Source organism: Cumulibacter soli (assembly GCF_004382795.1).
GTDB classification, from domain to species: domain Bacteria; phylum Actinomycetota; class Actinomycetes; order Mycobacteriales; family Antricoccaceae; genus Cumulibacter; species Cumulibacter soli.
The window spans coordinates 576,716-632,436 of the sequence record NZ_SMSG01000002.1 but is presented as its reverse complement, the minus strand read 5'-3'; the positions used below and the strand labels follow the sequence as shown (position 1 = coordinate 632,436).

At 63.9% G+C, this 55,721-nt stretch carries 58 protein-coding genes and 1 tRNA gene (1 of these 59 cut by a window edge); 29 read left to right on the top strand and 30 right to left on the bottom strand.

The window, feature by feature from the left end; translation table 11 throughout:
• Together E1H16_RS06740 and egtB are read right to left on the bottom strand one after the other, a co-directional pair.
• Nucleotides 1–7: the start of a dihydrolipoyl dehydrogenase family protein gene (locus tag E1H16_RS06740; RefSeq protein ID WP_134322904.1), read on the bottom strand. Its footprint begins 1,397 nt before the window's first position; 7 of the gene's 1,404 nt are visible here — the first part of the coding sequence; its start codon is at nt 5–7; its stop codon lies off the left edge, out of view.
• An 8-nt stretch (nt 8–15) separates the two neighbouring features.
• Nucleotides 16–1,275: an ergothioneine biosynthesis protein EgtB gene (gene egtB / locus E1H16_RS06735; RefSeq protein WP_134322903.1), complete on the bottom strand. Its 1,260-nt coding sequence runs from the start codon at nt 1,273–1,275 to the stop codon at nt 16–18.
• 201 nt (nt 1,276–1,476) lie between these two features.
• On the opposite strand from egtB, the gene egtD reads away from it, so the two are divergent.
• The 3 genes from egtD (at nt 1,477) to E1H16_RS06720 (ending at nt 3,511) form a co-directional block, all read left to right on the top strand.
• A complete protein-coding gene (gene egtD / locus E1H16_RS06730; RefSeq protein WP_166741648.1) occupies nt 1,477–2,472 on the top strand; it encodes an L-histidine N(alpha)-methyltransferase in 996 nt (331 codons plus the stop codon).
• Nucleotides 2,473–2,509: 37 nt separating this feature from the next.
• Nucleotides 2,510–2,671, top strand: a complete 162-nt coding sequence (locus E1H16_RS18575; RefSeq protein ID WP_208378885.1) for a hypothetical protein — start codon at nt 2,510–2,512, stop codon at nt 2,669–2,671.
• A 186-nt stretch (nt 2,672–2,857) separates the two neighbouring features.
• Nucleotides 2,858–3,511, top strand: coding sequence for a sigma-70 family RNA polymerase sigma factor (locus E1H16_RS06720; RefSeq protein WP_134322901.1), 654 nt, complete (start codon nt 2,858–2,860; stop codon nt 3,509–3,511).
• Between the two features lie 10 nt (nt 3,512–3,521).
• On the opposite strand, the gene E1H16_RS06715 is transcribed toward E1H16_RS06720, so the two are convergent.
• The 4 genes from E1H16_RS06715 to E1H16_RS06700 all read right to left on the bottom strand — a co-directional run bounded on the left by E1H16_RS06715 (nt 3,522) and on the right by E1H16_RS06700 (nt 5,647).
• Nucleotides 3,522–3,887, bottom strand: a complete 366-nt coding sequence (locus E1H16_RS06715; protein WP_134322900.1) for a GNAT family N-acetyltransferase — start codon at nt 3,885–3,887, stop codon at nt 3,522–3,524.
• Between the two features lie 30 nt (nt 3,888–3,917).
• A complete protein-coding gene (locus tag E1H16_RS06710; protein ID WP_134322899.1) occupies nt 3,918–4,544 on the bottom strand; it encodes a TetR/AcrR family transcriptional regulator in 627 nt (208 codons plus the stop codon).
• Between the two features lie 12 nt (nt 4,545–4,556).
• The gene (locus E1H16_RS06705) at nt 4,557–4,988 is read right to left on the bottom strand and encodes a hypothetical protein (RefSeq protein ID WP_134322898.1); all 432 of its coding nucleotides are present in this window, start codon (nt 4,986–4,988) and stop codon (nt 4,557–4,559) included.
• Nucleotides 4,989–5,065: 77 nt separating this feature from the next.
• The gene (locus tag E1H16_RS06700; protein WP_134322897.1) at nt 5,066–5,647 is read right to left on the bottom strand and encodes a GNAT family N-acetyltransferase; all 582 of its coding nucleotides are present in this window, start codon (nt 5,645–5,647) and stop codon (nt 5,066–5,068) included.
• A 161-nt stretch (nt 5,648–5,808) separates the two neighbouring features.
• On the opposite strand from E1H16_RS06700, the gene E1H16_RS06695 reads away from it, so the two are divergent.
• Nucleotides 5,809–6,141, top strand: coding sequence for a TraR/DksA C4-type zinc finger protein (locus E1H16_RS06695; RefSeq protein WP_134322896.1), 333 nt, complete (start codon nt 5,809–5,811; stop codon nt 6,139–6,141).
• A 141-nt stretch (nt 6,142–6,282) separates the two neighbouring features.
• On the opposite strand, the gene msrA is transcribed toward E1H16_RS06695, so the two are convergent.
• The 4 genes from msrA to E1H16_RS06675 form a co-directional block, all read right to left on the bottom strand.
• Nucleotides 6,283–6,831, bottom strand: a complete 549-nt coding sequence (msrA, locus tag E1H16_RS06690; RefSeq protein ID WP_134322895.1) for a peptide-methionine (S)-S-oxide reductase MsrA — start codon at nt 6,829–6,831, stop codon at nt 6,283–6,285.
• Nucleotides 6,828–7,304 carry a peptide-methionine (R)-S-oxide reductase MsrB gene (gene msrB / locus E1H16_RS06685; RefSeq protein WP_134322894.1) on the bottom strand — a complete coding sequence of 159 codons (477 nt, stop codon included), beginning with the start codon at nt 7,302–7,304 and terminating at the stop codon, nt 6,828–6,830. Before msrB ends, msrA begins: the two co-directional genes overlap by 4 nt.
• Before the next feature lie 212 nt (nt 7,305–7,516).
• Entirely contained in the window at nt 7,517–8,548 is a 1,032-nt protein-coding gene (locus E1H16_RS06680; protein WP_134322893.1) for a type VII secretion protein EccB, read from the bottom strand.
• Complete coding sequence (locus E1H16_RS06675; protein WP_134322892.1) at nt 8,545–9,441, bottom strand: EsaB/YukD family protein; 897 nt, start codon at nt 9,439–9,441, stop codon at nt 8,545–8,547. The genes E1H16_RS06680 and E1H16_RS06675 overlap by 4 nt, the downstream gene beginning before the upstream one ends.
• Before the next feature lie 94 nt (nt 9,442–9,535).
• Here E1H16_RS06675 and eccCb point away from each other — a divergent pair, with 94 nt between their 5' ends.
• The 3 genes from eccCb (at nt 9,536) to E1H16_RS06660 (ending at nt 13,875) form a co-directional block, all read left to right on the top strand.
• Complete coding sequence (gene eccCb / locus E1H16_RS06670; RefSeq protein ID WP_134322891.1) at nt 9,536–12,973, top strand: type VII secretion protein EccCb; 3,438 nt, start codon at nt 9,536–9,538, stop codon at nt 12,971–12,973.
• Nucleotides 12,974–13,022: 49 nt separating this feature from the next.
• A complete protein-coding gene (locus tag E1H16_RS06665) occupies nt 13,023–13,328 on the top strand; it encodes a DUF1499 domain-containing protein (protein WP_134322890.1) in 306 nt (101 codons plus the stop codon).
• Between the two features lie 136 nt (nt 13,329–13,464).
• Entirely contained in the window at nt 13,465–13,875 is a 411-nt protein-coding gene (locus E1H16_RS06660; protein WP_134322889.1) for a universal stress protein, read from the top strand.
• Between the two features lie 213 nt (nt 13,876–14,088).
• Here E1H16_RS06660 and E1H16_RS06655 read toward each other — a convergent pair whose 3' ends face one another.
• The 3 genes from E1H16_RS06655 to gdhA are packed head-to-tail and all read right to left on the bottom strand — an operon-like array spanning nt 14,089 to nt 17,112.
• Entirely contained in the window at nt 14,089–14,694 is a 606-nt protein-coding gene (locus E1H16_RS06655; protein WP_134322888.1) for an NUDIX hydrolase, read from the bottom strand.
• The gene (gene fgd, locus E1H16_RS06650; RefSeq protein ID WP_134322887.1) at nt 14,691–15,707 is read right to left on the bottom strand and encodes a glucose-6-phosphate dehydrogenase (coenzyme-F420); all 1,017 of its coding nucleotides are present in this window, start codon (nt 15,705–15,707) and stop codon (nt 14,691–14,693) included. Before fgd ends, E1H16_RS06655 begins: the two co-directional genes overlap by 4 nt.
• Before the next feature lie 37 nt (nt 15,708–15,744).
• Nucleotides 15,745–17,112: an NADP-specific glutamate dehydrogenase gene (gene gdhA / locus E1H16_RS06645; RefSeq protein ID WP_243837719.1), complete on the bottom strand. Its 1,368-nt coding sequence runs from the start codon at nt 17,110–17,112 to the stop codon at nt 15,745–15,747.
• 31 nt (nt 17,113–17,143) lie between these two features.
• Here gdhA and E1H16_RS06640 point away from each other — a divergent pair, with 31 nt between their 5' ends.
• Nucleotides 17,144–17,629 (top strand): methylated-DNA--[protein]-cysteine S-methyltransferase, encoded by a 486-nt coding sequence (locus E1H16_RS06640; protein WP_134322886.1) that lies wholly within the window; start codon nt 17,144–17,146, stop codon nt 17,627–17,629.
• A gap of 2 nt (nt 17,630–17,631) precedes the next feature.
• Here the strand turns inward: E1H16_RS06640 and E1H16_RS06635 are convergent, their stop codons facing one another.
• From E1H16_RS06635 to E1H16_RS06625, 3 genes are all read right to left on the bottom strand, one after another.
• On the bottom strand, nt 17,632–19,233 hold the full coding sequence (locus tag E1H16_RS06635) for a glycerol-3-phosphate dehydrogenase/oxidase (protein WP_134322885.1): 1,602 nt from the start codon (nt 19,231–19,233) through the stop codon (nt 17,632–17,634).
• A gap of 218 nt (nt 19,234–19,451) precedes the next feature.
• On the bottom strand, nt 19,452–20,210 hold the full coding sequence (locus tag E1H16_RS06630; protein WP_134322884.1) for an enoyl-CoA hydratase/isomerase family protein: 759 nt from the start codon (nt 20,208–20,210) through the stop codon (nt 19,452–19,454).
• Nucleotides 20,207–20,977: an alpha/beta fold hydrolase gene (locus E1H16_RS06625; RefSeq protein WP_134322883.1), complete on the bottom strand. Its 771-nt coding sequence runs from the start codon at nt 20,975–20,977 to the stop codon at nt 20,207–20,209. The genes E1H16_RS06630 and E1H16_RS06625 overlap by 4 nt, the downstream gene beginning before the upstream one ends.
• Nucleotides 20,978–21,019: 42 nt before the next feature.
• Here E1H16_RS06625 and E1H16_RS06620 point away from each other — a divergent pair, with 42 nt between their 5' ends.
• Nucleotides 21,020–21,904 carry an LLM class flavin-dependent oxidoreductase gene (locus E1H16_RS06620; RefSeq protein ID WP_134322882.1) on the top strand — a complete coding sequence of 295 codons (885 nt, stop codon included), beginning with the start codon at nt 21,020–21,022 and terminating at the stop codon, nt 21,902–21,904.
• Nucleotides 21,905–21,915: 11 nt separating this feature from the next.
• Here E1H16_RS06620 and E1H16_RS06615 read toward each other — a convergent pair whose 3' ends face one another.
• Nucleotides 21,916–22,878 (bottom strand): helix-turn-helix transcriptional regulator, encoded by a 963-nt coding sequence (locus tag E1H16_RS06615; protein ID WP_134322881.1) that lies wholly within the window; start codon nt 22,876–22,878, stop codon nt 21,916–21,918.
• 61 nt (nt 22,879–22,939) lie between these two features.
• On the opposite strand from E1H16_RS06615, the gene E1H16_RS06610 reads away from it, so the two are divergent.
• Nucleotides 22,940–23,509, top strand: a complete 570-nt coding sequence (locus E1H16_RS06610; protein WP_134322880.1) for a DinB family protein — start codon at nt 22,940–22,942, stop codon at nt 23,507–23,509.
• A gap of 22 nt (nt 23,510–23,531) precedes the next feature.
• On the opposite strand, the gene E1H16_RS06605 is transcribed toward E1H16_RS06610, so the two are convergent.
• The 9 genes from E1H16_RS06605 to ectA all read right to left on the bottom strand — a co-directional run bounded on the left by E1H16_RS06605 (nt 23,532) and on the right by ectA (nt 30,626).
• Nucleotides 23,532–24,329, bottom strand: a complete 798-nt coding sequence (locus E1H16_RS06605) for an ABC transporter permease (protein WP_134322879.1) — start codon at nt 24,327–24,329, stop codon at nt 23,532–23,534.
• Nucleotides 24,326–25,252, bottom strand: a complete 927-nt coding sequence (locus tag E1H16_RS06600) for an ABC transporter ATP-binding protein (protein ID WP_134322878.1) — start codon at nt 25,250–25,252, stop codon at nt 24,326–24,328. Before E1H16_RS06600 ends, E1H16_RS06605 begins: the two co-directional genes overlap by 4 nt.
• Nucleotides 25,253–25,257: 5 nt before the next feature.
• Nucleotides 25,258–25,989: a hypothetical protein gene (locus tag E1H16_RS06595; protein WP_134322877.1), complete on the bottom strand. Its 732-nt coding sequence runs from the start codon at nt 25,987–25,989 to the stop codon at nt 25,258–25,260.
• Nucleotides 25,986–26,882: an ATP-binding cassette domain-containing protein gene (locus E1H16_RS06590; RefSeq protein WP_134322876.1), complete on the bottom strand. Its 897-nt coding sequence runs from the start codon at nt 26,880–26,882 to the stop codon at nt 25,986–25,988. The genes E1H16_RS06595 and E1H16_RS06590 overlap by 4 nt, the downstream gene beginning before the upstream one ends.
• A complete protein-coding gene (locus tag E1H16_RS06585; RefSeq protein ID WP_134322875.1) occupies nt 26,879–27,247 on the bottom strand; it encodes a GntR family transcriptional regulator in 369 nt (122 codons plus the stop codon). The genes E1H16_RS06590 and E1H16_RS06585 overlap by 4 nt, the downstream gene beginning before the upstream one ends.
• A 168-nt stretch (nt 27,248–27,415) precedes the next feature.
• Nucleotides 27,416–28,300 carry an ectoine hydroxylase gene (thpD, locus tag E1H16_RS06580; RefSeq protein ID WP_134322874.1) on the bottom strand — a complete coding sequence of 295 codons (885 nt, stop codon included), beginning with the start codon at nt 28,298–28,300 and terminating at the stop codon, nt 27,416–27,418.
• Between the two features lie 66 nt (nt 28,301–28,366).
• A complete protein-coding gene (locus E1H16_RS06575; RefSeq protein ID WP_134322873.1) occupies nt 28,367–28,756 on the bottom strand; it encodes an ectoine synthase in 390 nt (129 codons plus the stop codon).
• 29 nt (nt 28,757–28,785) lie between these two features.
• Nucleotides 28,786–30,087, bottom strand: a complete 1,302-nt coding sequence (ectB, locus tag E1H16_RS06570) for a diaminobutyrate--2-oxoglutarate transaminase (RefSeq protein ID WP_134322872.1) — start codon at nt 30,085–30,087, stop codon at nt 28,786–28,788.
• A gap of 44 nt (nt 30,088–30,131) precedes the next feature.
• Nucleotides 30,132–30,626, bottom strand: a complete 495-nt coding sequence (ectA, locus tag E1H16_RS06565; RefSeq protein WP_134322871.1) for a diaminobutyrate acetyltransferase — start codon at nt 30,624–30,626, stop codon at nt 30,132–30,134.
• Between the two features lie 602 nt (nt 30,627–31,228).
• Here ectA and E1H16_RS06560 point away from each other — a divergent pair.
• Together E1H16_RS06560 and E1H16_RS06555 are read left to right on the top strand one after the other, a co-directional pair.
• Nucleotides 31,229–31,846: a class I SAM-dependent methyltransferase gene (locus E1H16_RS06560; protein ID WP_134322870.1), complete on the top strand. Its 618-nt coding sequence runs from the start codon at nt 31,229–31,231 to the stop codon at nt 31,844–31,846.
• Entirely contained in the window at nt 31,843–32,403 is a 561-nt protein-coding gene (locus E1H16_RS06555) for a TrmH family RNA methyltransferase (protein WP_134322869.1), read from the top strand. Before E1H16_RS06560 ends, E1H16_RS06555 begins: the two co-directional genes overlap by 4 nt.
• On the opposite strand, the gene E1H16_RS06550 is transcribed toward E1H16_RS06555, so the two are convergent.
• A complete protein-coding gene (locus E1H16_RS06550) occupies nt 32,400–33,977 on the bottom strand; it encodes a dolichyl-phosphate-mannose--protein mannosyltransferase (protein ID WP_134322868.1) in 1,578 nt (525 codons plus the stop codon). The genes E1H16_RS06555 and E1H16_RS06550 overlap by 4 nt on opposite strands.
• Nucleotides 33,978–34,002: 25 nt before the next feature.
• Between E1H16_RS06550 and rsmI the strand changes: the two genes are divergently transcribed.
• Nucleotides 34,003–34,869 carry a 16S rRNA (cytidine(1402)-2'-O)-methyltransferase gene (rsmI, locus tag E1H16_RS06545; RefSeq protein WP_243837717.1) on the top strand — a complete coding sequence of 289 codons (867 nt, stop codon included), beginning with the start codon at nt 34,003–34,005 and terminating at the stop codon, nt 34,867–34,869.
• 151 nt (nt 34,870–35,020) lie between these two features.
• Here rsmI and E1H16_RS06540 read toward each other — a convergent pair whose 3' ends face one another.
• Nucleotides 35,021–36,127, bottom strand: a complete 1,107-nt coding sequence (locus E1H16_RS06540; RefSeq protein ID WP_134322867.1) for a magnesium and cobalt transport protein CorA — start codon at nt 36,125–36,127, stop codon at nt 35,021–35,023.
• 98 nt (nt 36,128–36,225) lie between these two features.
• On the opposite strand from E1H16_RS06540, the gene metG reads away from it, so the two are divergent.
• From metG to E1H16_RS06500, 8 genes are all read left to right on the top strand, one after another.
• Nucleotides 36,226–37,806, top strand: coding sequence for a methionine--tRNA ligase (gene metG, locus E1H16_RS06535; protein ID WP_134322866.1), 1,581 nt, complete (start codon nt 36,226–36,228; stop codon nt 37,804–37,806).
• An 86-nt stretch (nt 37,807–37,892) separates the two neighbouring features.
• Complete coding sequence (locus tag E1H16_RS06530; RefSeq protein ID WP_134322865.1) at nt 37,893–38,750, top strand: TatD family hydrolase; 858 nt, start codon at nt 37,893–37,895, stop codon at nt 38,748–38,750.
• A gap of 187 nt (nt 38,751–38,937) precedes the next feature.
• On the top strand, nt 38,938–40,158 hold the full coding sequence (locus tag E1H16_RS18895) for a transglycosylase family protein (protein WP_166741647.1): 1,221 nt from the start codon (nt 38,938–38,940) through the stop codon (nt 40,156–40,158).
• Between the two features lie 70 nt (nt 40,159–40,228).
• Nucleotides 40,229–41,848, top strand: coding sequence for a resuscitation-promoting factor (locus tag E1H16_RS06520; protein WP_134322863.1), 1,620 nt, complete (start codon nt 40,229–40,231; stop codon nt 41,846–41,848).
• Nucleotides 41,841–42,698, top strand: a complete 858-nt coding sequence (gene rsmA / locus E1H16_RS06515) for a 16S rRNA (adenine(1518)-N(6)/adenine(1519)-N(6))-dimethyltransferase RsmA (RefSeq protein ID WP_134322862.1) — start codon at nt 41,841–41,843, stop codon at nt 42,696–42,698. Before E1H16_RS06520 ends, rsmA begins: the two co-directional genes overlap by 8 nt.
• Before the next feature lie 38 nt (nt 42,699–42,736).
• Entirely contained in the window at nt 42,737–43,660 is a 924-nt protein-coding gene (locus E1H16_RS06510) for a 4-(cytidine 5'-diphospho)-2-C-methyl-D-erythritol kinase (protein WP_134322861.1), read from the top strand.
• A 211-nt stretch (nt 43,661–43,871) separates the two neighbouring features.
• Nucleotides 43,872–44,060, top strand: coding sequence for a hypothetical protein (locus E1H16_RS06505; RefSeq protein WP_134322860.1), 189 nt, complete (start codon nt 43,872–43,874; stop codon nt 44,058–44,060).
• Nucleotides 44,061–44,127: 67 nt separating this feature from the next.
• The gene (locus E1H16_RS06500; RefSeq protein ID WP_166741646.1) at nt 44,128–45,918 is read left to right on the top strand and encodes an HNH endonuclease signature motif containing protein; all 1,791 of its coding nucleotides are present in this window, start codon (nt 44,128–44,130) and stop codon (nt 45,916–45,918) included.
• A 47-nt stretch (nt 45,919–45,965) separates the two neighbouring features.
• On the opposite strand, the gene E1H16_RS06495 is transcribed toward E1H16_RS06500, so the two are convergent.
• On the bottom strand, nt 45,966–46,583 hold the full coding sequence (locus E1H16_RS06495) for a TetR/AcrR family transcriptional regulator (RefSeq protein WP_243837715.1): 618 nt from the start codon (nt 46,581–46,583) through the stop codon (nt 45,966–45,968).
• 39 nt (nt 46,584–46,622) lie between these two features.
• Complete coding sequence (locus E1H16_RS06490) at nt 46,623–47,612, bottom strand: acyl-CoA desaturase (RefSeq protein ID WP_134322858.1); 990 nt, start codon at nt 47,610–47,612, stop codon at nt 46,623–46,625.
• A 145-nt stretch (nt 47,613–47,757) separates the two neighbouring features.
• Here E1H16_RS06490 and E1H16_RS06485 point away from each other — a divergent pair.
• From E1H16_RS06485 to E1H16_RS06450, 8 genes are all read left to right on the top strand, one after another.
• Nucleotides 47,758–47,830: transfer RNA gene (locus tag E1H16_RS06485), tRNA-Gln, on the top strand.
• Between the two features lie 34 nt (nt 47,831–47,864).
• Nucleotides 47,865–49,313, top strand: a complete 1,449-nt coding sequence (glmU, locus tag E1H16_RS06480) for a bifunctional UDP-N-acetylglucosamine diphosphorylase/glucosamine-1-phosphate N-acetyltransferase GlmU (protein WP_134322857.1) — start codon at nt 47,865–47,867, stop codon at nt 49,311–49,313.
• Entirely contained in the window at nt 49,313–50,293 is a 981-nt protein-coding gene (locus tag E1H16_RS06475; protein WP_134322856.1) for a ribose-phosphate diphosphokinase, read from the top strand. Before glmU ends, E1H16_RS06475 begins: the two co-directional genes overlap by 1 nt.
• A gap of 112 nt (nt 50,294–50,405) precedes the next feature.
• Complete coding sequence (locus E1H16_RS06470; protein ID WP_134322855.1) at nt 50,406–51,380, top strand: NAD(P)H-dependent flavin oxidoreductase; 975 nt, start codon at nt 50,406–50,408, stop codon at nt 51,378–51,380.
• Between the two features lie 149 nt (nt 51,381–51,529).
• Nucleotides 51,530–53,413, top strand: a complete 1,884-nt coding sequence (locus tag E1H16_RS06465; protein WP_134322854.1) for a hypothetical protein — start codon at nt 51,530–51,532, stop codon at nt 53,411–53,413.
• 236 nt (nt 53,414–53,649) lie between these two features.
• A complete protein-coding gene (locus tag E1H16_RS06460) occupies nt 53,650–54,273 on the top strand; it encodes a 50S ribosomal protein L25/general stress protein Ctc (protein ID WP_134322853.1) in 624 nt (207 codons plus the stop codon).
• Nucleotides 54,274–54,282: 9 nt separating this feature from the next.
• Nucleotides 54,283–54,861 carry an aminoacyl-tRNA hydrolase gene (gene pth, locus E1H16_RS06455; RefSeq protein ID WP_134322852.1) on the top strand — a complete coding sequence of 193 codons (579 nt, stop codon included), beginning with the start codon at nt 54,283–54,285 and terminating at the stop codon, nt 54,859–54,861.
• A gap of 40 nt (nt 54,862–54,901) precedes the next feature.
• On the top strand, nt 54,902–55,672 hold the full coding sequence (locus E1H16_RS06450; protein ID WP_243837713.1) for a 3'(2'),5'-bisphosphate nucleotidase CysQ: 771 nt from the start codon (nt 54,902–54,904) through the stop codon (nt 55,670–55,672).
• The last annotated feature ends 49 nt before the right edge of the window (nt 55,673–55,721 follow it).

The following is a 55,721-nucleotide window of genomic DNA, read 5'->3' as shown; positions in this document are numbered from 1 at the left end:
CAGTCATGGGTGATCCTATCCGTCGTCGGCGAGACGCACGCCGGTGAGCGGCCAACGGGCACTCGGTGGGTAGAAGTTGCGGTACGAGGAGCGCGCATGCCCGGTCGGCGTGAACGCACAGCCGCCGCGGAGCACCATTTGGTTCGACATGAACTTGCCGTTGTACTCGCCGATCGCGCCCGTCGCTGGCTGAAAGCCCGGGTACGGCAGGTACGCCGAGGACGTCCACTCCCAGCAGTCCCCGAACAACTGTCGCAAACTGCCATTCGCCGCTCCCGCTGCTCGGGCGTGCCACGTCTGGTCGTCGGCGAGGTTGGCCGCGACAACTTTCTCGAAGCGCGCTGCATGTTCCCATTCTGCTTCAGTGGGCAGCCGCTTGCTGGCCCACCGAGCGTATGCGTCGGCCTCGTAATGACTGATGTGGCACACCGGCAGGTTTTCATCGATCGGATGAGTGCCGGCGAGAGTGTGCTCCATCCACACCCCGTCCTGGAGGGCCCAGTAAAGCGGGGAATCCCACCCATCTGCGGCAATTCGAGACCACCCGTCCGAGAGCCACAGCTCGGACCGCGCATATCCGCCGTCTGCCATGAACTCAAGCCATTCACCATTGGTGATGAGCCGATCGGCGAGGCGGTATGGAGGTAGCCACGCTTGGTGGCGAGGGAGTTCGTTGTCGAAGCAGAACGGGCCATCGGAGGCGGATTCGTGACCAACCTCCACCAACCCGCCGTTGTATTCCTTCCAGCCCAGTCGGTCGGCATCGCCGCCGATCAACCCTCCGGCGTACGTCGGCTGCAGTGGATTCAGTGACAACGCGTGTTTGATATCCATCAACAGTAGCTCTTGATGCTGTTGCTCATGGTGGAATCCGAGCTCGATCGTGCCGGCGATCTTGGTCAACGTGTCCTCATCGACCCTCGTCAGCAACTCGCGCATCCGGGCATCGACGTTGTGTCGATACCCACCGACGTCGTGCGCACCCGGCCGGCTGATCACGCCACGCATAGCGCGAGCATAGCGCGGACCGACTGCTTCGTAATAGCTGTTGAACAAGAACCAATACGTATCCTGAAACGGCGTGAAACCGGCCTCGTTTGAGGCGAGCACGAAGGTCTCGAAGAACCAGGTTACGTGCGCGCGATGCCACTTCGTCGGTGATACGTCGGGCATCGACTGCACCGTTTGGTCCTCAGCGGACAGTGGAGCCGCCAGTTGTTCGGTATATCTGCGGACGTCGTCATAGCGCTCCAGTAGGTACACGCGGTCAGTCACGGTTTTCCTCCTGTTTCCCCGAGGGTGCGGGCACACGACGGCGTTCGAGGCCCGGGGAGGTTAGTGACCCGGTATGCGGGTCGCCTTACCGGCGAAGCGCCAAGTAAGACCCGTGGAGACCGGTGCCACCAATGTTGACACGAAGCCGAGGCGACAATGCGGCGTCGTCCCGACCGTCGTACGAAGGATCGCGTTCCGCCAATGATCGCAACCAGGATCGACATCGAACTCACCGAGCGGCAGCTCACCGAGTCGCTGGTGGCAGATGCCGCCCGTGGCCTGTTCGCTGCAAACAAGGTGCTGCCGCCAAAGTACTTCTACGATCGACGTGGAAGCGAGCTGTTCGAGCAGATCACCGAGCTGCCGGAGTACTACCCAACGCGGGTGGAACGGTCAATTCTGGACCGCTGCGCGCGCCACATAACGGCGACAGTGCCGCAGTGCACCTCGCTGATCGAACTCGGGTCGGGCTCATCCTCCAAGACGCCGCTTTTGCTTGACGCGATGTATGCGCAGAATCTCGACGTCGATTACGTGCCCATCGACGTGAGTCGTGATGCGCTGATCGGCGCTATCGATGTCCTGCGCGAGTTGTACCCGCGTCTGCCGATCCATGCCCTGCTACGCGACTTTGAAACTCCACTGAGCAAACTTCCGCGATATGGGCAGCGACTGGTCGCCTTACTCGGCGGGATGATCGGCAACTTCGATTACGTCCAGCGTACCCGGTTCCTGCGCAACCTCACTGATGTTCTTGAGCCCAGAGAGGCGCTGTTGCTCGGCGTCGACTTTGTGAAGTCGCCTGACCGGTTGATCGCGGCATACGACGACGCAGGCGGGGTGACCGCCGAGTTCAACCGCAATATGCTGAACGTACTGAATCGGCTGCTCAGCGCGGAGTTCGACAACGACCAGTTTGCGCATGTCGCGCAGTGGAACGCCGCGGAATCCAGGATCGAGATGAGCTTGCAGGCGCGGCGTTCCATGAGAGTTCCGTTGCGCGCGCTGGAAGCTGCCGTGACTCTGCGGTGCGGCGAGGCGATTCGTACCGAGATCTCGACGAAGTTTCGGCGCGCCGAGATCGAACGCGAATTCGCTGACGCGGGCTTGCGGACAGCCGGTTGGTGGAGTGGGGGCGAGAACGCGAGCGGTGCAGGTGACGACTACGGGCTAGTGCTCGGCGTACGGTGCTCCTGACTCACCTGGAGCCAGAGTCGAATGGCGTGGAGGAGGCGTGCGCAGTAACGAATATTGGCAGCCTTCGGAGGCCATATTGCGTACCGGTCCGTATGACGTGGGCTGCGATGCCACGATGGAGATGCCGGACGTCTACGCCGAGTTGGTTGTCACGGGCGCGGACGCAGCAGAGCATTTCCCGAAGTATGCACCTATTTAGCGGCGTGCGGGCCATGCGCGGAAGACATGGAAGGCCTGATCGCGGCCATCGACAGCGGTGCCACGTCACCACCCGACCCCTGACGGCCCACGCGATACGACGACGACCGTTGGCGAGACCCGTGTAACCTCTTACTAGGACTATTTCGTCCAGTTAACGTGGGTGCAGATTGCGCGCGAAGTGCGCATGGCCTCGACGAAAGAGGGTGACGTGAACGACGCCGCGATCGATCGCGAAAACCACCGCTGGGTCGAGGACTTGACAACGCCGGGAGCCCGCAAAGAAGTCGCGAGCAGGGACTTGTTCGCCGTGCTGCTGCGAGTCGCGAGGTCCGAGGCGCGTCGCCGCGCGCCGGTACTGCGATTGAGTGGGCCTGAACTCGATGACCTCGCTTGCCAGGCCGCAGCCGACGCGTTAGTGGCGATCACCGAACGCCTGGACCGCTTTCGCGGAGATGCTCGATTCACCACATGGGCATGCAAGTTCGTCATCTTTAACGTCGCCTCGAAGATGAATCGACACTATTGGTGGCGCCATGAGTCCCCGTACGAGCAGGAGGATTGGTCGCGAACTCCCGCTCGGTTCGACGCGGGTCCGGAGGATGAGGTGCAGGCTCGCGAGTTCGCGGAAGCGGTCGCCGCGGCGGTTGATCAGAGCCTGTCGGACCGGCAACGGCGCGTGTTCGTCGCGAATGTGCTCAACGGTATGCCTATCGACGCCCTTGCCGACGAACTCGGCTCGACGCATAACGCGTTATACAAGGTGCTTTTCGATGCGCGTAAGAAGTTGCGGGCCGCTCTGGTCGCCAGCGGACACCTGACTGAGTCGACGATCGCGTGACCGTCGACCCTTAATCGGCCCTGGATCGCGCTGCCTCAGCGGCCGCGCGGTCGCGATAACCAGGGTGGCGAGCGTCGCGAATATCGTTATAGTCCGGAGTGCGTTCGAGGAAGTCTACGACGAACGGACAGATCGGAGTGATAGTGCCGTTGCGGCGCTGGATTTCGTCCAAAACCCTCCGAATCATCGTGCCGCCGACCCCTCTGCCTTGGTATTCGGGGTACACCTCGGTGTGCTGCAGTGCGTAGCGGTTGGGTTTGAGCCGCGTGTAATGCAAGACGCCGAGGCGTAGGCCGGCGTGATGTAACTCGAAGCGGCTTGAGTCGGTGTTGTCCCGCAATCGCGCGTGCTCCACCGTACTTAGATCCTTACTCATGTCGTTACCTTCGATAAGCAGCCCATGGGGTTACCTGGCGGCGAGTTTCTCGATATGGCTGAGTGCCAGGTCCAGTGAGATCGCCATGGGCTCGACGTCTCGTTCGGTCTGAGCGAGCAGATAGCCGCCCTGCAGGGCTGCCATTAGGCCCGTGGCGAGTTGGTCGACCGCGACGTTCGGAAGCAGTTCGCCGGCTTCTTGCAAGGCCACCAGCGCCTCGTGGATCAGGGTTTGCCACTGCGTGAACAGGCGTAAGAGGGTCGCGTGCGCGAGTTCATCCCGGTCTGCTATCTCGGCGGCCAGCGATCCGAGCGCGCACCCATAGGCACCGTGCCGCAGGCCGTTGAGTTTCACGAGCCCGTCCGCCCAGTTGCGCAGGCCGCCGAGTGTCGTCACGTCGCCGATCGTTTCTCGTTCGCGAGTGATGATCCGGTCCCCGACGTGATCGATGACGGCGCGCACAAGCGTCGCTTTGTCGCTGAAATGCCGGTACAACTGAGACTTGCTTGCTCCGCTCGCGACCAGCACGTTATCGAGTGTGGTTGCCTCGACGCCCTGGATGTACATAAGATCTGCTGCCACCGCGACGATCCGGCCGCGGGTGCGCGCGCCTCGGGTAGTCAGTCGTTTGTCGTGAGTCGTGTCGTCCGTCGTCATGGCGTGCTCACGCTAGTCATCGTGACCGTCGCTCGACCGCGACTCGGGTGGGCGCCGGAAGCACGCGAACGCCAGGTCGAGGGCAGCATTCAGGGGATGCTCGTCTCGCGAGATGTGACTGAGTGCAGCGCCGCCGTGTAGTGCGGCCAGAACGAGTGTGGCCATTTGGTTGCTGTCGAGCGTGTCGCACCGAGGGTCGACGGGGTCGTGGCGGGTGCTGGCGAGTCGGTCGATCGTCTGCGTGATAAGGACGCGCCATTGCTCGATGAAGTCGACGCCGTCGAGACGTTTGTGTGATTCCCGGAGCGCTAGCGAGTGTGTTGAACTCGGGTCCAGTAACTCCCCGACGATCCGTTGCTGCCACGTGTGCAGTGTTGCCGGGCACTTCACCTCGGCCAAGGCCGAGCGCTCGATCGCCAGCACCTTCGCGAAGTACGTATCCATCGTCCCCCTCTGGCCATGCGCTCTTGTCGTCATTCTGTCATAAATGGACGATAAGGTCCCTATCTATGGGGTCACTATCAAGTGTGAGGAGTGTCGGGAGTGGGAATGTCGATATCGCTCTTTCGTAGCCGAAATACCTGTAGCCGCAAACCGTAGTACTTATCGGTTTCCCCGACCCAGTCCATCCCGATGCGGCGCGCGGCGTGCTCCGCGCGGAAGTTGCGGGGGCGAACAACAGCGAACAACTCGTCCTCGCCGTTCGCGAACGCGTAATGCGCCAACGCGTGCCCAGCCTCAGCCGCGAAGCCCATGCCCCATGCGTCCGGTGCTAGTTGGTAGCCGATCTCTAAGTCTTCGCCCACCGGCGGGAGCGGCAAGATCTGTCCTGATCCGATGATTTGGCCAGTGGTTCTCTCCTCGATCGCCCAACGTCCGACTGCGCGCCCGGGCGCGTTCGGTGGCGTGGTGTTCCACCGCGCGATAATCGCGCGCATTGATGCAATGTCGTGAATGTGTTCCATTGCGGGGGTTAGCCATCGGGAGACCTGGGTGCTGCCGTATATCTCGAAGGCCCCGCGCGCGTCGGACTCGCGCCATGGCCGCACGGTGAGGCGGGTTGTCTGGATCGACGTGCCGGTAATAGAGACGTGATGGGGCATCGGAAACTCCGGGGCTCGTGAAAGATCGCGGTGATGCGGTGACGCTACGGCAACAGAACGATAGCGTCCACATGGAAGTTTTCGGGTTGTGTGCCGAAAGAGTGGCGCGGTTGGTGGTACCAACCGATAGGACCGAAATCGACACTAGGAGGGGGCCATCGGTGAACGTGACTCGAGCCCAGGAACTACTCACTGCCGAGCACGCCCGGCTTAGCGCGCTACTGGCAGACGTGTGCGCAACCCGCGACGGTGATCTGGAGGCGGTCGCGCAAGCAAAGACGTCGGTATTCGACTCGGCGGGTGCACTCTCACATGAATTATTCGAAGATGTCGTCGCGGAGCAGGTGAGCGCAAAACTCGCGGCGGTCACGCGAGCCCAGGCGCGACTGCGTGCGGGCACGTATGGGTTTTCACTACGCAGCGGCCTGCGGATACCAGACGATCGACTGGAAGCCAACCCGGCCGCCGAATACCTGGTCGGCGAGATCGAATAATGCGATTACCGCGTCTATGGCGTCGCGGCGCCGCACGACGTCGGAGGGTTCGCTACGTGTGGCACGCTCTCCGGTGGTGCCGCGCACAGCGAAGACGCGCCCACCGCGATTGCGGTGAGCGCGCCCTCGGTCTAGGGGGCGCTAAGCAGTCGTGCGCCTTGGCAGTACCCAATCCGGTCGCGGGAAGTGGCAGGTATATCCATTCGGGAATGTCTGCAGGTAGTTCTGGTGCTCCGGCTCAGCCTGCCAGAACGCGCCCGCCGGCTCGATCGTCGTCACCGCATCTCCTGGCCACAAGCCGGATGCGTCGACATCCGCGATCGTCTCGACGGCTACCTTCTCCTGCTCGGCGTCAAGCGGGAAGATCGCCGAGCGGTAACTTGATCCGATGTCATTACCCTGTCGGTTCAGCGTCGACGGGTCGTGAATCTGGAAAAAGAACGCGAGGATGTCTCGGTAGGTAGTCTGCCCGGGATCGAAAAGAATCTCTACCGCCTCGGCGTGTCCTGGGTGATTGCGGTACGTTGCGTGGTCGTTGTCGCCTCCGGTGTAGCCCACACGGGTGGCCAGCACACCCGGCTGGCGACGGATAAGGTCCTCCATTCCCCAGAAGCATCCGCCCGCGAGTACGGCAGTATCTAGGCCGGGCTCGCGGGTGATCTGGCCGGTGTCGGTGAAGCCGTTGGTCATGATGTGGTCTCCTTGTTGTTGTTCTCCCCGTCCTCGAAAAGGTGGCGGTATTCGCCGTACCCCTCGCTCTCGAGGTCGCCCGCTGGGATGAAACGCAGCGCCGCAGAGTTCATGCAATACCGCTGCCCGCCCGCCGCGGTCGGACCGTCGTTGAATAGGTGGCCGAGGTGACTGTCCGCGCCGGTCGAACGGACCTCGGTGCGCACCATTGCCAGCGACCCGTCGGGCCTCGTGTGCACCGACTCGGCGTCGATCGGCTTGGTGAAGCTTGGCCAACCAGTCCCGCTGTCGTATTTGTCAGTCGACGAGAACAACGGCTGCCCAGATACCACGTCGACGTAGATTCCGTGCTCGTGATGATCCCAGTACTCGTTTCGGAATGCCGGCTCAGTGCCATCGGACTGAGTAACTCGGAATTGGTCTGCGGTGAGGCCCTCAAGCGCCTCGGCGGTCTTGGCGTAGTCGCGTGACACGATTCGTCTTCCTCTCTGACCTCGCTGGTTGCGACGTCGCACGAATAACACGGCGCCGCCGTAGATGATTCCCCAAATATGGACTAAATCGTTCAGTTTGTCGAGATGTGTGCTCGGGCTCCTACGCGTGCACGGTCCGTTTTCGAATCACAGTTCGTCCCCAAGCGAATGTACGACCGCGAATTGGCCTACGAGCCGGATCTCGAGCGGCATCAGGCGCCGGCGTGCTCATTGGTCAGCGGGGCGCTCGCCGCCTCGATACTGAGTTCGGGGCCGGCGATGAGTGCATCCCACAGTGCGTGCGGTACCTCGACGGCGTCCGTCGATTCGTAGCCCAGACGTTTCAGCGCGGCGTCGTCGGCGATCGGCGCGAGTTCCCCGCTCGAGATCAGCAACCAATAGCCGCCACCTTCTCGAAGAGCCAGCACACCGGCGCCCGGCTGCATGACGATTCGCGTGTCGCCGTTATGAGGCGCGAGTGACGCAGAACCGGACGCCAGCGCGGATGCTGATGGTTGGGCGTACCGCGCCGCCGGATCGGATTGCGCGCACACGACCGCCGGCGATGTGATCCACCGGGTGACGGTCAGCGGGCGATCCGCCGTTGGGATGAGCGCCAGGACGTTCGAGGCAATCGGCGCTGGTGGTGGCGGCGGACCGAGACCCGCTGCGGCAATCCCCGAGTCGTCTGGCGACTGTGGCAGCGGCGTCCGCACGCCATCGGTAACGATCCACTCCCGTGATCCGTCGGTGAACAGGATGCCGTCGCCGGTCGGCGGAGCGAGGTACGACGCCGCATCCCAGATCAAGGTCTGAGTTCCGTCGCGGCCGCTGCACAACTGCCATCGACCCGGCAACAGCGCGCCCGGATCAGGCAGTGTTGTCAGCGCGCCGGGGATCCCTAGCGGTACGCCGATCGGCAGCGCGTCGACGTCTTGGGTGCCCGCCCGCACCAGGCGATCGCTCAGCAGTCGCGCCGAGGTCAGATTCGCGCTCGGGTGGGCGATCTGATCGTCGATAACGAAGATCTGTCCGTCCTCGGTGAGCACGCGTGAGTGATCCTCGAGAGCGACGGGAGAGTCCTTTCCAGACGTAGCGCGGGCGAGATAAGAACAGGCGATGAGCAGCGTGGCGAGCACCATCGCGATACCTAGCCCGCGGATTTCGCCGTGCGTCGAGATCGAACGACGCAGCCGCCGTTGGGCATACCGCGCGCTCTCCCAGTCATCGGTCGCGCGCGTCATGGCAGTGGCAGCAGACCCGACGCGAGCAATAAACCGGCAGGAGTGAGGACTGTTGCGATGCGTAACGCTTGCTCGCGCAGAACCCGGGTGAATGGCCGGGACACGTTCGGCGCCAATGCCCAACCAGACATCATCGTGCCCAGTGACGTGGCGATCGCCGGAATCACGACCCCTTCCGAGTCGAAGACGACCGCGAGGCCAGTAGCCGTCGCGATGGCGACCGCGGCGAGCATTGGCAGCGCGAGGATCGGATCGTTGCCGGTTGAACGCAAACACGCCCACACCAGCATCAGCCAGCCTGTGATGACGGCCGCCGGATCGACGTGCATCGTCAGCGCCACGGCCATAGCCAGCACGACGACCGCCAGTACGCGCCCGCCCCACCCCGTTAGCGTGTGCGCGGCCACCACGCGGTCACGCACTCGCCCGTCCGTCGGATCGTTCGCGGCGCTCAACCCGCGCATCCGCAGGACCAGCCGGGGTAGCAGCGCCCAGCCGACGACCGCGGCGAGGCAGCCCACGGCAAGCACCGGCTGTGACGCCTGCGCATCCCCGATAGCGATAAGCAGTGCGACGGCGCAGGTCAGCGCGACACCGCGGCGATCCAGCGGCGATCCGGGACGTGGATCTGCCTGCACAACGTCGGCGACGTCGTCCGTTGCGATCAGGGTGGTAGCCGGGTTGCTGACGAGCACGATCGCTCCGGCAGCGATGCCGTTCTCGTGTAGCGAGAGCGACAGGTCCAACTTCCGACCGGAAACCGTGTGTAACTCCGTCACCGGTAGCCCAGAAATCTCGCTGAGATCATCGCTGAGTACGGCGAGCGGCAGGTGTTTCGGGAGCACCAGATCGTTGGACTGTTCAGCACCGACGACGGTGAGCGGAATGGTCACAGGTCCCTCCTGTGGACAACTCGATTCGGCTAGGAAATGTGTCGTAACTTCGCACGAACGCTAATCCCGACTCGTCGATGAGAGGAGCCCGAAGATGAGGGCTGGGGAAAACCTCGTCGCTGTGGACAACCGGTTCCTCAACTTGCCTGAAGTCCCGGATTTGCCCTCGCGCGGTAGCAATCCATGGTGGATGTCCGCGCTGCCAGCGGTGGGAAGTCTCGGCGCGGTCGGCTTTCTGGCGCTCGCCCCGCGTTCGCCGTTCATTTACATCGCCGGCGGACTTATCGTTGCAGTCTCGATCGCCATGGTGGCAGGAAACTATGCACGCAACCGTCGCGACAAACGCGAGGGGAAAGCTGTCATCCGTGACCGGTTTCTTGCCGAGCTGAACCACACCCGAGCCGCTATGCGCGCCGACGATGCGCTGCTCCGCGCGTCGAAGGCGACGGCAACCATCAGCGGATCAACCTTGCACGTACCAATGGCCACCGACACTCTCGATCGCGACGAGTCGACGATCTTGACCGGTGAGCGCCCTGACCCGTTCTGTCACCTCCGATTAGAGCAGTTTGTCGCCCGCACCAGAGCAGTCCGCGATATCCCGGTGCGGTACCCATTGGCAGCGGCGACTGTCATCTCCGGGGCAGCGCAGGACACGCGGGGATTCGCCCGGCAGGTCGCGCGCCGGCTCGTACTCGATTTCGAGCCGCATGAGGTGCGGATCGCCGTTCTCACCGCACACCCGCATCGATGGACGCAACTGCGCTGGGCGCCACAGCACCGACATCCGGTGCTTGTCGATGACGTCGGCGCTGCCCGATTGGTCGCTGATTCGTCGGCCGCGATGGCTGATCTGCTCACCTCGATCGAGGAGCCGGTACTACTGATTGCCGACACACCTTCGCTGCTGAGCGACGCGCTGATACGCCAGGCGAGATGGTGCCTCATACTCCAACCAGCCGGACATGAGGCGGACGTCGCGATCGAAGCTCGGTCACTGCGACACCGAGACATGCCGCGTGCCTTACCGTCGATACCCTGCAGCGCCGCCGAACTGGAGGCAGCGTGTCGGTCAGCGGCTGCCCGAGAACATCCGGCTCGCGCGATGCACAGTGACACCTCGGATGAGGTGCTAAGACCATTGCTGGGGTGGGGGCCGGATGGCCCGGTTCACCTAGATATTCGAGAAAGCAGTACCGGTGGAAGTGGACCACACGGCATGCTGATTGGCGTCACGGGCTCGGGGAAGTCGGAAGTGCTGCGGACGATCGTCGCTGGCCTCCTCACCGTCCATACCCCCGGCGAACTCGCCCTGCTGTTGATTGACTTCAAGGGCGGCGCCACCTTCGAGCCGTTCACCGACCTCTCGCAAACCGCGGGCGTCGTCACGAACCTCGAAGACGATCCGGCTCTCGTCGACCGCGTCCTGATGGCGTTGTCTGCCGAACTGCGTCGCCGGCAACGACTCTTGCGCACAGCCGGGGTCGCCGGCATCGACGACCTTCCAGCGGCGATGTCCACTCCGCGTCTATTGGTGGTCGTCGACGAATTCAGTGAGCTCCTGGCCGCGCACGCCGACGCGATCGACGTCCTCGTGCAGATCGGACGCCTCGGACGGTCGCTCGGCGTCCACCTGCTGATCGCGTCGCAACGCTTGGACGAAGGGCGACTGAAAGGGCTAGAGGCGCACCTCACCTACCGCATAGCGTTACGCACGCAGAGTGTCGCCGAGTCACGCAGCATCCTGGGCACAGCCGACGCAGCAACCCTGCCCAACACGCCTGGCCACGGATTCCTTCGATGCGGTTCGGCCGACCCGACCGCGTTCAAAGCACGCTACACAGGCGATCCGCACGTAACGCCGACCCGCGCACACCGCGATACTCAGCTGCAGCCCAAGCCGCTGACGTACCGCAACGGTCGATTGTGCGCGGCCGCTCACACAGCTTCGGGACCAACCATCTTGCAGCACGTCATCGCGACCGCGGCTGCGACGCCCGGCGTACGGCTGCCGATCTGGGCTCCGCCGCCGCATTTACCGCACCATCGCGATCTGTACCCGGACTTGCAGGTGCGGGCGGATCGCGGATTCGGGACAGTAAGAGATCCGGCGATGTGCGCGGCGATCGGCACTGTCGATCGACCCGACCTCCAGCGGACAGAAATCGGCACCGTGAACCTGAGCAGCGGGCACCTCGCGATTGTGGGGACGACGAGATCGGGCTCGACCACGCTCGCGCAGGCGGCCTTGTTATCGCTCGCGTTGCGGCATACACCTGACGAGTTGAACCTCTACCTGATCGAGGCCGCCCCGGCAGCTTTCGCGAACCTGAAAGCGCTCCCACATGTCGCGGAGTGCAGCAGTGATACGCAACGCGCCGCAGCAGTGATACGCCGCATCGAAGCGATCGTGAGCCAACGGGAGCAGGGCGCACACAGCACTGCGGCCGTCCTACTCGCGATCGACGGGTACGCGCGATTCCGTGATCGGCACGATGCTCTCGAAGCGATCGTGCTCGATATCGCGCGACGCGGGCTCTCTGTTGGCGTGTATCTCGTCGTTACCACGCACCGATGGCTGGACCTACCGGCGAGGCTGCGTGAGCTGTTCGGAAATCGGATCGAAATGCGGTTGGGTGATCCGATCGAGTCCGAGATCGATCGGCGCAGCGCCGCGCTCGTACCGCGCGGCCAACCAGGGCGTGGATTGACGCAGGACGGACACGCGCTGTACGGCGCCGGGGGAGACCCGACGCAGATCGTCGATCAGATCGTGCGACATTGGCGTGGATCCCGCGCTCGCGGACTGCCACAACTCCCTACTGTGCTCACCACCGGCAACCTCAGTACCGACGTCACTGACCGTGGGTTGTGCGTGGCAGTTGACCGGTCGTCAGCGCGGCCGATCCTGTTGTCGGAGTCCGCGCCGTACACGCTCATCATCGGTGATGGCGGTTCCGGTCGCACGTCAATACTGCGTTCACTGGGGCGGCAGCACTGTCGTCGTGGCGCGAAAGTGCTGGTGATCGATCCACGGCGGCGCCTCTTGGATGCCTTCGAACCGCAGTACCAGCTCGGGTACGCCGCCACGCCGTCCGCCGCAGCCGAACTTATCGACGGCCTGGTTACCGGTCTTGAGCGCAGAATGCCGCCGGCGGACATCACCGCGGACGCACTGCGCGAACAGACCTGGTGGAGCGGTCCGCAACTGCATCTCTTAGTCGACGATTACGACCTGGCGACGATGGTGGGTACGAACCTCGCACCACTGCGTCGGTTCCTGCCGTACGCCGCCGACATTGGCCTGCGAGTGACTGTTGCCCGCCGCGCGTCCGGAGCCGTCGCCGGGATGCACGATGAGGTGCTGTCGGTGCTACGGGACCTAGGTGCCTGCGGCCTGCTACTGAGTCGGGCCAACGACGAGGGCCCGCTGCTCGGAGCGCGACCGGGGCCCGCCGGGTGGGGGACGGGGGTGTTTGTCGGGCAGGGACGCGGCACCGTCGACATCCAAGCAATCGTCGAAACGGTCTAGTACGACTCGGACGCGGTGGCCGGACCCGCCGTCGCTACGCTATCTGCCCATGGGACGAAGCCATGAGCAACAACTGACCATTCCGGCACCACCAGAAGCAGTTGCGCAACGTGCGCGTGAGGTGATCTCGCGGATGCCTAAGGTAACCGGAGTCATCATGACGCCGCCGACTGTCCAGGCCAAGGTGGGCATGGGCGCGCTGAGCTGGGGCGAGAAGATCACCGTGACTCTGCATCCAATCGACGGCGGCACCGGTGTACACATCCGCAGCCAGTGTGCGTTCCCGCTACAACTGGTCGACTACGGCAAGAACAAGAAGAACGTCGAGTCGATCGCGGCCGGTCTCGCGCCGTAACCACACGGCGCACGATGCGGGATATCGCTGATAGATGCGCCGGAACGCCAGTGTGTGAAACGATTGCTGATGCAGTTATCGCTGCCAAGCACAACGTGCCGTGCCGTGATGGTGTGGCCGGATCGAAGGATGACAGATGCCTGTAGTCGTTGGATTCATTCCTACTAACGAGGGTCGCGCCGCCCTCGACCGCGCCATCGAGGAGGCCAAGCTCCGCAACGAGAAGTTGATCGTCGTCGGGTCCAGCAAGGGCGGCGACGAGTTCCTGAAGATGGGGATGAACTTCGACGAGGAACTGCGCAAGGTCACCGATCGGGTCGAGGCCGCCGGAGTCGAGCACGAAGTGCATGGGTATGTCCGCGGTAACGACCCGGCCGAAGACCTCGTCGAGGTCGCCGAGCGGACCGGCGCCAAACTCATCGTGATCGGCCTGCGCCGGCGCTCGCCGGTCGGCAAGTTGATCATGGGCTCGGTCGCCCAGCGGATCCTGCTCGACGCGAGTTGCGATGTGCTCGCCGTGAAGCCGGATCAGCCGACCAAGCGCTAACCAATTGCCTGCAGCGAACGCCGCCGACCAGTGTCCTGGTCGGCGGCGTTCGTCATTTATGAACGGCTCCGCAACTGACATCGCCGCTAGGATCGTCCCGCGTGTGTCGGAGCGTACTCACTGATACTGGCGCCCTGCGTCATCTGCGCGCGCGTAGGACGACCGGTGGCCCGTCGCCTACGGTGACTACGCGATGCGCTCAGCGGGAGGTGGCTACTTCCAGGCGAAGACGGGTTGCTCGAAGTGCCCGACGCGCGTCTGGCGTCCCCGCAGCACCACCTCGCGGAACTGATACATCACCGCAGCCGTGGGGGCATGAATCTTGCGACCCAGCAGCGGCATCTGAATGACCGGGCGGTCCGACTCGGGGATGGTGAGAAGATTCGGCTCCACGTCCAGCTCGTCGAACGGAATGTGGAACAGGTGCACGACCTCATCGGCGTTCACCCGATACTTCGGGTCCTTACCGGCCCACACCACGAAGGGCGACATGACATACCCCGAACGCGTCTCGTAGTCATCCAGACGACCCAGGATCGCGGCATCGTCCGCGAAGAAACCGACCTCTTCGGCTAGCTCACGCAGCGCGGCCTCACGGTGGGTTTCACCCGCGTCCACTCGCCCGCCAGGCAACGCCCACTGACCGGAGTGCGCCCGCAGCGTTGGCTGACGTTTGGTGATCCAGATGCCCTGCGCACCCTCCTCCTCAGCGACCGCGATCACCACGGCAGCTTTGCGGTGGCTATGGTCGGCAAGAATTCGCGGCTCCAGCGCCGCGAGCCGCTCGGTGACGTCCTCGCGGCTCAGCCGGATGCTCATGCGATCCCTTTCGCCCGCAGCCGCGGAAGTACCTCTTCGCCGTACAGCTTCAGAAAACGAGGCTGGTCGGGCCCGGGCGCGTGGAAGACGAGGTGGTTGAATCCCCAGTCGGCGTACTGCGAGATCTTCTCGACGTGCTCATCGGCGTCCGTGGAGACAATCCACCGCGATTTGGTGCGTTCCACCGGCAGGGCATCGGCGAGACGCTCCATTTCGATCGGGTCCTCGACGCCGGTCTTCTCATCACTCGAGAGCGCCAGCGCACCCCAGTAGTGGGTGTCGTTCAGCGCGCGCTCGCCGTCGTGGTCGAACGAAACCTTCATTTCCATCAGCAGATCGAGGTCACCGACCGTGCGGCCGACCTTCTGCGCACCCTCATTCAGCGCCGGAAGCAACGTATCGGTGTAGAGCGTCTGCGGCTTTCCGGAGGTGGTGATGAACCCGTCGCCGACACGTCCGGCGAGTCGCGTCGCCGCGGGTCCGGACGCCGCGATGTAGACCGGGACCTTCTCGTCGGGTCGGTCATAGATAGTCGCATTCGTCGTCGTGTAGAACTTGCCGTCGAAATTGACTCGATCCTCGGACCACAACTGGTCGATCAATGTCAGGGCTTCCTTGAGCCGGGCGAAACGCTCCTTACCGTCCGGCCACTCGAGCCCGAGCGGCGCTTCGTTGAGCGATTCGCCCGATCCGACACCCAGCACGACGCGACCGGGGAACATGCACCCAAGGGTCGCGAAGGCCTGTGCGATCACAGCCGGGTGATAGCGGAACGTGGGCGTCAGTACCGACGTACCGATCACGATCCGTTCGGTGCGTGCGCCCAGGGCACCCAACCACGGCAGCGCAGCGGGAGAGTGTCCTCCGGTATGCCGCCACGGCTGCAGATGATCGGAGATGAATACTGAATCAAATCCGGCCTGTTCGGCCTCCACACCGAACGCGAGCAGTTCCGCTGGTGCGAATTGCTCAGCCGATGCTTTGTATCCGAGCCGTAGTGGGTGCCTGCCCATAGCGGGTGATCCTCTCTGTCGAGGACGCCGCGGTGGACTAGATCACGCCGTGCGCGATCATCGCATCCGCGACGTCGATGAACCCGGCGATGTTGGCGCCGAGTACGTAGTTTCCAGGATCACCGTAGTCCTCCGCCGTCGTGGCACACGCCTCGTGTATGTCCACCATGATTTCCTCGAGCCGACGTTCGGTCTGCTCGAAGGTCCAGTTATCACGCGCGGCGTTCTGCTGCATCTCCAACGCGGACGTCGCCACGCCGCCGGCATTTGCCGCTTTGCCCGGCCCAAACGCGACCTTTGCCTCGGTCAGGATCGTCGTGGCCTCGGGGGTGCACGGCATATTCGCGCCCTCCGCGACGACGACACAGCCGTTCTTGGCCAGCGTTGCGGCATGCTGGGCGTGAAGTTCGTTCTGCGTCGCACTTGGTAGCGCGACAGTGACGGGCACATCCCAGAGCGAGCCTTCGGTGGAGTAGTGCGCCGAGGAACGTGCGTCGACATACTCGCTGATCCGGCCCCGCCGGACCTCTTTGATTTCACGGACGAGATCCAGGTCGATACCGGCTTCGTCGACGATGTAACCGCCCGAGTCCGACATAGCGACTACCTTCGCGCCAAGCTCCTGTGCCTTCTGCACGGCGTAGATCGCGACGTTGCCGGAGCCGGAGACCGACACCCGGGCGCCGTCGAAGGACTGGCCGATCTTGGTGAGCATCTCGCGTGCGAAGAATACGGTGCCGTAGCCAGTGGCTTCGGTCCGCACCAACGAACCGCCCCAGCCGAGGCCCTTGCCCGTCAGTACGCCGGACTCGTAGCGATTGGTGATTCGCTTGTACTGACCGAACAGGTAGCCGATCTCGCGGCCGCCGACGCCGATATCGCCGGCCGGTACGTCGGTGTACTCACCCATGTGGCGGTACAGCTCGGTCATGAAGGACTGGCAGAAGCGCATGACCTCGGCGTCCGAACGTCCCTTGGGGTCGAAGTCGGAGCCGCCCTTACCGCCGCCGATCGGCATGCCGGTCAGCGCGTTCTTGAAGATCTGCTCGAAACCGAGAAACTTGATGATGCCCAGGTACACCGACGGGTGGAACCGCAGACCACCCTTGTATGGGCCGAGCGCGGAGTTGAACTCGACGCGGAACGCTCGGTTGATCTCGATCTCGTTCTTGTCGTTCATCCACGGCACGCGGAAGATGATCTGGCGCTCGGGCTCGCAGATGCGCTCCAGCACTCGCTGATCGGCGTAGTGCGGGTGGCGTTCGAAAACGGGTGTGAGGGTGCTAACGACCTCGTGAACCGCTTGATGGAACTCCGGCTCTCCCGGGTTACGGTCGATCACCGTCTGGTAGATCTTCCCGAGGTCCTCACCCATATCAGCCATCGTTCCTACCTTCTTTGTCATCTTTGGCCTCGCTGATCCTATGCTGCGAGGCATGGTGCTCACCCATGCTGTGATCAGTTCGCCCGTGGGGGATCTGACAGTTGTGCGCTCCGCAGTTGGCGTGTGCGGGTTGTACATGCAGGCCACCAAGCGGCCCCTGACGCCCGAACGCCTCGGCGAGCGGGATTCCGCAGCAGCCGACGGTGTGGCCGACCAACTTGCCGAGTACTTCAACGGCGAACGACGCGAGTTCGATGTCCCCTTGGATCTCACGGGGACGCCATTCCAGCGCCGCGTGTGGGGCGCGCTCCTGCGCATCCCGTATGCAGACCGGGTGTCCTACCGCCAGATAGCCGTGGAACTGGGCATCCCGAACGCGGTTCGCGCCCTCGGAGCTGCGAACGGCAGCAACCCAGTCAGCATTATTGTGCCCTGCCACCGGGTGGTGGCCAGCAATGGTGCCCTGACAGGATACGCGGGCGGTATGGAGCGCAAGAAGTTCCTCCTGGATATGGAGGCACGCGTCGCCGGTACCTGACTTTAGTTTCGGGTCCGCAACGCGGCAGCAGTTCGCTCGAAGATCTTCGTGCACTCCCACCGGATGTCCTCGCGATCGGCCGGTACGAACCCCGCGCGGACGCGCCGATCAAGGAAGTCGTCTACGTGCAGTGCCCCCTCGGCGAGTACGGCGTACGCTACCTCGACTCCGAGGATCGGCGAGCGGGCCGAGACTGGCTCCAGCAGCGAAGGATCGTCCTCAGCGAGGGCGGCAACGGCCAGCGCCTCGGTGCCATAACGGCGTACGAGCCGCGCCGGAGCATCGATACGACGCAGGACGCCGGGCTCGGCGGCACCGGTCAACGGCAGTGACTTGGTCACGCACTCATCTTTGCGACCAAGCCGCCGCACGGCTGCGTCAACGGTCTCTTCGGCCATCTGGCGGTAGGTGGTGAGTTTGCCGCCAGTAATCGTCAGTGGCTGACCGGGTCGATCGATCAGGACGTGCCGACGTGACAGGTCTGATGTCGCGTCGGCACCCACGTCCGATACCAGCGGGCGCAGGCCTGAGAAAGTACCGACGATGTCGGCCTCGGTGAGATCACTCGCCAGCGCGGAATTGAGGGTGTCGAGGATAAACGCGATATCTCCGTCACCGATTCCGGGCGCATATGGGTCGGCATCCGGGGTCGCGTCGTCGGTAATGCCGAGGTAGCAGACACCATCCGGATGCGGGATCGCAAATACGTAGCGGCTGAGCGTGCCTTCGACGGGTACGGCGAGTATCGCGCGGGGGTCGCCGAGGTCGGCGCTGCGCACAACGAGGTGGGTGCCGCGACTGGGGCTGGTGCGGATCCCTTCGGCGATGTCGCCGGCCCACACACCCGTCGCGTTGACGACGACGTCGGCGTAGGCGATGTACTTATCGCCGGTGAGCGAATCGGTGAGCGTCGCCGAGCGAGCATTCACATCGGTAGCTTCACAGCGGGTGATCACTCGAGCGCCGTGCGCCGCAGCGGTGCGCGCCAGGGCGGTGACCAGGCGGGCGTCGTCCTCGATCTGGCAGTCCCAGTAGGTCAGCCCGCCGCGCAGTTCGCGCTTGTCGATGGCCGGCGTGAGCAACGCAACCTCCTGTGCGCTGATCCGACTGGGCCCCGGCAGCAGGCTTGAGGAGGTGCGCGCGGTACGGCGCAGCAGGTCGCCCATTCGCATACCGCCGTACACCATGGCGGCGTCCTTGCGGCTGAGGTGACGGTTCTGCGGAATCAGGGTTTGTACCGGGCGTACGAGGTGCGGTGCGATCGAGGTGAGCAAGTGATGACGCTCGATCGCGGACTCGCGGGCCACGCCGATCTGCGCTTGCGCGAGGTAACGCAGTCCGCCGTGTGCGAGTTTGGACGAGAACCCACTCGTGCCGCTGGCTAGGTCGCGGCGCTCGACCAACGCCACCCGAAGCCCGCGAGAGGCGGCATCCAGCGCGACCCCGACACCGGTGATGCCGCCACCGATGACCAGTACGTCCAGCGGGCTACGTTCGGAGTCGGTGAACTCGCGCAGCGCAGCAGCGCGGGTGCGTGAATTGATCCAGCTCGAGGGCTGGCGGGTGGGCGACTGCTGGCCAACGGCGGGGTGGTTCTCGCTCACGTCGTACTCCGGCTCCAGGCGGGGAAGGCTCTGAATGATCAAGGTACGCGTTCGTGGACGTACAAGCCTGTTCCCGCGCCCGACGGCGCGCTTAAGGCCCGCCGCGCGTTGTCTCGGAGCGGGTCAGCGGCCCTTGGCGCGGAAGGCGCGGTTCTGGTGACGACGCGCGAAAGCAATCGCGCTCTCCGAGCAGCCCGCCTTGACTTGCAGCCTGCCCGCTACTGACCGATGAAGTTCGCGGTCCGTCGTTCGGCGGTTGCGGCGATACCTTCCTTGAAGTCCGCCGTAGCGCGCAATCGGGTCTGCTCCTCGAGTTCATGGTCGGTCATCACCCGCACCCGCTCGGCGAGGTCGCCGCGTAGGGTGGCGCGAGAGGCGACGACTGCCAGCGGGGCAGCGGACGCGATCTGGCGCGCCTTATCCCATGCCGCTTGGCGGACGTCGGCGTCCGCGACCAGTTCGTCACACAGCCCCATGGCCTGGGCCTCGTCGCCCTTGACGCGGCGACCGGTGAGGATCATGTCCAGAGCGGCTTGCTGGCCGATCAACGCCGGAAGGGTGACGCTGAGCCCGAAGCCGGGGTGGAAGCCGAGTTGGGTGAAGTTCGCCGCGAACCGCGACTCTGCCGAAGCCACCCGGAAATCGGCCGACACAGCGAGCCCCAAGCCGCCGCCGATCGCCGAGCCGCGTACGGCCGCGACCACTGGGGTCTTCGCGGCGAACAACCGCACCGCTTCGCGGTACAGCACCCCGCCGCCGGTGGCCTGCTCGTTACCGGACGGCGCGAAGTTGGCGCCGGCGCAGAAGTGTTTCCCTTCCGAGCACAGCACGATCGCGCGAGCGTCCGGGTCGGCATCGATCTGCTCGTACGCGTTGGCGATATCGGCGATGAGTTCAAAGTCGAAGAAGTTGTTCGGCGGGCGGTGGATCTCAACGACAGCAACGAAGTCGTTGATGTCGACGGTGATATCGCTCATGGTTGGATTGCTCCGATCGAGGAGAGTACGGCGGCGTTGAAGGCCTCGGGTTGGTCGATATTCGCGGCATGCCCGGCGTCGGGGATAACAATCTTTTCAGCGCCCGGGATGTGTGACTGCATGTAGTCGGAGCCGGCGAGGTAGTTGGTGTCGTTGGCGCCCACGATGACCGTGGTCGGCACGGCGATGGTGGGCAGCGAGTTAATCACGCGGGCATCGCGCTGTTTGAGCACCCCCTCGGCGACCAGGGCGAGCGCGGACGGATTGTTGTGGTGCGCGGCGGTCACTTCCGGGGAGGTGCCGCCGGTCGAACCTGCCGCGACGACCTTCGCCGCCAGCTGTTCGCACACCTTGTTCCACGCTTCACGGGCGTTATCGCTCTTGTAGCCGGGACCGGTGTCCTGCAAAATCATCGCGGCGACTCGCTGCGGATGCGCGAGGTGGTACGCCAGTGTGATGTAGCCGCCGAGTGACATGCCAAGCAGGATCGCCTTATCGACTCCCAATACGTCAATGAGAACGTCGACGTCCGCGACGCTGGCGGCCTCGCTGTACTGCGACGGATCCTCGGGTGCGCCGCTTTGCCCGTGGCCGCGTTGGTCATATACAAGCACCGGGCGCCCTGCCGCCAAAGCGTCGATGTTCGGTGCCCACATCGACGACGTGGCTGAGTACCCGTGGGTCATCAGCAGCGGGATCCCCGAGGCATTCGGGTTGTGAATCTCGTAGGCAATCGTCGTACCGTCCGCGCTGCTGACCACATCCATGCTGTCTCCTCGTCGCGATTTCCCCTACCGTAAGGCGAACGGATGCTGGACAACAAGGGAGTGGTTCTGATGGACGTAGGTCTGGGGTTGGTGCTGCGGAACATGTCGTCGGCGTCGATTGCGACGATTGCGGCTGCCGCCGAGGACGCCGGGTTCACCCACTTATTTCTGCCCGAGACCAGCCTGGGCGCCGCCCCGATCCACGGTCGCGATCCGTTCATCACCTCGGCCGCGGCACTTGCCGCGACATCCTCGATGCACGTCGGGCCAGGCATCGCGGCGTCCACAGTGCGTGCCGCGCGTACCGCCGGCGTGCTGGCCGCGACGCTCAATGAAGACTCCGGCGGACGGTTCATCCTTGGCGTCGGCGTATCGCACGGCGGGGTGATCGCCTCGTTGGGGATCGACTTCCCCGCCTCGCCACTGGGGCAGATCAGCAACTATGTGCAGGAACTAAAGACCTTGTCCGCCGGCGGAGTGGAGTTCGGCGGCGGATTCAAGGTGCTCGTCGGGGCGCTGGGGCCGAAGATGGTTGCGCTAGGCGCCCGCGAATCCGACGGGGTGGTGCTGAACTGGTTGACACCCCAAGCGGCTGAGCAAACGTGTGCGCGGATCTCCGATAGCGACCCGTTGACAGCGCTATTCATCCGCACCGGACCGCAGCGCAATCTAGAAGGTGACGCGCGAACGTATCGGGACAACCTGCCGAACTACCGCAACCATTTCGCCGCACAGGGGCTGAATTCGGCGGAGGACGTCGCCCGCGAAGCCTGTATGCCGCTGGATCCGGCGGCGATTGCAGACCGGTTGCGCGAATACCTTGAGCACGGAGTCCGGGTGCCGTGCGTGTACCCGACCGGGATGAGCACCGACGAGATCGTCGAACTATTCGGCAGGTTGGCCCGCGAGGAAATCCTGCCGACGTAATTGGGCGAGCATCAGGATGCGGCGGCCGCGCGCAGTAGCCGCTCAGCCTGGCGCCGCATTGCCTCCAGGAGTTCGGGCGGCTGGAGCACCACGAAGTCCCACGGCATCCGCGCCAAATACAGCGCCATTGCATCCAGATGGTTTCCGCCTGAGACCAGGACGCAGTGTCGTGGCCCGTCCGCCGTCACTGTCCCGACCGAGGGTGGCAGTTGTGCCGTGACCACGTCGAACGGCGCCTGGATCCGCACCCGAGCGACGTGTTCGTACGGGGCGATGCTGATCGCGCGCTGGACGAATGCGGCGGCGTCCGGGCTGTCCCGTTCGGCGAATCGCCATCCCGTTGCGACAGCGTCGCTCATCCGGTCCAGCCGGAAGGTGCGCCAGTCGTCCCGGTCGAGGTCGAAGGCGAGCAGATACCACCGTCGACCGGTGGCGACCATGCGATAAGGCTCGATGCGCCGATCGCTGGATCCGCGTGGTGCCGCGTAACGGAACGTCACGCGTTCGCGGCCGCGGACGGCGCGCGCGAGCGTCAGCAGGGTGCGGGAGTCGACCCGGGACACATCGCCGTCCAGCGTGATCACCGATTCGTGAATGCCTTCGACCTCGGCGCGGAGCCGCGCAGGTAGCACCTGATCCAGTTTGGCCAGCGTCCGTACGGCGGCTTCGCCTAGTCCCTCGACGGTGCCGCCGGCGGCGAGGCGCAAGCATACGGCGACGGCGACCGCTTCGTCGTCGGAGAGTAGAAGTGGTGGTAGGCGTCGACCGGCGCCGAGCTGGTAGCCGCCCCCGGCGCCGTGCTCGGAGTTGACCGGATACCCCAACTCGCGCAGTCGATCGACATCCCGCCGGATGCTCCGAGTGGTCACTCCGAGCCGTTCAGCGAGTTCGGTACCGCTCCACACCGGGCGTGACTGCAGCAGATCCAGAAGCGCGAGTACCCGGGCCAAGGTCGCGGGATAACTGGAGGTCATGCACCCACGATAGTGCGACGTGCGGACCGATCTTGTCCTCATCTCATGGGACGGTGGTCGGATGAATGAGAATCCGAGGTCACTGACAGAGCAGGTTATCTTTCAAATCGATTGGCACTGGAGCGGTCAGTTGCGCCCGCGATTGACAGGGTTGACGGACGATGAGTACTTCTGGGAGCCCAGCCCTGGCGCCTGGAACGTGCATCCGCGCGGCAGGAGCAACACGTCGACTGGGCACGGAGCAGGGAAGTACACGATCGATTGGGAGTACCCCGAACCCAAGCCCGCACCGATGACCACGATTGCGTGGCGGATGGGGCACATCATCGTCGGAATCCTTGGCGCGCGCGTGGCAGGGCACTTCGGTGGACCGCCGATCGACTACGAAAGTTTCCAGTACGCCGGCTCAGCCGACGAGGCGCTGCGCCAACTCGATCAGCAATATGCCGCCTGGCTGGCGGGAGTGCGCACATGGGACGAGGCGGCGCTGGCCGAACCGTCGGGGCCAGCCGAGGGTCCGTGGCACGAATACTCGCGTGCTGTGTTGACGTTGCACATCAACCGGGAGTTGATTCACCACGGCGCAGAGATCGCGCTGCTGCGCGACCTCTACGCCCACCGCGATGACTAGCTGAACGGTGTGGCTTCGTCCGTTACTTCCACCGGAAGAAGCGGGCGGCAGCGAGGAAGAGAACAACCGCCCACGCGGTGACAACTACCAGTTGTAGGGCTGGGAAGTCGCCGCCGTACCAGGCATCCGACATCGCCTGCGATGCAGCACCCAGTGGCGTGTATGTCGAGATCGTCTGCAACGTCTCGGGCATCGCCGGACCGGGCGTCCACAGGCCTGCTGTGAACAGCATGGGGAAGTACAAGAGCATGCCGATGCCTTGTGCGGTGGTCGCCTTGTTCGCCAGCCCGCCGATGAGCAGGCCGAAGCCGAACATGGATGCCACGGCCAGCACGAACACCAGTAATGACAGCAATGGGGCATCGGGCATGGGCGAATCGAACACCAGGACACCGGCGATGAGCGCGAGCAAAGAACCAACGATGACCCCGCCGAAGTGGATGACGACCTGTGCCAAGAGGACGCCGGCAGGGCGCATCGGGGTTGTCGACAGCCTGCGCAGTACGCCAGTCTCGCGGTAGCTGGCCAGGTAGGCCGGCAAGGCAGCGAGGCCTGCTGTCGCCGCGGCGACACAGAACATCACCGGTAAGAACAAGTCGACGACGCGCAGCCCGTTAAGTGCTCCGGCATCCGTGAGTGGTTCGCGCATGTCGGGTATTGCGTAGCCCATCCCGACCAGTAGCACGGTGGGGAACAACAGGACGAAGAATAGATTCCCGAAATCGCGGGTAAACAGGCGCGCCTCACTGGCGATGAGTGTCGGTAGACCCCTCATCCCGAGTCGGGCCGGACGAACGGGAGTGACGGTGGAGGTTGTCATGTTCGGATCTCCTCTCCGGTGACGAGTGCTACGAAGGCTTCTTCGAGGGAGCGGGCGCCGGTGTGCACCTCGTCCGGGATGATGCCGCGCTCGTACAGAGCGCCGATGACCTCAGGTAGCGCAGCATCCTGTCCGCTCACCTCGATGCTTTCGCCAACCCAGTGGGCGTCTGAGACTGCTGATATATCGGTAAGGATGGACAAGTCGGACAGCGCGCCCGTTGGCAACTGCATGCGGAAACTGCGTCGTCCACCCCCGGAGGCAAGGTCGGCAGGGGATCCTTCGGCGATCACTCGACCGGAGTCGATCACAATCAGTCGATCGCATAGCCGCTCGGCCTCATCCATGAAGTGGGTGACCAGGATGATGCTCACCCCGCTGTCGCGCACCCGTTCCACCATCGCCCAGGTTTCCCTTCGAGCCTGCGGATCGAGGCCGGTGGTGAGTTCGTCGAGAATCGCGACCTTCGGTCGACCGATGAGCGCGAGCGCGATAGACAGTCGTTGTTTCTGTCCGCCGGAGAGGTCGTCGTACGCCGTATCGCGCTTGTCCTGCAGGCCCAACATCGACAGCAACACCTCGGGATCCTCAGGATCTGCGTAGAACGCGGCGTACAACTGCAATGCCTCCGCTACCCGCAACTTCTTCGGTAACTGGGATTCCTGTAGTTGTACGCCGAGCACCTCGCGTACTTGCGCCGGCTCGCGTTGCGGGTCATAGCCCAGTACCCGGACGTCGCCGGAGTCCTGGGTCCGTAGCCCGGCGAGGGTTTCCACGGTCGTGGTCTTTCCCGCGCCGTTCGGTCCGAGGACACCGAAAATCTCGCCGGGTTGTACATCGAAGGAGACGCCGTCGACGGCTACCTTGGTCCCATAAACTTTGCGCAGGTTGGCGACCCGTACAACGGGTTCGGCAATGGTCATCGTTTTCATCCTTTCTTAGTGTCGATGGGAATTCGCCGCGTGAGCGCCGCGATCGCGATACATGCCGCTACCAGGACCGCCAGGCCGACGAACGTGCCGCCCTGCCAGGTTCCGAATATCTCGGTGCCCCACGGAGTCCACTGGTCGGCATCGCTAAACCCGAACATCAACATGCCGAGAATGGGCAGCAGCGTCAGCGGTAGCAGGAAGGTGGCCCAGCCGCTGAACCGGTAGTACGCGAGCCCGGTGAGCGATCCGCTGAGCATTCCGCCGACGAACAGCAGCGCGAGCGCGACGGCGTAGTTCCAGATGCCACCGGCGAAGATATCGCCACCGTCTTCATCGGTGGCGCCATGGAACCAGCCGAGTTGGTGGTAGATCGCGCGCTCGGCGAGCAGTGCGAGCATGGAGAACGCGGTATTGGCCAGACCCGTGAGCACACTCGTAATGATCGTGGACTTGATGAATGAGGCCCGAGTCATGCCGCTGGCCACATGGATCGGTAGGTACGCGATCGCAAAGGCGAGGGCTATGGAGAACGGAAACCAGAGAAGTCCTTGATGGCTGTACGCGAACGCGGACTGGGTGACATCGGCGAACTGGGCGATGATCGTCAGCGCGATCGCGACGACGACGATTGCAAGGGCCCACCCCCACGTCATGATGCGGATGGCCGCGCTCAGCTGCCATCGGGTTACCCGGAGCCATTTCCGACGGCGAGTGTTCGGGGTGGTCATGACGCCTCCGATCGGCTCGCAGGGGATCCTTTGGTGAGGTGGGTGAACAGTTCCTGAAGCGGTACGCCGCTGACCTGCAGGCCGTGGTGTGCGGCATCGTTGAGTGCGGACTCGTTCAACGCGCCATACACGATGGCTTCGCGAGTTGGACCGAGATCGCGAGTACCGATCACCGGTAGGTCCGCGGTGATCGCCGCGACCGCGTCCGCCGCGCCAACGATCGTCGCTCCGCGTTGACGGACCAGATCGGCCTCTTCGCTGAGAAGTAACGATCCCTTATCCAGGATGGTGACCGTTTCGAGCAGGTGCTCGACTTCGTTGATCAGGTGTGTGGACATCACGATGGTGCGCGGATGTTCGGCGAAGTCGCGCAGCAATTCGTCGTAGAACATCTGCCGCGCAGGTGCGTCCATGCCCAGGTGAACCTCATCGAACATGGTGACCTCGGCGCGGGTTGCCAGGCCGATGGCGACGCCGAACGCGGACGATTGTCCGCGAGACAACTTGCTGGGCTTGGATTTCAGTTTGAGCCCGAACTCGCTTATCAGGCGTTCGGCGTACGCCCGGTCGAAGTGCGGCCGGGCCATCTCCATCCAGTCCAGAGTGACGCTGAGCTTCTGATCCTCGATAACATCGCCGCTTTCGCGAATCAGGCACACCTGCTCCATCGCCGATTCGTTCTCGAAGGGGTCTACACCGTCGATCTCGATTACACCTTCGTCAGGTTGTCGCAGCGAGGCCAGCAGAGAGAGCAGGGTCGTCTTACCGGCGCCGTTGCGACCTAATAGGCCGTGGATGCGGTTGGCCTCAAGGTTCAGGATCACGGCCGATAGCGCCTGCTCGTCGTCGTAGCTGACGGTGAGAGCGTCGGTGCGAATTCTGTGACCGGTCATCCGGAAGCTCCTTTCGAGGCGCGGGTCAGGTATGCGATCAGGTCTTCGAAACTGATGCCGAGCACGAGCGCCTCGCGCAGCACCGGGTCTACGCGTTCGGTGAAGAATGCGTCGCGGCGCACGGCGCGGAGCCGTTCGTGCGCGCCGTCCTCGACGAACATGCCGACACCACGCTGCTTGCGCAGAATTCCTTCGTCGACGAGCAGCGCGAAGGCCTTAGCCGCGGTCGCGGGGTTGATGCGGTACGTCGTCGCGTACTGAGTCGTAGACATGACCTGATCTCCTTCGCTGAGGGCGCCGGAGAGGATCTCGGCACGGATGGCTTCGGCGATCTGTTCGTAGATGGGTCCGCGACCGTCGAACATCTGCGCTCACCTCCTTGGTTCATTACTCAAGTAATGAACCACAGAACCGATCGTCGGTCAACCGTTTTATCCCCATCGCAGGAAGATTTTCTGGTGCGACGACGTTGCGAGCACACCAAAACGCCCCGGCGGAGTTCGAAGACTCCGCCGGGGCGTTGAGGAGATGAATCAGACGATCGGTGTGGGGTTGCGTTCGGCGACGAACTGCGGGCGTGGTTGCTTCGCCGAGAACGGCGCCACCGGAATGTTCTCGACCGAGTTGAACACCAGGAATAGGTTCGATCGGGAGTACGGCGTGATGTTGCCATTGGACGCGTGCATGCAGTTGGCGTCGAACATCGTCGCGCCGCCCGCCTTGCCCGTCATCACGTCGATGCCGTACTTGTCCGCGAACTCGGTGAGAATCGGGCCATCGGGCGTACCCGCACCCTGCATCACCAACGAGTTCTTGTAGTTGTCATCCGGCGTCGAACCCACGCATGAGATGTACTCGCGATGCGAGCCCGGCATGATCAAGAGCGGACCGTTGAACGTGTAGTTGTCCGTCATCGAGATCGAGATGCTCACTGCGCGTGGAGTCGGCATACCGTCCTCCGCGTGCCAGGTCTCGAAATCCGAATGCCAGGAGAAATCCTTGCCGGTGAACGCCGGCTTGAAGTTCACCCGGCTCTGATGGATGTACACATCCGAGCCCAGCACCTGACGCGCCCGATCAACCACCCGCGGGTCGCGTGCGATCGAACCGAACAGCTCGTTGCTGTTATGGATTTCGAAGATCGAGCGCACTTCGCGGCTCTTCGCCTCAGTGACGGTGCGTTCATCGGCTAGCACCTGCGGGTCCTGCGAGAGGCGAGCGAGTTCATCACGCATCTGCTGGACCTCGTCGCGGGTCACCAAGTCGGCGAATTGCACGTATCCCTTGGACTCCATGTGCTCTACCTCAGCGGCCGTCATCGGCCCTGTGGTGTTGTGCACGATCGGTCCGGTGCGCGGGATGACACTCTCGCGACCCTCGACTCGCGTAGGGAAGAGATCGGTGATCGTCTGACTCATCGTTATTCCTTTCGTGGCGTTCTATGCGGTGACTTTCTTGTTGGGAACTTGCGGGGCGATAGCGGACTAGGCCTCGACGACCAGCGGGTACACGCCGTTCTCGTCGTGAACTTCGCGGCCGGTAACGGGCGGGTTGAATACGCACGCCGTGCGGATATCGGTCGTCGCCTTGACCGTGTGTCGATCGTGCTTATCCAGTAGATATACGGTTCCGGGGCGCAACTCGTGTTCTTCACCGGTGTCCCGGTTCAGCAGCGTCCCAGTGCCTTCGTAGACATATACGCATTCCACGTGGTTGGCATACCAAAACTCCGACTCGGTGCCAGCGCGCAGCAGCGTGTCGTGGAAGGAGAATCCAACCTTGTCGCCGGCGAGCACGAACCGGCGGCTACGCCAGTTCTCCACATCAACGTCGCGCTCTCCGCCGTCGAGATCCTCGATATGTATGACCTTCATGAATGTCCTCTCAGATGTTGTGGTGCCGACTAGGCCGCGCGAACGGCCTCGGCGAGGATGGTGAGTCCGTGATTGAGTTCTTCTTCGGTGACTGTCAGCGGCGGCATGACCTTGACGACCTCGCTGCTGGGCCCGGAAGTCTCAATGAGTAGACCGCGGCGGAATGCTTCGGCGGCGACCTTCTCGGCGCGCTCGAGATCATCGAAGACGATCCCGGCCAACAGTCCGCGGCCTCGATAGCTCGCGTCCTCGCGCTCATCGATGATGGCCAGTAGTCCGGAGGTGAGCTGAGCGCAACGCTCCCGAACGGTGTTCTCGAAGGCATCGTCTGCCCAGAACTCATTAAGCGCGGCAGTCGCGGTGACGAAAGCGGGGTTGAACCCGCGGAAGGTGCCGTTGTGCTCGGCCGGCTCCCACAGATCCAATTCAGGGCGCAGGAGGGTAACCGACAGCGGCAGCCCCATACCGGACAGCGACTTCGACAGGCAGATGATGTCTGGCTCGATACCGGCTTCCTCGAAGGAGAAGAAGGCTCCGGTGCGCCCACATCCGGCTTGCACGTCGTCGATGATCAGCAGCACCTCGAAACGACGGCACAGCGCCGAAAGGTCGCGTAACCACTCGTTACGTGCGGCGCGCAGGCCGCCCTCGCCCTGCACGGTCTCGACGATCACGGCAGCCGGTAGGTCGACGCCCGAACCACTGTCCGCCCACACGGACTCAAGCCAGTGGAAGTCGGGAGTCGCGCCGTCGAAGTAATCGTCGTACGGCGCCGTCTGGGAGTGATACAGCGGTGCTCCAGCACCTTCGCGCTTCATCGAGTTGCCGGTCACCGCCAGCGAACCCAGGGTCATCCCGTGGAATGCGTTGGTGAACGAGACGATGTAGGGACGCCCGGTGGCCTTGCGGGCGATCTTCAGCGCTGTCTCCACGGAGTTCGTGCCGGTGGGGCCAGGCAGTTGAATCTTGTGATCCATACCCCGCGGCTGCAGAATCTTCTCCTCGAACGCCGTCAGGAACGCTCGCTTTGCGGGGGTGTACATGTCCAGGGCGTGCACGACATTGTCCTCGGCGAGGTAATCCAGTAGCGCGCCCTTGATGACAGGGTGGTTGTGCCCGTAGTTCAGTGCGCCGGCGCCTGAGAAGAAGTCCAGGTAGGTCGTGCCGTCCTCAGTGACCTGTTCGGCGCCGCGGGCGCGATCGAACACGACCGGCCAACTGCGGCAGTAACTGCGAACTTGTGATTCGCGCCGCTCGAAGATATCGGTTGCGGGGTTCGCCCGCTTATCGGACTCTCCGGACTTTTCGGGAGAGGTGATCGTGGCAGTCATTCTTTTCTCCTTGGTTAGGGAAGTGACTTGGATCGGGTACTCGCTTAGTGGAGTGGGGAGATGCGATGTAGCAACTCGGGTTCATGCTCGCCGCCATCGGGGAAGACGTCGGCGGTGAAGAGATCCGCGACAGTGTGTTCGGCGCCACGGCGGCGCGCGAAAGAACTGAACAACGCGATCGACTCGGGGTTGTCCGCGGTGATCGTGGTCTCCAAGGCGTGTGCGCCCGTGCGCTCAGCCAGTTCGTCCAGCATCCGCCCAGCTAAGCCGCGGCCGCGACAGGCCTCGTCCACAGCGACCTGCCACACCATGAGGGTGCCGGGCGCATCGGGACGGATGTAGCCACTGACGAACCCGCCGACGACGCCGTCCACCTCGGCGACCACGGAGGTCGCAGCGAAGTCGCGTGCCCACAGCAAGTAGGCGTATGGCGTGTTTAGGTCGAGTCTTTCTGAGTCACGCGCGACCCGCCACATGGCGGATCCGTCCTCGATAGTCGGTTCACGAAGTTTGTCCGACAAGGACTTCGCGGACTGCATTAAGCGATCGCCTCCGGTGCGGTTCCGAGCCCGCCGCGACGGTGTGGGGATGAACCCACGAAGAAGCGGCGGGTGTAGCAGCGCCTAGCAGGGCCCGGGAATGGGTATCGACCGCGCCTGAGTTTCAGCCACGGGAGCCCGCCTGGTGCCGTCCAGCGGGTAACGGCAGGTCCTTCTTGACCTGCGCGTCGAGCTCGCGGGCCGCGTCAGCGGCAATGGTTCGAACGTGCTGAGGCGCTCCGCCACGGAGCCCTCCCGCGAGCAGGCCCGGCAACGCGCCGGGACCGATCTGGACCAGTAGCCACAATACGTGATCTATCGATTTTGTCGACCTGGGTGAACGTTGGTCATCTCATCGGGGACTTGGCGCACAGTAAGGAATCACGCGCGCTGCGCGCGCGATAACAGAGTCTGTTGGAAACGTCTATGAGCAAGGTCAAACTCAGTCGAATTGTGGCGGAGCAGAGACAATTGCCGCACAGAAACCTGATGCGGCCGATACGAAAGTGTGCGATATGCGCAGAGGTGCCGCACAGTCCTTGTGCGATCGTTACCAATTGGCCGGAATCAGTCACATATACGTCGCTCGTTAGGATTGCGGTATGAGCGACGGCGGCGAGCACTACTTCTCTCAGACGCCCGATATTCGTAGCGAACCGCGCGATGTCGATGTGTTGTTGCCTGATATTTCGTTGACGCTCACCAGCGACCACGGGGTGTTTAGTTACGGTCGACTCGACGATGCGACTCGAATCTTCTTGGAGTCGGCACCACCGCCACCGGCATCCGGATCTCTGCTGGACCTGGGATGCGGGTACGGGCCAATCGCGCTCACTTTAGCGGCGCGATCACCGCATAGCGATGTTATCGCCATTGATGTGAACGAGCGAGCGCGTGCGCTCACCGCTGCGAACGCGCAACGCAATGCGTTGAGCAACGTGACGGTATGTCCGCCCGAAGCGGTCCCCGCTGACATCGTGTTCGACGCGATCTACTCCAACCCGCCAATTAGGATCGGCAAACGTCCGCTACAGGCATTATTGCTGCACTGGTTGGGGCGTCTGGCGCCTGACGGTACGGCGTACTTCGTGGTGGGTAAACATCTCGGTTCGGACTCGTTGGCGGGATGGCTTACCGGTCAAGGATTCGACGTCGAGCGCGTATCTTCGCGCAATAGCTATCGCACCCTACAAGTGCGCCAGGAAAGGGAAGTGCGATGAGCCAATTGCGGGGAACAGATCTCAAACGCCTGCACCGCAGCTGGAAACGTACCGACCCACCCGAACTCGCGCTGGTGCTGGATTCTGTGGCTTCGCCGTGGAACGTGGGCGCCATTATTCGCACGGCGGCAGCGCTCGGCGTACGACAGTTGTACCTCGGCGGGGACTCGGCTGCGCCCCGGTCGCCAAAGACTCAGAAGACCGCGCTGGGCACCGACCGATACCTGGCGTACACGACCTACGACGATGGGCTCGCCGCGATCGCTGCGGCGCAAGGCGACGGCTACGCGGTCGTCGCACTGGAACTTGCCGACGAATCGCGCCCGCTGCACGAGATCGACCTGACGAAGCCGTCGGCGCTCCTACTGGGACATGAGGATCGTGGGGTGAGCGCGGCGGCACTGGCTGCGGTGGACGCCGTCGGTTTTCTGCCGCAAATAGGCAGAGTCGGCTCGCTAAATGTGGCGACTGCCGCGTCGATCGCGATGTATGAAGCGCGCCGGCAGTATTGGAGTTCGTTGGCGCAGACCCCACAGTGGGGCATGGAGGCCGACTAGCCCCACGTGCTCAACCACATTCGCGCCGAACGTTCCTCGGTGCTCATATCGCTACCGTTGAGCACGGGTAGGAAGAATACGAACAGCACGATCACCAGCGCCAGGTACGCAGATACCCCGGCCGCGCCTGCCTTGCGGCGCAGCGGCAGGTCTGATCGCGAGCCCAGCACGTCCTGCAGACACAGCGCGATCGCCAGGATGAAGAACGGCACTACCGGCGCCATGTAAAACATGAACATCGTGCGATCGGTGTTGATCAGCCACAACGCCCAGCCGGCGACTATGCCGCCGATCACGGCCGCGGCCGCCCAGTCGCGGCGCGTGATCAACCGCCAGCAGCACCACAGTGCGGCGAGCGCGAACACCCACCACAGCGCAGGGTTGCCGATCATCACAATCGTGTTCCAGGTGTCCGTGCCCTGCTGGTTGAAGTGGTCGTTGAGCATCAGCACGGGCCGTCCGGTGAACAGCCACGACCATGGCCCGGACTCAAACGGATGGGGGCTGGACAGCTCGTTGTGGAAGGTCAGCCACTCGCCTTGCATGTGCCACCAGGACCGTATCGCCTCCGGAATGAAGGGATAGTCGCTCGCGCGACCTTCGGCCCAGTGGCGTCCCTGTGCCGATTCGCCGGCGAACCAGCCGATCCAGCTCGCCAGATAGGTGAGTGCGGGTACGAGCGCCAGATCCCAGAACGCGAACGGTAGCGAACGGCGTATCGCGACGAGGTACGGCCGTCGAAGTCCGATCAGCCGGTATGCGCCGACATCCCACCATACGGACAGGATCGCGAAGATGGCGAGAAAGTAGCCGCCGCTCCACTTCACCGACATCGCCAGGCCGAAGCAGACGCCGGCGGCTAGGCGCCACCAGCGGAATCCAACGGCCGGGCCCCAACGGCCGTACGACCGCCCGGATTCGTACGCCGCGGCGAGTTGTGCGCGGAACCGGTCGCGATCGAGCACTATGCAGACGAACCCGGCAAGTACCCACACTTGAAGGAAGATGTCCAGGATTCCGGTGCGGCTTAGAACGAATGAGAAACCGTCGCAGGCCAACATCACCCCGGCCGCCAGACCCAGGAACGTCGATCGGGTAATCCGGCGGACCACGAAGGTCAGCAGCGCGATTGCGATTACGCCAGCGAGTACCGCGCTGAAGCGCCACCCGTTCGGCGTGTAGCCGAACAGCCACTCGCCGAGTGCGATGTTCCATTTACCGAATGGCGGGTGGACGATGAAGTAATACGCGCGGTTTTCCTCGAACCCGTACCGCAGAATCTGTTCGGCCTCGGGCACGTAGTACGCCTCGTCGAAGACCAAGCGCTGTGGGAAACCGAGATTCACCAACCGGACGATCGCGGCGGCGAGAACCAGCACCAGGGTCGCGATCCAGGCGCGGCCGGTATCGGCAGGCATCGGTGGTGCGAGCCGTCGTACGATGTCGCGTCGGCGCTGCGCCTCGACGTCGGGTGCGATGGCCGGGCGTCGGGAATCAGCCGGGCGCCGGGAATCAATGGTGAGCGTGGAAGTCACCGGGGCGTCGGCGGGCATCGATGCGGCGTCATCACTCACGGGTGTAGATCGTAGGCTGAGCGGCGTGAATAGTGTGCGCGGCGATCTCGGAGCATGGCGAATGCCGCCCGGAACGCTGGTGCTCGCCGGAACACCGCTGGGCAATCGTGAGGATTCCAGCGACCGGCTGCGCAGAGCGCTGGCCGACGCGGACGTTATCGCCGCCGAGGACACGCGCCGTACGAAACGTCTCGCGGCCGACCTGGGCGTGACGCTGACAGCCAGGGTCGTCTCCTATTACGACCACCGTGAGGCAGAACGGGCGAGCGAGCTCGTCGAGGCGCTACGTGCAGGATCGTCGGTGCTGGTGGTCTCGGATGCCGGCATGCCAACGGTCTCCGATCCGGGGTACCGAGTGGTCGACGCGGCGGTGGACGCCGGTCTGCCGGTCACCTGCTTACCGGGACCATCTGCAGTGACCGTTGCATTGGCGCTGTCCGGGTTGCCGAGCGACCGGTTCTGCTTCGAAGGGTTCGTGCCACGTAAGCCGGGGGAGCGGGCGCGGATGCTCGCGCAATTGGTCGCCGAGCCGCGCACTGTGATCGCGTTCGAAGCGCCGCACCGCATAGCCGCCACGCTCGAGGCGTGCGTCGAGGTCCTGGGCGGTGAGCGGCGTGCGGCGGTATGTCGCGAACTGACGAAGACATACGAGGAGGTCAAACGCGGCACGCTCGCCGAACTGGCAGAGTGGGCCGCTGATGGGGTTCGCGGTGAAATCACGCTGGTGATCGCCGGCGCTCAACCGCGTCGTGAGTTGGACGCCGAGGAGTTGCGCGCGCTGGTGGCCAAAGAGGTCGATGCCGGCTCCAGTAAGAAGGACGCCGTCGCGCTGGTCGCGGCAGCGACCGGCACGCCTAAACGCGCTGTCTTCGACGCCTTCCACGCCCGTTAGCCAGCGCTCCGCGCCGTGGGGTAGACGGGACGGCGCCACCAACGAGGCGCGCGCCCGCGGTCAGGTCCTCGCTCCGTGGTTTAGATCCGGGCGGCGGTCCGCGATATCGATATCCCGACAGTGGGGCGGCACATCACGCGGTAGGAGGACGTTAGAGCCAGTTGTTGCGCTTGAACCCGCGATAAAGCAACACGCAGATCGTCAGCATGAGCAGCATGACCGCCGGGTAACCGAATCGCCAATCCAACTCTGGCATGACGGTGAAGTTCATACCGTAGATGCCTGCGATCGCGGTTGGTACGGCCGCGATCGCTGCCCATGAGGTGATCTTGCGCATGTCCTCGTTCTCCGACAACGAGATCCGCGCAATCGAGGCCTGCAATATCGAGGTGAGCAATTCGTCCAGACCGGCCACGGTGTCGCGGGTCTTACTGAGGTGGTCGTTGATATCGCGGAAGTAGTCGCGAATCGGCGCCGGCACCATCCTCATCGGGCGGTTCGCGAGGTTGTCGAATGGAATCGCCAGCGGTGTCACCGCCCGCTTGAGCGCGAGCAACTCACGCTTGAGTTGGTAGATCCGTTCAACGTCATGGTTGGTGCGATGCGGTGAGAACACGCTCGCCTCGAGCTCATCGAGGTCTTCCTCGACTTCGACGCAGACATCCAAGTAGCGATCGACGACGACGTCCGCAATCGCATACATGACTGCGGCCGGTCCGAGCCGCAACAGATCGGTGTCGTGGTTCTCGAGGCGATCGCGCAATTCGCCCAACTCGCCGAAATCGCCGTGCCGCACACTGATCGCGAAATAACTGCCGATGAACACCATGACTTCACTGGTACGGATGACCTCGCTGGTCGAGGTCAACTCTTCGTGCTCGACGTATCGCGCGGTCTTCATGACCATGAACAACGAATCGTCGTACGCCTCGAGTTTGGGACGGTTATGCGCCATGACCGCGTCCTCGGCGGACAGCGGGTGCAGACCGAACTCGTTCGCGATCGTCTCGAACTCCTCGGCGGTCGGCTCATGCAGGCCCAACCACACGAAGCCGTTCTCGCGCCGCGCGAGTTCGGCGGCCGCGGCACACTCACCGCCGCGCGAGAGAACCTCACCGTCGCGATATACCGCCAATCCGACGATCGGGTCGTGACGCACCGTCGGCTCGGGGGTGTCCTTCGGGGGATTGCCGCGTCGAATGACCGGCAGTCCACTCAGCGGGTTGCGGTTCTTGCGGGGCTGACTCTCACCACCCATGGCGAGACCTCCTGGCGAACTGGCGGAACGGGTGCCGCTTGCGCGAGTGTCGACGACTGCGACTCAGTCACACTAGCCGCGCCATTACCCTAGAGGGCATGCCTGAAACCCCGGCGAAGTCATTCTTCATCACGACGCCCATTTATTACGTCACCGCTGCCCCGCATATCGGCAGCGCATACACGACCACCGCGGCCGATGTATTGGCCCGTTGGCACCGCCACCGCGGCGAGAACGTGTACTTCCTGACCGGCACCGACGAGCACGGTCAAAAGGTGATGCGTACGGCGCAGAAGAACGGACAGAGTCCGCAGGAATTCGTTGATTCGCTGATTGAAACCGAGTGGAAGCCCGCCTGGGATCTGCTCGACATCAAGTACGACCGGTTCATCCGCACCACGGATGAGGACCACGTCCGGCAGGTGCAGGAGTTCTGGCAGCGGCTGTACGACGCCGGATACGTCTACGAGGGTGAGTACTCGGGGATGTACTGCGTGGACTGTGAGGAGTTCAAGTCGGACGACGACCTGGACGCAGACGGTAACTGTTTGGTGCACGAGCGTCCGGCCGAAATGATCACCGAGAAGAACTGGTTCTTCAAGCTCAGCGAGTTCGGCGACAAACTGCTGGCGTTGTACGACGAGGTGCCCGACTTCATCGCACCCCAGACCAGCCGCAACGAGATCATCAACTACGTCAAGTCCGGTCTGCACGATCTGTCGATCTCACGGTCGTCCTTCGACTGGGGCATCCAGGTCCCATGGGATTCCTCGCAGGTCCTCTACGTCTGGATCGATGCGCTGCTGAATTACACGAGCGCGGCGAAAATCTTCGACGATCCGGCCGAGTTCGCCAAGATCTGGCCTGCCACCCATTTGATGAGCCGCGACATTCTTCGTTTTCACTCGGTCATCTGGCCCGCGATGCTGATGGCTGCGGGGCAGCAGCCGCCGCGGCGCGTGTACGTGCACGGCTACCTGCTGGTCGGCGGCAAGAAAATGGCCAAGAGCAATGCCACCGCAATCCATCCCCGGGAGATCGTCGGTACGTTCGGCACGGACGCGTACCGCTACTACTTCATGAAGGCCATTCCGTTCGGCAGCGATGCGTCGTTCTCCTGGGAACACCTGCACGCGGTATATACCGACGAACTCGCCAACAACCTTGGCAACCTGGCCAGCCGGGTCGCCGCCATGATCGGCAAGTACTTCGACGGCGAACTGGCGAAGCCAGGCGCGCTCAGCGACGCCGACGGCACGCTGGCGGACCTGCTCGTACGCACCGTCCGCACGGCCGATGTGGCGATCAGCAACATGCAGGTGCACGAAGCGATCAGTGCCACGCACGACTTCGTGACGGCGGTGAACGGCTACATCACTGAACAGCAGCCGTGGTCGGTGGCCAAGGACGATTCAGCGCTGGCGCGCGAGCGCCTCGCGACCATCCTGTACACCTGCGCCGAATCGCTGCGCGCGGTCGCCGTACTGCACCATTCGGTGATGCCAAGCACCGCGACCAAGCTGTGGGAGTCGCTCGGCGCGCATGAGAGCGTGGGACCGCTGGACGCACAGACGATCGCCAGCGCCGCCGACTGGGGCGTGCTGAAGCCGGGATCGAAGGTCGTCAAGGGCGAGGTGTTGTTCCCGCGGATCGAGGCGGACGCCGAGGCCGGCGCATAGTGCACACGAGCACGTCAGCGGGTATGAGCGCCCAGTGAGTACGAGCGCGTAGTGGGTAGAGAGTGCGTCGTGGGAAAGAGCGCGTAGTGGGAAAGAGTAAGGCCCAGCTCGAGCGGGAGAAGACGCCGCCGGAGCTCCCTGAGCCGCTGCCGGTCGCCGTACCGGACAATCACACCCATCTCGACATCGTCATCGACTGGATCGGTGGCACGGCGAGTGAGCATCTGGACAAGGCCGAATCGGTCGGGATCGACCGGATCGTGCAGGTCGGTACCGATGTCGCATCGTCGCGGTGGGCTGCCGATCTGGCGGCCGCCGACGATCGGGTGCTGGCCGCGGTCGCCCTGCACCCGAACGATGCGCCGAGGCTCGGTGATGGCTTGGCTGCCGCGCTCGATGTGATCGATGAGTTGGCGGCGCGACCACGCGTGCGCGCGGTCGGGGAGACCGGGCTGGATTATTTTCGTACGCGGGAAGTCGCGGGACAGGACGTGCAGCGCGAATCGTTCGCCCGGCACATCGACATCGCCAAGCGCCACGGCGTCGCGTTGATGATTCACGACCGTGACGCTCACGACGACGTGTTCGACGTGCTCGCTGCCGAAGGTGCTCCTGAGAAGGTCGTGTTCCATTGCTTCTCCGGGGATGAGCAGATGGCGCGCCGGTGCGCAGACCTTGGGTATTACATGAGTTTCGCGGGCAACTCGACCTTCAACGCCTCGACGCACTTGCGTGCGGCGTACGCCGTGGCACCGCAAGACCTGTTGCTGGCCGAGACGGATGCGCCCTTCCTGACCCCGATGCCGCATCGCGGCAGGCCCAATGCGCCGTATCTGACGCCGTTGACCATCGCGCAGATGGCGAACGTTCGTGGCGAGGATCTGGCCGCGTTGTGCCATGCCCTCAGTGACAACAGCGAGCGTGTGTACGGCGTGTGGTCCTGACTCGCGACAGTTTGATAGATCACGCTCGGTCACGAAACACTGGCGTCGTCGTGACATGTCCGTTATCGTCTTGTAACCGAACCGGTCAGGATGGGGAGTCGACGGTCGCCGAGGCGCCGAAGACGAGTCGGGATCCGTGTGGACGACGATGCTTCCCCTGCCTGCGAAGTGCAATCATCGGAGCAAAGTGCGTCGTTCTTACCGCATCGGCCTGAGTGTCCTGGCCGTCACCGCAGTTGTCGGTGGCACCGTGGCATTCAAGGCACTCGACAAGTCCGTTGAGGTCGTGCTGGACGGTCAGTCGCAGACCGTATCGACCTATGCCAGCACCGTCGACGGCGTTCTCAATGACGCCGGGATCGACGTCGAAACCCGCGACGCGGTCACACCTTCAGTCGATTCCTCCATCGAGGACGGCTCCACGGTGAACATCACCCGCGCCCGTATGGTCGACTACTCCGTCGACGGCGAGGAAAACAGCGAGTGGGTGACTGCGCTGACCGTTGACGAGGCGCTGGATCAGCTCGGCATCGCTGACAACGCCAAGGTCTCGGCCTCGCGCTCGCAGCGCATTCCGCTCGATGGGACGACGCTGGAGGTCACCACCTCCAAGAACGTCACGATCCTGGTCGACGGCAAGAAGAAGGAAGCCTCCTCCACCTCGATCGACGTCGGCGAGCTGCTTGACGAGCAGGGCATCAAGCTCGAGCAGCAGGACAACACCGAGCCGGACGCTGATACCGCGATCAAGCCGGGTATGACGATCAAGGTCAACCGGATCCGCTCCTCGAATATCGAAGAGACGCAGACCGTTTCGTACGAGACCGTGCAGAAGGAGGACGACTCACTCACCGAGGGCACCTCCGAGGTCGTCACCGAGGGTGTGGACGGCGAGAAGGTCGTCACCTACAAGGTGACGAAGAAGAACGGCAAGGTCGTCGCCAAGGATCAGGTCAAGGCCGAATGGGTCACCGAGCCCGTCGATGAGGTCGTCCACGTTGGCACGAAGCCTGCGCCCGAACCAGAGCCAGAGCCGGAGCCAGAGCCCGCGCCGGAACCGGAGCCTTCGACCGATGCCGGCAGTGGCGGTTCCTCGGACAGCGGTGGCTCTTCTGAGGACGGTGAGTCTTCGGGCGGAAACACCGGTGCCGAGCCCCCCGCGCCGTCTGGCGGTCACAACTGGGATGCCGTCGCGCAATGTGAGTCCGGTGGTAACTGGTCGATCAACACCGGCAACGGCTTCTACGGCGGGCTGCAGTTCTCGGCCAGCACCTGGACTGGGTACGGCGGCGGCGCATATGCGTCGACTGCGGATCAGGCTACCCGCGAGCAGCAGATCGCAATTGCCGAGAAGGTCCTCGCCGGTCAAGGTCCAGGCGCGTGGCCGCACTGCGGTGCCTACCTGTAGATCAAGTCACTGAGGACGAGGGCGGCTCCGCCTGGAGCCGCCCTCACCTCGTGTCGCAACGGAGGTACCTATGGGACGGCATTCCGCCCCCACTAAGCGCGAACTGCGCGCTGCCGCGGCAGCGGCGAAAAAGGCTGCGGCCGCTGAGACGCGAGCCGCAGATCAGGCCGCGAGTGCGGCCAACCAAGCAGTTGAACCACAGGCCGTCGACGTCACTGAGTCGACCGCAGTCTCGATGACCTCAGTGTCGACGACCGATGTCGAGGTGTCCGACGAGGTTGTGGAGACGCCTGCGAGCGATCTCCAGGCGTCCGGCGAGCCAGTAGGCGTGTCCGACGGCCGGGTCGCGACAGCTACGACCGATATCGAGCCGTCCGGCGAGCCAGGTGACATGTCCGACGAGGTTGTCGGTATGCCGGCGAGTGATGTCCAGGCGCCTGGCGAGCCGGTAGCGCCTGCTGCGGACGCGGTCGCGCCCGGCGAGCCTGAGGTAGCGGCGGAGCCCGAAACGGTCACCGTGGCTGCTGCGACCTCACATCCCAAGAGCGCCGCGGTCAAGCCGGCGCGTCTGCCTCGCGCGCCGCTCGGCGTACAAGTACGCCGACCGCATACGTCCAACTCGAGGATGGCCCGGTACGCGGCCGTCGGGATCGGCGCCGCCGTACTCGGCGCCACGGTCGGTTTCGTCAACTTGAGCAAGCACGTCGACGTGGTGATTGACGGCAAGCAGCAGAGTGTCACGACGTACGCCGCCGATGTCGAAGGTGTGCTCACCGACGCCGGGGTCCATCCGGGCCCGAACGACGCCGTCACGCCGTCGCTGGACTCGAAGGTGACCGACGGCGGCACCGTCTCGCTGGTCAAGAGCCGCGACGTTTCGGTTGTGATCGACGGCGAGACGACCGTCAAGAGCGTCACGGCGTACACGACGCAGGAGGCCGTCGAACAACTCGGCTTGGCCGACCAGGATGTCGTGTCCTCGCGCTCGCAGCGGCTGCCGTTGACCGGTGCAACGATCGAAGTCGCGACGTACGACGATGTCTCAGTCGCCGTAGACGGCGACCGCACCGCCGTCTCCACCGCAGCCGACGATGTCGAGGGGGCGTTGGCTGACGCGGGTGTCACGCTCGGCGAGCACGACACGGTCAGCCCCGGGCTCGATGAGAAGGTGACCGCCGGGATGAACATCAAGGTCACCCGAGTCGATCAGCAGCAAGTCACCGAGACGCGCACGATCGCGCACAAGAAGGTCGAGAAGGACAACCCCGACGAGTACATCGGGATCGACGAGGTCGTCACCGATGGTGCGGACGGCACCGAGAAGGTGACCTTCCTGGTCTCGACGGTCGACGGTGAACAGACCTCGAAGACTGAGGAGTCGAGCGAAGTCACCAAGGAACCCGTCGATGAGGTGACGTCGACAGGCACCAAGGAATTTCCCGCCGAGGTGAACGCCCTCAACTGGGAGGCGCTCGGCTACTGCGAATCGACGAATAACCCGAAGGCTGTGAACCAGCAGAACCACATGTACTTCGGCGAGTACCAGTTCTCGGAGCAGACCTGGGCGGGAGTCGGCGGCACCGGTAACCCGGCCGACGCGCCGGCCGAGGAGCAACTGGCCCGAGCGAAGATACTGTTCATGCAGTATGGCGCCAGCCAGTGGGAGTGCGGCTCGCACCTTTATGACTAGTCCTCGGCTGCTGGGCCCTGCCGCTGTACGTGAACTCGCCGAGCACCTCGGCGTACGCCCCACCAAAACGCTGGGGCAGAACTTCGTGCACGACGGCAACACGGTACGGCGCATCGTCGCTGCCGCGGGCCTGCGCGAGGGGGAGCGGATCCTGGAGGTCGGTCCCGGTCTAGGCTCACTCACCCTCGGGATGCTCGATGCTGGGCATCCGGTGACCGCGATCGAGATCGACCCACGGCTCGCCGAAGCGTTACCGGCGACAGTGCGAATGCTGCAGCCGGACAACGCCGAAGCATTGACGGTGCTGACGGCGGACGCGTTGCGGGTCACTGAGTTGCCCGATCCGCAGCCGACGGCATTGGTGGCGAACCTGCCGTACAACGTCTCGGTGCCCGTGCTGCTGCACCTGCTTGAGACGCTCGGGTCGATCGAGCGAGCCCTAGTCATGGTGCAAGCGGAGGTCGCTGAGCGGCTCGCCGCCTCGCCTGGCTCTAAGACGTACGGTTCACCCTCGGTGAAAGCGGCCTGGTACGCCGACGTACGGCTGGCGATGAGTGTCAGTCGACAGATCTTCTGGCCGGTGCCCAACGTCGATTCGGCGCTGGTCTCCCTGGTGCGGCACGACGCGCCCATCGACGATGCACCACGCGAGGACGTGTTCGCGGTGATCGACGCCGCGTTCGCGCAGCGCCGGAAGATGCTGCGCTCCGCGCTCGCTGGGATCTTCGGCAGCTCCGGCGCTGCTGCTGATGCGCTGCAAAGTGCAGGGATCGACCCGACGTTGCGGGGTGAAACCCTCGGCGTGGCAGACTTCGTAGCGATAGCGCGCCAGATGCCGGCGCGCGACTAGCCGACAGGCTCGTGTTGCTGAGTTGAGGAGACCCGCAGATGACAGCGCCGGTGCAAAGCGACGACGTAGTAATCGCCAGGGCACCGGCAAAGATCAACCTCCACCTCGGCATTGGATCGACGCGCGCGGACGGTTTCCACGAACTCGCGACGGTTTTCTGCGCGTTATCGCTCGCTGACGAGGTGGTCGCGGTTGAGGCCGAGGAACTGAGCATCGTCACTACGGGCGAGGGTGCCGAACAGGTGTCCGACGATGCGACCAATCTGGCGTGGCGCGCCGCTGCGGCGCTCGCGGAACGTGCCGGAATCAAAGCTGAAGTCGCGCTGGCCGTACGCAAACAGATTCCGGTTGCGGCGGGGCTTGCCGGTGGTAGCGCCGATGCGGCGGCCACTTTGGTCGCTTGTGACGCGTTGTGGCAGACCGGCGCCGACCGAGAGGACCTCGTAGAGATTGCAGCCACGCTGGGCAGCGATGTGGTGTTCTCGCTAACGGGGGGACTCGCGCTTGGTACCGGGCGCGGCGAGTTGCTGTCTCCGGTGCTGGCGGCCGGACGGTGGCATTGGGTGCTCGCAGTCGCCGAGGACGGCCTTTCGACCGGTGACGTGTACGCCGAACTTGACCGGCTCCGCGGTGAGGGTGGTGCTGGTACCAGCCTGGAGCTGCCGGATCAGTTGCTGAACGCGCTGCGGGCACGAGACCTGAGCGCGGTCGGAGCGGCGCTGCACAATGACATGGAGCCTGCGGCCTACAGTCTGATGCCGTCGCTACGGCGTACGAAGGCTGCGGGGCTCGAAGAAGGTGCGCAGGCCGCCGTACTGTGCGGCAGTGGCCCCACAATGGCGTTCCTGGCCGATGGTGAGGACGACGCCGTGGAGCTCGCCACGCGACTGAGCGCGCAGGGAGTGTGCCGCACCGTCCGTACGGCGCACGGCCCGGTCACCGGAGCCCGCATCATCGGCTAGACCCTGCACCACCTTCTGGCCCGGGGCGGCACGTGGTCTTGTGGGCGGTTATTGCCGCATTGCCGCATTGGCCAGGCCCAGGCTGCTTACATACTGGAACCCTCGGTCAAATACGCAGCACCTCACGCGCTACCTCGACGTACGGGCATCAGCGAGGCAGCCACGGGCGAGTCCGAACGACATTCCGCCGGGCGGTGGCCGGGCTTTGGCAATGACCGACGAGGGCTCGATCATCGCCGACCTGCTGCAGGACGTACGTCAACACGGCCCCGCCGCCGACCTCGACGGCGAAATCCTCGTCGAGCACACCCGACCTGCATCGGGCGTCCGCTACGTCGGCAACGGACGCGACCTTATAGCCCTGAACCGTCACCGATGTCCTTACACACTCGACGCTTGACGAATTGACATATGATTCGAACATATGTACGATAAATATGTACAGGGTGAGTCGAGGGGGTGCAGCGATGAGTGTGACTAGCGACGCCGGCAGGTCGGGATTCGGTCGCAAAGGCGCACTCGATCCGCTGCGATTCGTTCCTGCGGATGCCCGAGCGGCGGCGGCCGAGGGTGCGACTGGCCCGCTAGCGGTCGCCTCGGCCTTCTCGGTGGAGATCGCCGACGCACTGAGGCAGCTTCAGGTGGGCCTGGATGCATTGCTGGCAATCGGCGAGCGCGGCGACTTTCAGGCTCTGGATGTCGAGTGTTTGTTGAAACTCGCCGGCGAATTTGAGGCTCATCGCGCTTGCAGCGTTCTGTTCGACAACCGGGTGATCGAGGCGGCGCGCGAGGATCCGTCGTTCACGGTCATCACCGGCGAGAAGCGGGTCGCTCGTGGTCTTGCGCGCGCCCTGCGGATCGGTGTTGGCGAAGCGAATGCGCGGGAGCGTCGCGCGCAACAGTTGTTGCCGCGCGATGGCTTCAGCCAGGGCGAGCTGCCGCCGAAATTACCGCGGTTGGCCGACGCGATTCGAGATGGTGAAGTCACCGTTGGGCAAGTCGATGAGATCGGCGCCGCGATGCGTCGTATCGATAGCAACACCGACGTCGACGCGTCGCTGCGAGAGCAGGCCGAGGAGACACTCGTTTCGTACGTCGGTGCGCTTCCTCCGGCCGATCTGAGGTCGGTGGGCGAGAAACTTGATGAGGTGCTGCTGCCAGACGGGCGTAGTCCAGACTCCAAAGTGACCGATGCTCGCCGCGGCCTGCGGGTCGGGCGGCAGCGGTACGACGGCACCTACGCGATCAGTGGGTATTTGAATCCGGCGGTAAAGGCTCAACTAGATGCGGTGCTTTCACCGCTGAGCGCGCCCCGAGGGTCCAGCGATGGCATGCGCGACGACCGCACGGCAGATCAGCGTCGGCACGACGCCCTGGGTGACGTGCTGCGGCGGGTGCTGGATTTCAACGGTGTGCCTGCCAGCGGCGGAACACCCGCCACCGTGCACATCACAGTGGATATGGACGCGATTCTCGCTGCGCTCGGCGTTACTGGCGAGCAGGCGGAGACGCGCGGCGAATGTGCGCCGGACGACGCAGGTCGCTGGGGTGTTGACGGCGCCCGCCGACGCGCCGGGGGACGGTACGTCGGACGAGTCGCCGGCGGCGACCGGATCACACTCGAGGACCTCACGCGTCTGGCGGGTGAGGCACTGCTGGTCCCGGTATGGGCCAGTAACACCCGTGGGGTCGTTGCCTACGGTCGTGAACGTCGCATCGCGACGAGGAATCAGACGAACGCCTTGATCGCCCGTGATGGTGGGTGCTCCTACCCGGGTTGCGATGCGCCGCCGGATTGGACGCAACGACACCACGTCACTGAATGGTGGCGTGGCGGGCGGACCGACCTCGACAATCTGACCCTCGTCTGCGGGCACCATCATCGCGAGTTCGAGACCAACGGTTGGGCTGTGCGGATGATCCGCGGATTACCGTGGTGGATTCCGCCGCCGTGGGTTGATCCGGAGCAAAAGCCGATCATCAACGCCCGAATACGAATACCGAGCATGGAGGACATCGCGGAATCGGCGCGCGTTGTTCGTGCGGCATCCGCCGAGTTGGCGGATCCCGATGACGATGGGGATGGGTTGGATCCGCCCGAGGAGTTGATTGGGCTGCTGGCCGAGCATGTCGCAGACCCGCTCCGCCGCGACCACTTCCACCGGGAACTTGCCGATCTCCTCGATAGCTACTCAGCAAGCCGCGAACTTGGCAGCAATGTGCAGGGCGCCGGGGCCGGCGCGGGGAGTGCGGCGTGAGTCGGACCCGTGGTGACCGCGAGTCGTTAGAAACTACAGCCTGCGAACTACCGCTTGCGCCGAACCGTTGGGGAGGTATCGAGGTGTGCCAGCCCGTTCCACGCGAGGTTCACCAGGTGCGCCGCGACGATCTCTTTCTTCGGTTTGCGCTCCTCGAGCCACCACTGCCCGGTGGCGGCCACCATTCCCACCAGAGCCTGCGAATACAGCCCAGCCAATTTGGTTTCGTAACCTCGGGCTTTGAAGGCGCGATCCAGGATGTGTTCGACGCGGCTGGCGACGTCGTTGATCAGGCTGGAGAACGTGCCGCTGCGACCCGTCGGCGGGGTGTCGCGGGTGAGCACCTTGAATCCGTCTGTCTCGTTCTCGATGTAGTCCAGCAGCACGAATGCGGCGCGCTCAAGCAAATAACGGGGATGTCCGTCCGCCAGCGCACTTTCGAATCTGCTCATCAGCAGACTCATCTCCCGGTCGACGACGACCGCGTACAGACCTTCCTTACCGCCGAAATGCTCATATACAACGGGTTTGCTCACGTGCGCCCGCGAGGCGATCTCCTCAATGGATGTCCCGTCGAATCCGCGTTCGGCGAATACCTTCCGGGCGATGTCGACAAGTTGAGTGCGGCGCTGCGCACCCGTCATCCGCGTGGTACCGGAAGCCATAAATGTCCGAACTATCGAGAGGTGAGGACCAGACCCAGCCTAGGCGTTCGCGAGCTTTGCCTCGATCCGCTCGGGGGAGGGCCACTTGACGTTATACGCCCACCCGAACTTTTCGAAAATCCAAATGACGCGGGCCGAGATGTCGATCTGACCTTTCATCACGCCATGACGGGCCGCGGTCGGGTCGGCGTGATGCAGGTTGTGCCACGACTCACCCATCGACAGGATCGCCAGCGGCCAGTAGTTGGAGGACATATCGCGCGAGGAGAACGGCCGCTCACCGACCGCATGGCAGATCGAGTTGATGCTCCAAGTGACGTGGTGCAACAGCCCCACGCGCACCAGTCCTGCCCAGAAGAACGCGGTGAGCGCACCATGCCAACTCTGCGAGATGAGGCCGCCGAGCAGCGCCGGCAGTCCAAGGCTGATCACTGCCCACAAACCAAACGTGTTGCTGATGAACCGGAGGTGCTTGTCCTTGAGCAGATCCGGCGTAAAGCGCTCCCGATTCGTCTTCTCCGGGTCGAACAACCAACCCATGTGTGCCCACCACAGTCCTTTAACCAACGCCCCAGCGCTCGTGCCGAATCGCCACGGCGAATGCGGATCGCCGTCTCGATCGCTGTATGCATGGTGCCGACGATGGTCGGCGACCCACTGGATCACCGATCCTTGAATCGCGGTCGAACCGGCGATGGCCATCGCGATCCGCAGCGGTTGCTTGGCTTTGAACGACCCATGGGTGAAGTGACGGTGATAGCCGACCGTGATGCCGAGTACGCCGATGACATAAAAGATCGCGGTGAGAATCACATCGGTCCAGCTCAGCCAGCCACCGGCCGCGGCCAGCGGCACTGCGGCGAACAAGGCCAGCAGCGGCGCGATCACGAATATGTACAGCAGCACCTGTTCGCCGACGCCCTTGCGGCGGCCTATGACGGGCCTTGCCCCGCCTTCACCAGTGGCTGCACCGGAGATCAGCGCAGATTCGGACTTACGCGGCTTGACGGGGGCCGTGGAACTCGTCATGGATACCTCGCGGGTCAAGGAGCGGGGACGTGGGCCGGAACCCTTCGAAAGCGTAGGTTACGAGACCGTAGGTTCGCCACGGGAACCTTCTGCGGAATTTGTGGGTTTCATCCCTGTAGGGTGGACAGTCGCACCACCGTGCAAGTGGGGGGTGGGGTAATCGGCAGCCCGCGGGCCTTTGGAGCCTTGCAGTCTCGGTTCGAGTCCGAGTCCCCCAGCGCAGTCGCCGAGGAATCGACAAGGAGCCGCTCGATGAGTAGTGCACCCACGGCCGTGATTGTCCTGGCGGCCGGTCAAGGCACCAGGATGAAATCCTCGAAACCGAAGGTGCTGCACGCGATCGGCGGTCGGAGCCTTCTGGGCCATGTATTGGCCGCTGCCGCGCCGCTCAAGGCGCAGCAGACCGTGGTTGTCGTCGGCGCTGGACGCGAGCTGGTTCGCAGTCACCTCGAGGAAATTCAACCGGCCGCGCAAGCCTGTGTCCAGGAAGAGCAACTCGGGTCCGGACACGCGACGCGTATCGGGCTTGAGGCGCTGACCGACGTTCGCGGCACGGTGCTCGTGCTCAACGGCGACGCACCGCTGCTGACCGCAGACACGCTCGATGCATTCGCGGCACACCACGCCACGGCCGGCAACGCGATGACGATTCTCTCCGCGCGGGTGCCCGAACCGCGGGGGCTTGGCCGGATTCTGCGATCCGGCGCAGCGGTCACCGCAATCGTGGAGGAGAAGGACGCCGACGAGCAGCAGCGACAAATCACCGAGGTCAACGCTGGTGTTTACGCATTCGATGCGGCTCAACTGAGCGCCGTGATCTCGCGTTTGTCGCGGGACAATGCGCAGGGCGAGGAGTACCTCACCGAAGCCGTCAGCCTGTTGCGGGCCGACGGTGCCCAGGTCGGGGCGTACGTGACTGAGTCCTACGAGGAGACGCTCGGTTGCAATGACCGCATCGAACTCGCCGCGCGTGGGCGCCAACTCAACGACCGCATCTGTGCCCACTGGATGCGTGAGGGTGTGACGATCGTCGATCCGCAGAGCACCTGGATCGATGCGGACGTCGAACTTGAGCAAGACGTCACTATTCTGCCCGGCACACATCTGGTCGGTGCGACAAAGATCCAGCAGGGCGCCACCGTCGGACCTGATACCACGCTCAAGGACTGTGAGATCGGCCCGGACGCGACCGTTGTGCGGACCCACGGGGAACTCGCCGTGATCGGTGCGAACGCGAACGTTGGCCCTTTCGCATACTTGCGGCCAAACACCACGCTCGGCGAGCGCGGCAAGATCGGCACGTTCGTAGAAACGAAGAATGCCCAGATTGGCTCCGAATCGAAAGTGCCCCACCTGACGTACGTCGGTGACGCGGTAATCGGTGTCGACACCAACATCGGCGCTTCCAGCGTGTTCGTGAACTACGACGGCGTCGCGAAATCGCAGACCACGATCGGAGACCATTGCCGATTGGGCTCGGACAATATGTATGTCGCGCCGGTGAGTGTCGGCGACGGCGCGTACAGCGGTGCGGGCACGGTGATTCGCAAGGCAGTGCCGCCCGGGGCGTTGGCCGTTTCGGGGGGACCTCAACGTAACCTGCTCGGCTGGGTGGTGAACAATCGTGCGGGGACAGCGGCGGCCGAGGCGGCCATCGCGGCGGGTGCCCCGGACACCGACGCACAGCAGAAAGACTCTTGATGAGCAGCATTGAGAAACCGAGCCAGAAGAGCCTGATGCTCTTTTCCGGTCGCGCGTACCCCGCGCTCGCCGACGAGATCGCGGCAAATCTTGGAGTGACGGTCACCGGAACGTCGTCGTACTCGTTTGCCAACGGCGAGCTATACGCGCGTTCGGAGGAGTCGGCCCGCGGCGCGGACGTGTTCGTCATCCAGTCGCACACGACCCCGATCAATGACTGGCTCATGGAGCAACTCATCCTGGTCGACGCGCTCAAACGCGCTTCTGCCAAGCGCATCACCGTTGTTTCGCCGTTCTTCCCGTATGCGCGCCAGGATAAGAAAAGCCGCGGACGTGAGCCGATTACCGCGCGACTCGTCGCCGATATGTACACCGCTGCCGGAGCTGACCGAATCATCTCGGTCGATCTGCACACGGCGCAGATCCAGGGGTTCTTCAACGGCCCGGTGGATCACCTGTTCGCTACGCCGATCCTGACCGAATACATCCGCAACAAGTACGCCGGTGAGCCGATCACCGTCGTCTCTCCGGATTCCGGCCGCGTGCGGCTGTCAGAGCGCTGGTCGGAATACCTGGGCGGGACCCCGCTGGCGTTCATCCACAAGACGCGCGATGTCACCCAGCCCAATCAGACAGTCGCCAATCGTGTCGTGGGCGATGTCGCGGGTCGGCTGTGCGTACTGATCGACGACATGATCGACACCGGCGGCACGATCTGTAAGGCCGCAGACGCCCTGATGAGCGAAGGCGCCAAGGACGTCATCATTGCCACGACTCACGGCATCCTGTCTGATCCCGCCGCGCAGCGGCTCGCAGACGCCCCCGTCAGCGAAGTCATCCTCACCAACACGCTCCCCATTCCCGCCGAGAAGATGCTGGACAAGATGACGGTGCTGTCAATCGCGCCGCTAGTTGCGCGCGCGATCAAGGAGATCTTCGAGGACGGATCGGTGACCAGCCTGTTCGACGGCGACGCGTAACTCCCGCCGACCCTCGCACCGCGCCCGCCAAAACTAGTAAGAGCCAAAAGTCGTTCGATCCGGTAACGTTCGCAGTTGACACGCATATCAACTAGACCGGGAGCGGACATACGTGATCAAGACAAAGTTCACTGAGGTATTCGGTGTCGAGGCACCGATCGTGCAGGGCGGTATGCAGTGGGTCGGCGTAGCCGAACTCGTCGCGGGTGTCGCGAACGCGGGTGGCCTAGGGCTCATCACCGCATTGACGCAGCCGACGCCGGAGGCACTGGAGAAGGAAATCCTGCGCACGCGCGAGCTCACCGACAAGCCGTTCGGCGTCAACCTGACCATCCTGCCGGCGATCAACCCGCCGCCGTACGCCGAGTACCGCGACGCGATCATCAGCTCGGGCATCAAGATCGTGGAGACCGCGGGGTTCAACCCGGTCGATCACCTGCCCGACTTCAAGGCCAACGACGTCAAGGTGCTGCACAAGTGCACCGCCGTTCGTCACGCGGTTAAGGCGCAGAGCATCGGCGTGGACGGCATCTCGATCGACGGCTTCGAGTGCGCCGGGCACCCCGGCGAGGACGACATCCCCGGCCTGGTGCTGATTCCCGCAGCGGCCGACAAGATCGACATCCCGATGATCGCCTCCGGCGGCTTCGGCGATGCCCGCGGTCTCGTTGCGGCCCTCGCGCTTGGCGCCGACGGCATCAACATGGGTACCCGTTTCATGGCGACGGCTGAGGCGCAGATCCACCAGAACGTCAAGCAGGCCCTGGTGGACGGCGATGAGCGTTCGACGAACCTGATGTTCCGCGAGCTGCGCAACACTGCGCGCGTGGCTAAGAACTCGATCTCGGACGAAGTCGTCGGCATCCTGCGTGGCGGCGGTCAGTTCGAGGACGTCAAGGAACTCGTTGCCGGCGTCCGTGGCCGCAAGGTCTACGAGAACGGCGATCTGGACGCGGGCATTTGGTCCGCCGGCATCGTGCAGGGAATCATCAACGACATCCCGACCTGCGCCGAGCTCATCTCGCGCATTGTTAACGAGGCCGAAGACATCATCAGCAACAAGCTCTCGGCGTACGTCGCGAAGTAGCGATCTAGCCCACCAGGCAGGTCGCGAGTTCGTAACTAACGCTCGCCGCACGGCACCGGACGCTGCTCGGGTACGTCGACCCCCCGTAGTCTTCAGTGCGAAACGGGGCGCTTCGCCGTCCCGAGCACGTCCGCCGGCAGGGAGTAGTAGTGACAGAACCGCGTGATCCGAACCAGTGGCCACACCAGGAACCTGGACCGAACACGCCGGGTGAACAGCCGCCGTCGGAAACGGGGTCGATGCCGACGGTTTCGTACAATGCCGCGGCTTTCGAGGATGAACAGCCGACCCCAGATCCGGCGGCACCCACCGGCCCACCGACCTCAGCGCCCACGACACCGCAGTCCGGAACGGGCACCCAGGCGGTGCCGCCGCAGCAGCCGGTAGCCCCTCAACAGCCGGTGGCTCCTCAACAACCGGTATCCGGCCACCAGCCGACGCCGGATCACGCGGCCACGCCCCCGCAGCCCCAATCGGGATCATTCGGCGTTCCGCGCCCGCAAACTGGATCGTTTGGCGCACCGTCGTCCGGTCCGTTCAGCCAACCGCAAGTAGTGCCCGGCGACTACGGCCAGTCGTCCGGCGGCCCGACCACAGCGATCACGCCGCCGGGGTTCACCGGCGTTCATCCCACGGCGGCCACCGGCTCCTACGCGTCACCTAGCGCAGCATCGAGTCCGAAAAGCCGCAAGAAGCCACTCTTCATCGGACTGGGTGCCCTCGTGCTCGTGGGTGCGCTCGTGGCCGGGTACTTCATCTTCTTCACCTTTGGTGGCATCCAAAACTCGCGCGGTGACATCAAGAACGCCAAAGGGTTCGCCGATTCCGCAACGACAACCTGGCAAGCATCGCTGCCGGACGACGGGATCACCGTCGCCGAGGATGCCGGTTGTTTCTACATCCTCAACGACAGTTCGGAGATCACCAACCAGCTCGCCTGTGGACCCGCCCTGCGCGCCGGCGCGGAGAAAGGGCACGTGTGGGACATCTACCACTTCGACGTGTCCGGCAGCGGAGACAACCAACAAGCCACCGCTCTGAGCGAGACGCCGAAACTTGGCCAACCCGCGCCCGAGAAAGGGTCGATCGTCGACGTAGCGGGGAACGAGGCGGCCGACGGTGCGGATCTCGAGTCGCCGCCGATGCCGAAGGCGGACGAGAACGGCGTCTGGACGGACGAAGAATTCGTCCTCGACGAGGACAGCAAAGGCAACGAGATCGAACTCGCCGACGCTCCCACACTCATCGCTCCTGGAGCGAGCGTCACGATCAACGCCATCGTCGAGTACGGCGTAGCAGACATCGACGGGCAGCCCAGACAAGCCGCCGATGATCAGGAGTTTTACCTGATCACGATGACCGGCGACGGTGGGCCGGTCGACGGCTCGCTGAGCAGCACGGTTGATTTCGATCTCGCCGGGGCACCTGTATCGGGTTCGATCGACCCCGCGTCGATGGGCGAAGTGCAGATGCTGGTGTCGGTACCGACATCTGGCGACTCGTATCTGGTGCTTACCAGCGAGGACCACACGCAGTCGCTGAGCCTCGCCGATGGCGCTCGCGTGGCCGATCCCACCACGGACCTTTACTACAGCGGCGATCCCGAGCCGACGACTGATCTCAGCGGTAGCGTCGAATTCCCGGAGAAGGCGATCACCAAGGACGAGGACGTGTCGCTGACGGTGTCCTTGATGAAAGCGCGACTGAAGCCGTACTCCGACAGCCAAGGATGGGCGCCTGAGGGCAAAGTGTGGCTCATTGTCACCATGGGCACCAAGGGTCAGACCGTCGAGACCGATACCAAGTTCGATTACTACTCGATCGACTGTTCGGCGTCGAAGCTCGACGGAGGTCAAACGCAGTCCTGCGAATCCGATGCCGACGTGTCCCAGCAGGCGGTGTGGATCGTGGCCGTCGATCCCGATGCAACCTCGTTCAAAGGAAAATTCGCCGCCACAATGACCGCTTGGGGCGAGGACCAGGGCGAAGAAAGCGTCGACTTCGGCTCGAAGCCGGTCGAGTTCGCGTTCTAAGCTCCTTCGGCGATATCAGTGCGAGATGCGTCTCGTACTGACAACGTCGTCGTCGCCGTCAGTTAAACTCGTCAAGTTGCCCGGCGAGGGCGTGCCACCTGGTGCGCCGTTATCGACGGTCTGGTGCTCGCTATGTGTCTACATAGTTGGAGCCATGGCCTGAGACTCCCGGGCCACCACCGCACAGGTCCTCATAGACGGGCCTGAGAGACAGGTTTGGAAACTGAGGAGTAATTATGGCTGACGACAATCGCATCGACGCCTCGCCGCGATCGGATTTCGGTAAGGGAGCCGCTCGCCGCGCCCGTCGCGACGGACACGTTCCGGCAGTGCTGTACGGGCACGGATTGGATCCGGTGCACCTGAACCTGCACCGTCACCAGTTGACGATGGCACTGCGCCAGGGGTTGAACTCGCTGTTGACCGTGCAGGTTAACGGGAAGGACGAGCTGGCTCTGGCCAAGGACGTCCAGGTACACCCACTGCAGCGCGTCATCCAGCACGTCGATCTGCTGCTGGTCAAGAAGGGCGAGAAGGTCGCCGTCGACGTACCCGTCGAGCTCGTTGGCGATGTCGTCGCCGGCGGTCAGGTCAACCACGACCTCACCAGCGTGTCGATCGAGGCCGAGGCCACCGATATCCCCGAGTCGATTTCCGTGGAGATCGACGGGATCGAGGTCGGCGGTCAGGTACTCGCTGGTGATCTGAAGCTGCCGGGCTCCGCGACGCTGCTGACCGATCCGGAGGCGTTGATCATCGCCGTGTCCGAGGTCAGTGCCGTGTCCGAGGGCGACGAAGCCGAAGAAGCCGCCGAGGGCGAGGCCACCGAAGAGGCCACCGACGCGGACGACGCAGAGTAGTACCGCACGATGTCGACGGCCTTGGTGGTCGGGCTGGGGAATCCTGGCCCGCAGTACGCCGCCACCCGACACAACGTCGGGTGGCTGGCCGTCGACGCGCTCGCGCATCGGTCCGGTGCCTCATTCAAGCGGCACCGGACCGGAGCCGAGATCGCCGAGACTCACCTCGGCGCACCGCCAGCGCCCCGCGCGGTGCTGGCTAAGCCGTTAAGTTTCATGAATCTTTCCGGTGGCCCGACCTCCGGGCTCGCTAAGTACTTCAACGTCGAGCCGACGCACATCATCGTCATCCACGACGAACTGGATCTGCCGCTGGGCACCATCCGGCTCAAGCGCGGTGGGGGAGACAACGGGCACAATGGGCTCAAGTCGATCACCAAGTCACTGAGCACCAAGGACTACCTGCGGGTGCGGATCGGTATCGGACGACCGCCAGGGCGTCAGGACCCGGCCGACTACGTGCTCAAGCCGTTCGCTGCGGCCGAACGTACCGAGGCGCAGATCGTTATTGACGAGGCGGCGGACGCGGTGGAACTGCTGGTCCGCGATGGCCTTGAGAGTGCCCAGAATCGCGTGCACGTACGCTGATTCTCGCGCCGCCACGGCGAGCGCGGACCAAAGGAGAGTTATGGGCGTCGATCTCACCATGCACGATGACATCGAGTTCGCCCGCGAGCTCGCCCGTGGTACCGCCGAGGTGTTGTTAGACGTCCGCGCTGAACTCGGCTTCGCCGCGCGTTACAAACTGATGGACGCCGGTGATGCTGCCGCGCAGTCCTACCTGGCCGACGCGCTGCAGCGCTTCCGGCCCAACGATGTCGTGCTCTCCGAGGAAGCCCCCGACGATCTCGCGCGCCTCGGTGCCGAGCGAGTGTGGATCGTGGACCCGGTCGACGGCACGTCGGCGTACGGGTGGGAGCGTAGCGACGAATGGGCCGTGCACATCGCGCTGTGGGCCGGTGGCACATTACGACTCGGCGTCGTCGGTCGGCCCGCCACGGGGGAGATCTTCGATAGCGAAACCGCCGCTATCGCGCCGCTTCAGCACCCTGAGCAGATGCGGATTGTGTGCAGTCGCTCGCGCACGACGTCGTTCGTGCGTGCCGTCGCCCGCGAGGTCGATGCCACGCTGGTGGACATGTCCTCTGCCGGCATCAAGGCGCTCGCCGTACTTAACGGCGAAGCCGACGCTTACCTGCATACCGGCGGTCAATACCAGTGGGACAACGCTGCGCCAGTAGCGGTTGCGCAAGGTGCCGGGCTGATAGCCGAACGTGTCGACGGCTCCCCGCTGGTCTATAACGAGCGCGACGTTGCCATTGACGACCTGCTGATCTGCCGCGCCGAGGTGCACGACGATCTACGCGCAGCAATCGCCCGTCACGCGCACCGCGTCTAACCCACCCATTTGCTGAGGTCGCGTCGAGTTGACCACCCGAGTCGCGCAA

What these genes read in the sequence shown, in the direction of transcription:
- E1H16_RS06700 (WP_134322897.1), bottom strand. Translation starts at nt 5,647, where the DNA reads ATGCCCCATCACGTCTCTATTACCGGCACGTCGATCCAGACAACCCGC.
- E1H16_RS06560 (WP_134322870.1), top strand. Translation starts at nt 31,229, where the DNA reads ATGAGCGACGGCGGCGAGCACTACTTCTCTCAGACGCCCGATATTCGT.
- E1H16_RS06720 (WP_134322901.1), top strand. Translation starts at nt 2,858, where the DNA reads ATGGCCTCGACGAAAGAGGGTGACGTGAACGACGCCGCGATCGATCGC.
- metG (WP_134322866.1), top strand. Translation starts at nt 36,226, where the DNA reads ATGCCTGAAACCCCGGCGAAGTCATTCTTCATCACGACGCCCATTTAT.
- E1H16_RS06605 (WP_134322879.1), bottom strand. Translation starts at nt 24,329, where the DNA reads ATGACAACCTCCACCGTCACTCCCGTTCGTCCGGCCCGACTCGGGATG.
- E1H16_RS06510 (WP_134322861.1), top strand. Translation starts at nt 42,737, where the DNA reads ATGACAGCGCCGGTGCAAAGCGACGACGTAGTAATCGCCAGGGCACCG.
- E1H16_RS06505 (WP_134322860.1), top strand. Translation starts at nt 43,872, where the DNA reads ATGACCGACGAGGGCTCGATCATCGCCGACCTGCTGCAGGACGTACGT.
- E1H16_RS06610 (WP_134322880.1), top strand. Translation starts at nt 22,940, where the DNA reads ATGAATGAGAATCCGAGGTCACTGACAGAGCAGGTTATCTTTCAAATC.
- ectB (WP_134322872.1), bottom strand. Translation starts at nt 30,087, where the DNA reads ATGACTGCCACGATCACCTCTCCCGAAAAGTCCGGAGAGTCCGATAAG.
- E1H16_RS06710 (WP_134322899.1), bottom strand. Translation starts at nt 4,544, where the DNA reads ATGACGACGGACGACACGACTCACGACAAACGACTGACTACCCGAGGC.
- E1H16_RS06540 (WP_134322867.1), bottom strand. Translation starts at nt 36,127, where the DNA reads ATGGGTGGTGAGAGTCAGCCCCGCAAGAACCGCAACCCGCTGAGTGGA.
- E1H16_RS06495 (WP_243837715.1), bottom strand. Translation starts at nt 46,583, where the DNA reads ATGGCTTCCGGTACCACGCGGATGACGGGTGCGCAGCGCCGCACTCAA.
- msrA (WP_134322895.1), bottom strand. Translation starts at nt 6,831, where the DNA reads ATGACCAACGGCTTCACCGACACCGGCCAGATCACCCGCGAGCCCGGC.
- eccCb (WP_134322891.1), top strand. Translation starts at nt 9,536, where the DNA reads ATGAGGGCTGGGGAAAACCTCGTCGCTGTGGACAACCGGTTCCTCAAC.
- E1H16_RS06625 (WP_134322883.1), bottom strand. Translation starts at nt 20,977, where the DNA reads ATGGATGTGGTCAGCAGCGCGGACGGTACGACGATTGCCTACGAGATT.
- E1H16_RS06680 (WP_134322893.1), bottom strand. Translation starts at nt 8,548, where the DNA reads ATGACGCGCGCGACCGATGACTGGGAGAGCGCGCGGTATGCCCAACGG.
- E1H16_RS06575 (WP_134322873.1), bottom strand. Translation starts at nt 28,756, where the DNA reads ATGAAGGTCATACATATCGAGGATCTCGACGGCGGAGAGCGCGACGTT.
- E1H16_RS06450 (WP_243837713.1), top strand. Translation starts at nt 54,902, where the DNA reads ATGGGCGTCGATCTCACCATGCACGATGACATCGAGTTCGCCCGCGAG.
- E1H16_RS06655 (WP_134322888.1), bottom strand. Translation starts at nt 14,694, where the DNA reads ATGAGCATCCGGCTGAGCCGCGAGGACGTCACCGAGCGGCTCGCGGCG.
- E1H16_RS06630 (WP_134322884.1), bottom strand. Translation starts at nt 20,210, where the DNA reads ATGAGCGATATCACCGTCGACATCAACGACTTCGTTGCTGTCGTTGAG.
- E1H16_RS06585 (WP_134322875.1), bottom strand. Translation starts at nt 27,247, where the DNA reads ATGTTCGACGGTCGCGGACCCATCTACGAACAGATCGCCGAAGCCATC.
- rsmA (WP_134322862.1), top strand. Translation starts at nt 41,841, where the DNA reads ATGACTAGTCCTCGGCTGCTGGGCCCTGCCGCTGTACGTGAACTCGCC.
- E1H16_RS06705 (WP_134322898.1), bottom strand. Translation starts at nt 4,988, where the DNA reads ATGGATACGTACTTCGCGAAGGTGCTGGCGATCGAGCGCTCGGCCTTG.
- E1H16_RS06595 (WP_134322877.1), bottom strand. Translation starts at nt 25,989, where the DNA reads ATGACCACCCCGAACACTCGCCGTCGGAAATGGCTCCGGGTAACCCGA.
- E1H16_RS06460 (WP_134322853.1), top strand. Translation starts at nt 53,650, where the DNA reads ATGGCTGACGACAATCGCATCGACGCCTCGCCGCGATCGGATTTCGGT.
- thpD (WP_134322874.1), bottom strand. Translation starts at nt 28,300, where the DNA reads ATGAGTCAGACGATCACCGATCTCTTCCCTACGCGAGTCGAGGGTCGC.
- E1H16_RS06490 (WP_134322858.1), bottom strand. Translation starts at nt 47,612, where the DNA reads ATGACGAGTTCCACGGCCCCCGTCAAGCCGCGTAAGTCCGAATCTGCG.
- E1H16_RS06615 (WP_134322881.1), bottom strand. Translation starts at nt 22,878, where the DNA reads ATGACCTCCAGTTATCCCGCGACCTTGGCCCGGGTACTCGCGCTTCTG.
- gdhA (WP_243837719.1), bottom strand. Translation starts at nt 17,112, where the DNA reads ATGACAAAGAAGGTAGGAACGATGGCTGATATGGGTGAGGACCTCGGG.
- E1H16_RS06590 (WP_134322876.1), bottom strand. Translation starts at nt 26,882, where the DNA reads ATGACCGGTCACAGAATTCGCACCGACGCTCTCACCGTCAGCTACGAC.
- E1H16_RS06715 (WP_134322900.1), bottom strand. Translation starts at nt 3,887, where the DNA reads ATGAGTAAGGATCTAAGTACGGTGGAGCACGCGCGATTGCGGGACAAC.
- E1H16_RS06660 (WP_134322889.1), top strand. Translation starts at nt 13,465, where the DNA reads ATGCCTGTAGTCGTTGGATTCATTCCTACTAACGAGGGTCGCGCCGCC.
- E1H16_RS06620 (WP_134322882.1), top strand. Translation starts at nt 21,020, where the DNA reads ATGCTGGACAACAAGGGAGTGGTTCTGATGGACGTAGGTCTGGGGTTG.
- E1H16_RS06640 (WP_134322886.1), top strand. Translation starts at nt 17,144, where the DNA reads ATGGTGCTCACCCATGCTGTGATCAGTTCGCCCGTGGGGGATCTGACA.
- egtD (WP_166741648.1), top strand. Translation starts at nt 1,477, where the DNA reads ATGATCGCAACCAGGATCGACATCGAACTCACCGAGCGGCAGCTCACC.
- fgd (WP_134322887.1), bottom strand. Translation starts at nt 15,707, where the DNA reads ATGGGCAGGCACCCACTACGGCTCGGATACAAAGCATCGGCTGAGCAA.
- pth (WP_134322852.1), top strand. Translation starts at nt 54,283, where the DNA reads ATGTCGACGGCCTTGGTGGTCGGGCTGGGGAATCCTGGCCCGCAGTAC.
- E1H16_RS06600 (WP_134322878.1), bottom strand. Translation starts at nt 25,252, where the DNA reads ATGACCATTGCCGAACCCGTTGTACGGGTCGCCAACCTGCGCAAAGTT.
- E1H16_RS06520 (WP_134322863.1), top strand. Translation starts at nt 40,229, where the DNA reads ATGGGACGGCATTCCGCCCCCACTAAGCGCGAACTGCGCGCTGCCGCG.
- E1H16_RS06665 (WP_134322890.1), top strand. Translation starts at nt 13,023, where the DNA reads ATGGGACGAAGCCATGAGCAACAACTGACCATTCCGGCACCACCAGAA.
- glmU (WP_134322857.1), top strand. Translation starts at nt 47,865, where the DNA reads ATGAGTAGTGCACCCACGGCCGTGATTGTCCTGGCGGCCGGTCAAGGC.
- ectA (WP_134322871.1), bottom strand. Translation starts at nt 30,626, where the DNA reads ATGCAGTCCGCGAAGTCCTTGTCGGACAAACTTCGTGAACCGACTATC.
- E1H16_RS06555 (WP_134322869.1), top strand. Translation starts at nt 31,843, where the DNA reads ATGAGCCAATTGCGGGGAACAGATCTCAAACGCCTGCACCGCAGCTGG.
- E1H16_RS06500 (WP_166741646.1), top strand. Translation starts at nt 44,128, where the DNA reads ATGAGTGTGACTAGCGACGCCGGCAGGTCGGGATTCGGTCGCAAAGGC.
- E1H16_RS06475 (WP_134322856.1), top strand. Translation starts at nt 49,313, where the DNA reads ATGAGCAGCATTGAGAAACCGAGCCAGAAGAGCCTGATGCTCTTTTCC.